Genomic DNA, 57,671 nt, shown 5'->3' with positions numbered 1-57,671 from the left:
CCGGGGCGTACGTTCTTGCTGCCGTCGGCGGGTGCGACGTGGATGACCTCCTCGGATGCCGGGGGGCCGAACGCCCCGCCGACGGGGCCGTCCGGGGTACAGCCGGCGGCCCCGGTCAGCAGTCCTGCCCATGTCAGTACGGCGGCCAGTGCGGCCCTCGCGCGCCGTGCGCGCCCTTGTGCGTGCCTCACGCGGTACCCAACGACGGGTCGTGCCTCCGGGAAACGACCATGCCGCCTCCCGGGGAAACGTGAGTGCGAGGCACCCTCTGGGCAGAACAGTGGGGAGGACGACGCGCCGGGAGCCGCGGCCGGAGCCGGGAGCAAGGGCCGCTGCACGCCCCTGTCCGCCGTCGTTCCACGAGCCGCGGGAGGCTGACAGGTGTCCAGCGCAGCCGAGCAGGAGGCGGTGGCCGGGGAGCGGGCCACCGGGGACGGGCGTCCGGCGGTCGTCGTGAACGGCGTGCGGCCGTCGGCGCCCGTGCCCACGGTGCCCGTACGGCCGGGCCGGCCGATGCCGCTGGGGGCCCGGTTCCGGGTGGGCCCGGACGGGGTGGCGGGGACCAACTTCGCGTTGTGGGCGGGCGGGGCGGAGGGCGTCGAGCTGTGCCTGTTCGACGAGCGGGGCAGGGAGAGCCGGGCCCGGCTCACCGAGCTGACGCACGGGATCTGGCACGGCTTCGTGCCGGGTGTGCTGCCGGGGCAGCGCTACGGCTACCGGGTGCACGGCCGCTGGGACCCGTGGACCGGCGCCCGCTGGAACCCGGCGAAGCTGCTGCTCGACCCCTACGCGCGCGCGGTGGACGGGGACTACGCCCCCGGCGGGCTGTCGCCGGAGGTGTACGGGCACGTCCGCGACTGGCCGGAGCAGCACGTCGCGGACACCGTGCGCGACGACCGGGACTCCGCGCCGTACGTCCCCAAGGGCGTCGTCGTCCACGACGACGACGACTGGTCCGACGACCGCCGGCCGAAGACGCCGTGGGCGGACTCGGTGATCTACGAGCTGCACGTCAGGGGGTTCACGCGGCGCCACCCCGGCATACCCGAGGAGCTGCGCGGCACCTACGCGGGTCTCGCCCACCCCGCGGCGGTCGAGCACCTGGTGAAGCTGGGCGTCACGGCCGTGGAGCTGCTGCCCGTGCACCAGTTCGCGCACGAGGACCATCTGCTCCGCCGCGGCCTGCGCAACTACTGGGGCTACAACTCCGTCGGCTACTTCGCCCCGCACTCCGGCTACGCCGCCTCCGGGACGAGGGGGCAGCAGGTGGGCGAGTTCAAGCGGATGGTGCGCGCCCTGCACGCGGCCGGCGTCGAGGTGATCCTCGACGTGGTCTACAACCACACCGCCGAGGCGGGTGAACTGGGCCCCACGCTCTCCCTGAAGGGCATCGACAACCGCGGCTACTACCGCCTCCAGCCGGACGCCCGCCGCTACGCCGACTACACCGGCTGCGGCAACACCCTGCACGTCGTCCAGCCGCACGTGCTGCGCCTGATCACGGACTCGCTGCGCTACTGGGTGACCGAGATGGGCGTGGACGGCTTCCGCTTCGACCTGGCGGCGGCGCTGGCCCGCTCCATGCACGACGTCGACATGCTCTCCCCGTTCCTCGCGGTGATCGCCCAGGACCCGGTGCTGCGCCGGGTGAAGCTGATCGCCGAGCCGTGGGACGTGGGCTCGGGCGGCTACCAGGTGGGCGCGTTCCCACCGCTGTGGACGGAGTGGAACGACCGGTACCGCGACGCCGTGCGGGACTTCTGGCGGCACGCCCTGCCGGACGTGCGGGAGATGGGCTACCGGCTGTCCGGGTCGAGCGACCTGTACGCCTGGGGCGGGCGGCGCCCGTACGCCTCGGTCAACTACGTCACCGCGCACGACGGTTTCACCCTGCGCGACCTCGTGTCGTACGACCGCAAGCACAACGAGGCCAACGGCGAGGGCAACCGCGACGGCACGGACGACAACCGCTCCTGGAACTGCGGCGCCGAGGGCGAGACCGGCGACGAGCGGGTGCTGGCGCTGCGGCGGCGGCAGGCGCGGAACCTGCTGACCACGCTGCTGCTGTCCACGGGCGTGCCGATGCTGGTGGCCGGCGACGAGATGGGCCGCACCCAGGGCGGCAACAACAACGCCTACTGCCAGGACAACGAGACCGGCTGGGTGGACTGGAGCCTGCTGGACGACCCCGGCTGGAAGGCCCTGTGCGAGCTGACCTCCCGGCTGATCGCCCTGCGCCACCGTCACCCGGTGCTGCGCCGCCGGGCGTTCTTCTCCGGGCGCGCGCACTCCGCGGACGGGCTGCGCGACCTGGCCTGGTTCACCCCGCGGGGCGCGGAGATGACCGAGGCGGACTGGTACGCGCCCGCCGCCACGCTCGGCATGTACCTCTCCGGGCGGGACATCCCGGGGCGCGACGAGCACGGGGCGCAGATCCTCGACGACAGCTTCCTCGCCGTCCTGCACGCCGGGGACGGAGCGGTGGACTTCGTCCTGCCGGGGCCGCCGTGGGCCGAGCGGTACGAGGTGGTCGTCGACACCGGGCGGGAGGAGCAGGCGTCCGAGCCGGGTGCCGTGCACCGGGCGGGGACGGCGGTCACGGTGCCGGGGCGGACGGTGCTGCTGCTGCGGGTGCGCTGATCGGGGGGAACCGGCGGCGGGGCGTGCCGGTCGCCGCGGGACCCGGTCCCGGGTGCGCCCGGCCGTCCGCGCAGGTCGTAGGACCGGGGACCGAGCCGGGTCCGTCCGAAACTCGGTGGGCAGTGTCAGTGGCGATCCGTAGGCTCGCTGCTGATGCCCACGACACTCCCACCCTCCGAAGCCCGTTCCACCGTGCGTACGCTGCTGCGGCTGTGGCCGTACGTACGGCCCGTGCGGGCGAGGCTGTTCACCGCCGCCTTCATCGCGATCCTCGCGTCCTGCATAGGGCTGGTCATCCCGCTCGTCCTGAAGTGGATGGTGGACGGGCCGATCGCCGACCGGGATCCGGCGGGCGTGTGGCTCGGCGCGCTGTACCTGCTGCTGCTCGGGCTGGCGGAGGCGCTGCTGTTCGGGTTCCGGCGCTGGCTGGTGGCCCGGCCGCTGTCGGGGGTCGAGGCGGCGATGCGGGCGGACCTGTACCGGCACCTGCAGCGGCTGCCGGTGGCCTTCCACGACCGCTGGCCTTCCGGGCAGTTGCTGTCCCGGGGCACCACGGACCTGATGCTGCTGCGCATGTTCCTGGCCTTCCCGCTGACGTTCCTCCTGGTCAACGGGGTGACGATCCTCGTCGGTGTGATCATCATGCTGATCCAGGACTGGACGCTGGGACTGGTGATCCTCGTCCCCGCCGTACCGGTGATGGTCACCTGCGTGGTCTTCGAGAAGCGGTACTCGAAGGCGGCGCGGCTCGCGCAGGACCAGGTCGGCGATCTGACGACGGTCGTCGAGGAGAGCGTGCTCGGCATCCGTGTCATCAAGGGGTTCGGCCGGCACCGCAGTCAGGCGCGGGCGTTCCGGGAGCTGTCGGGAGAGCTGCGCGGCACGGAGCTGCACAAGGCCCGGCTGCTGGCCACGATCCTGGGCGTCATCGTGACGCTGCCGGAGCTGGCCATCGGCGCGGCGCTGGTGCTCGGGGCCGTGCGGGTGGCCGACGGGGACCTGTCCGCGGGCACGCTGGTGGCGTTCCTGTCGACGGCCCTCGCGCTGCGCTGGCCGGTGGACTCGATCGGGTTCCTGCTGGCGATGAGCCAGGAGGCGGCCACCGCCACCGAGCGGTACTTCGAGGTGATGGACGCGGAGCCGGAGGAACCGCGGGTCTCCGGTGGGCCGGGGCCGGTGCGGGCCGGGGGCGCACCGCGCGGCCCGGCGGAGCGGGGCGCCTCCCCGGCCCCCGGGGCGCGGGGGGAGGCACGGCCGCCCGCAGCCGCGCACGGCGGTCTGCGGTTCGAGAACGTCACCTTCCGCTATCCCGACGCCCCCGCCGGCTCCCCGCCCGTCCTCGACCGCGTCGACCTGCACATCCGCCCCGGCGAGTCCCTGGCCCTGGTCGGCGCGACCGGCAGCGGCAAGACCACGCTGACCGCCCTGGTCCCGCGGCTGCACGAGGTGACCTCGGGACGGATCGTCCTGAACGGCACCGACATCACGGCCATGTCCCGCGAGGAGCTGCGCTCCCGGGTCGCCGTCGCCTTCGAGGAGCCCACGCTGTTCTCGGCCAGTGTCGGGGAGAACGTCCTGATGGGCGCCGGGGCCGCCGCCGGGAGGGACGAGCTGGAGCGGGCGCTCGGCGTGGCGCAGGCCGACTTCGTGCACGCGCTGCCGCAGGGCGTGGACACCCAGGTCGGGGAGCAGGGGCTCAGCCTCTCCGGTGGGCAGCGCCAGCGCCTCGCGCTCGCCCGGGCCGTGGTCGGGCGGCCCGACTTCCTGGTGCTGGACGACCCGCTGTCCGCGCTCGACGTGCACACGGAGGCCGCGGTCGAGGCCGCCCTGCGCCGGGTGCTCGCGGACACCACCGCCCTGATCGTGGCGCACCGCCCCTCCACGGTCCTGCTGGCCGACCGCGTCGCCCTGCTCTCCGGCGGCCGGATCACCGCCGTCGGCACCCACCACGAACTGCTGCGCACCCATCCCGAGTACGCCCACCTCATGTCCGGCGACCCGGCGGGGGAACAGGAGGACAACCGATGACGGCGGCCACCACCGCGCCCTCCCCGGGCAAGGACGACGACCGGTCGCCCGAGGAGACCGGCGACCCCTTCGACCGGGACGTCCTGCCCACTCCCCCGGGCGCCACCGGCGCGCTCCTGCGTTCCCTGCTCTCCCCCCTGCGCGGCCGGGTCGCCGTCACCGCGCTGCTGCTGCTGCTCCAGCAGGCGGCCGTGCAGGCGGGCCCGCTGCTGGTGGCGTACGCGATCGACCACGCGGTGCCCGCCTTCCGGGCCGACGACCACGGGCCGCTGCTCGCGGTGGCGGTGGGCTACCTGCTGTGCGCGGCGGCGGCCGGCGCGCTGCAGTACGCCTTCGTCACCGCCTCCGCCCGGGTCAGCCAGGACGTGCTGCTCGACCTGCGCGGCCGGATCTTCCGGCACGCGCAGGCGCTCAGCGTCGACTTCCACGAGCGCTACACCTCGGGCCGGCTCATCTCCCGCTCCACCACCGACGTGGAGTCGCTGCGCGAGCTGCTGGAGGAGGGCCTGCAGGAGCTGGTGACGGTCGTCCTGTCCGCCGTCTACATCTCGGTGCTGCTGCTCTGGCTGGACCTCGGGCTCGGCGCCGTCGCGGTGGCGTCCTTCGTGCCGCTGTACGCGCTCGTGCGGTCCTACCGCCGGCGGGCGGAACGGGTGTACCGCAAGCGGTCCACGGCCATCGCGGCGGTGATCGTGAAGTTCGTCGAGACGATGAACGGCATCCGTCCGGTGCGCGCCTTCCGCCGGGAGGCCGCCAACGACGCCGACTTCGCGGTGCTGAACCGGCGGCACGAGCGGACCAACGGCGACGCGCTGCTGGAGATGGCCCGCTACGTCGTCGGCTCGCGGGTGACCGCCAACACCACGGTCGCGCTGATCGTGCTGTGGGGCGCCTACCGGGTCGCGGACGCGTCGCTGGCCCTCGGCGTGCTGGCGGCGGCGGTGCTGTACCTGCGGCGGCTGTACGACCCGATCGACCGGCTCGGCATGTTCCTCAACTCCTACCAGTCGGCGGCGGCCTCGCTGGAGAAGATCGCCGGACTGCTGGCGCAGACGCCGTCCGTGCCCGAACCGGCGTCCCCCCGGGAGCTTCCGCGGCGGCGCTCCGAGCACCCCGGCCGCGAGGTCGTCTTCGACTCGGTCCGGTTCGCCTACCGCACCGGCGGCGAGGTGCTGCCCCGCTTCGACCTCACCCTCCCGGCCGGGCAGACCGTCGCCGTCGTCGGCTCGACCGGCGCGGGCAAGTCGACCCTGGCCAAGCTGCTCGCCCGCTTCTACGACCCCACCGAGGGCCGGGTGCTGCTCGACGGCGTGGACCTGCGCGACCTCGCGGGACCCGAGCTGCGGCGCGGGGTGGTCATGGTGACGCAGGAGGCGTTCCTGTTCTCCGGCACGGTCGCCGAGAACATCGCCATCGGACGGCCGGACGCCACCCGTGAGGAGATCGAGCAGGCGGCGAAGGAGATCGGCGCGCACGACTTCATCGCCGCGCTGCCCGACGGCTACGACACCGACGTCCGCAAGCGCGGCGGCCGCATCTCGGCCGGCCAGCGCCAACTGGTGGCCTTCGCGCGGGCGCTGCTCGCGGACCCGGCCGTGCTGATCCTGGACGAGGCGACCAGCTCGCTGGACGTCCCCGGGGAGCGGGCGGTGCAGCGGGCGATGGCGACGGTGCTGAGGGGGCGTACGGCGGTGGTGATCGCGCACCGGCTGTCGACGGTGGAGATCGCGGACCGGGTGCTGGTCATGGAGCACGGACGGATCGTCGAGGACGGCAGCCCGGCCGGACTCATCGCCGGGACGGGCCGGTTCGCGGACCTGCACCGGGCCTGGCGGGACAGCCTGGCGTGAGCGCGGGCCGCCGGTGGAGGGGGAGGGATGATCGACGCGTACGAGGACCCCGGCACGCCCGACCGCCGGGGCGGGGCGCGCTACCTGTGGTGGCTGGTCATGCGGCAGCCGGGGCGCTGTGCGGCGGGGGCGGTGTTCGGCACCGTGTGGATGGTGCTGCTGGCGGCGACGCCGTACCTGATGTCCCGGGCGGTGGACGACGGGCTGGAGCCGGGCGACACGGGCGCGCTGGTGCTGTGGACCGGCGCCCTGTTCGCGGTGAACGGGTTCAACTCCTGGCTGAGCATCATGCGGCACCGCACGATGACGCGGGTGCGGATGGACGCCAACTTCCGCACGGTGAAGGTGGTCGTGGGACAGACGGTGCGGCTGGGTGCCGCGCCGGAACGGCGGACCGGGGCCGGGGAGATCGTCACCATCGGGGTGGGCGACGTGCAGACGATCGCCCAGGCGCTCACCGCCGTCGGCCCCGGGGTGGGGGCGGTCGTGGCGTACCTGGTGGTGGCCGGGCTGCTGCTGGCGGTGTCGCCGCTGCTGGCGGTGGTGGTGCTGCTCGGGGTCCCGGTGATCGGCCTGGTCGTCGGGCCGCTGGCGGGGCGGTTGCAGGGCAGGGAGACGGAGTACCGGGAGCGGCAGGCCGTGCTCACCGCGCGGATCGGTGACCTGGCGGGCGGGCTGCGGGTGCTGAGCGGGCTCGGCGGCAAGGGCCTGGTGGCGGACGCGTTCCGCCGGGACTCGCGGCGGCTGCGCGACCAGGGCTACCGGGTCGGGGCGGTGACCAGCTGGATGCAGGCGCTCGGCGCGGGACTGCCGACGCTGTTCCTGGCCGGCGTGACCTGGATCGCGGCGCGGCTGGCCGCCCGGGGCGAGATCACCGTGGGCGAGCTGGTGTCCGTGTACGGCTACGTGGCCGTGCTGGTGTGGCCGGTGATGTTCCTCATCGAGTGCGGTTACCAGCTCAGCCGGGGCGTGGTGGCCGCCCGCCGGGTGACGGCGCTGCTGCGGCTGGAGCCGCCGGCCGACGCCGCCACCGCCGACGCGCCGGCCGAGCCCTCCGTGCTGTACGACCCGGAGTCCGGGGTGCGGGTGCTGCCGGGCCGGCTGACCGCGCTGACGGCCGCACGCCCCGCCGACGCGCTCGCCGTGGTCGACCGCCTCGGCCGGTATGCGCCGTCCGGCGTCACCTGGGGCGGGACCCGGCTGGACCGGGTCGCGCTCGACCAGGTCAGGGAGCGGATCCTGGTCGCCGACCACGAGGCCGACCTGTTCGCCGGTCCGCTGCGGGAGGTGGTGGCCGGGCGGGGCGGCCCCTGCGACGGGGACGTCCTGCGCGCGCTGCACACGGCCGCCGCCGACGACGTCGTACAGGGTCTGCCCGAGGGGCTGGACTCCCCCGTGTCCGCCCAGGGCCGCAGCCTCTCCGGCGGTCAGCGGCAACGCGTCCGGCTGGCGCGGGCGCTGCTGGCCGACCCCGAGGTGTTGCTGGCCGTCGAGCCCACCTCGGCGCTCGACGCGCACACCGAGGCCACGGTCGCCGACCGGCTGCGCGCGGCCCGCGAGGGCCGTACGACGGTGCTGGTCACCACCTCGCCGCTGCTGCTCGACCGCGTCGACCGGGTGCTCTTCCTGGCCGACGGCAAGGTCGCCGCGAGCGGCGGCCACCGTGAACTCCTCGACACCGAGCCCGGATACCGGGCGCTGGTGGCCAGGGACGCCGGCGAGGACGCCACCGGCCGGACCGGGGAGGCCGTGCGGTGAGCGGGCGGCGACTTCCCCTCGCCGGGCCCGCCGACGTGCGCCGGGCCTCCGTGGAACTGGTGCGGGCGGACGGGCGGGCGTTCGCCGCCGTACTGGTCCTGAACGCGCTGGCGGCCGTGGCGGGGCTGGCGGGGCCCTGGCTGCTGGGGCGGATCGTCGACGCGGTGCGCGACGGGGGCGGGGTGGCCGTCGTGGACCGGCTGGCGCCGGTCATCGTGCTGTGCGCCGTCACGCAGCTGCTGCTGTCCCGCTGGGCCCGGTACGTGGGGCACCGCTTCGGGGAGCGGACGCTGGCCCGGGTGCGGGAGCGGTTCGTGGACCGGGCGCTGGGGCTGCCCTCGTCGGTGGTGGAGCGGGCGGGCACCGGTGACCTGACGGCGCGCGGGACGGCCGACGTGACCACCGTGGGGACGACCCTGCGCGACGCCGGGCCGGCGCTGCTGGTCAACGGCGTGCAGTCGCTGTTCGTGATGGCGGCGGTCTTCGTGGTGGACCCGCTGCTGGGCGCCCTCGGGCTGCTCTGCCTCACGCCGATCTGGCTCGCGCTGCGCTGGTACCTGCGCCGGGCCCGTGACGCCTATCTCGCCGAGGGCGCGGCGAACTCCGACGTGGCGGAGATCGTCGCGGCGACCGCGGCGGGGGCCCGCACGGTGGAGGCGTTCCGGCTCCAGGAGCGGCGGATCCGGGCGAGCCGGGAGGCGCTGGAGACCTCCCGGCGCACCCGGTTCCACACGCTGTTCCTGCGCACGGTGTTCTTCCCGGTGGTCGAGGTGTCGTACGCCGTGCCGGTGGCCGGGGTGCTGCTGATCGGCGGGGTGCTGCACGAGCGGGGGGCGGTGAGCCTCGGGGCGGTGGTGAGCGCCGCCCTGTACCTGCTGCAGTTGAGCGGTCCGCTCGACGAGGTCCTGATGCGGGTCGAGCAGCTGCAGAGCAGCGGTGCCTCGTTCGCCCGCGTCGAGGGGCTGGCCCGGGCGCCGCGTGCCGCGGCCCGGGGCGAGGGCCCGGACCCGGCCGACGACCGCATCGACGTGACCGCCGCGCGCTACGCCTACGACGGGGGCGGCGAGGTGCTGCGCGGGGTCGATCTGACGGTGACGCCCGGGGAGCGGCTGGCCGTGGTGGGGCCGTCCGGCGCGGGCAAGACCACGCTGAGCCGGCTGCTGGCGGGCGTGGACGCGCCGACCGCGGGGACGGTGACCGTGGGCGGGGTGCCCGTGGTGGGGCTGGACCCGGAGCGGCTGCGCCGCCAGGTGGTGCTGGTCACGCAGGAGCACCACGTGTTCCTGGGGTCGGTCCGCGACAACCTGCGCATCGCCGAACCGTCCGCCGGCGACGAGGAGCTGTGGGCGGCGCTGGCCGCGGTCGGCGCCGACGCGTGGGTGCGGGAGCTGCCGGAGGGCCTGGACACGGAGCTGGGCGAGGGGGGCCGGGTCACCGACGGTTCGCAGGCCCAGCAACTGGCCCTGGCCCGCGTGGTGCTGGCCGACCCGCACACGCTGATCCTGGACGAGGCCACCGCCCTGCTCGATCCGACGACCGCCCGGCACACCGAGCGCGCGCTGGCCGCCGTGCTCCGGGGGCGCACCGTCATCGCCGTCGCGCACCGGTTGCACACCGCGCACGACGCGGACCGCGTGGCGGTGATGGAGGACGGCCGGCTGACCGAACTGGGCACGCACGAGGAACTGGTGGCGGCGGGCGGGGCGTACGCGGCGTTGTGGCACTCGTGGCACGGGGACGGGCCGCCCGCCCCGTGACACCGCGGGCGGGGGCTCACTCCCGGGGCGCCCCGCCCTTCGCCCGACGTTCCGCATATCGAACGTGAACTCCCGGACAACGAACGGTTTCCGGCCAACTTCCTGACGCGCCCCTGACAGAAACCGCGATCACCTGCCACTCTTCCCACGGCCGCTGCGCAGCAACCCCACGGCGTCAGCCCCTCGCGGTGCCGCGGCCTCAGCTCCCGCACGCCAGCACGTGTCTCTGCGTACCGTCCCGCACCGCCCGGCCGGCCCACCCGCCGGCCGGTCTCCCCTGGCCGCGCGACCCGCGGCCACGCAGAAGGAGCCAGTGTTGAGAAGCAGGCCCTCCCACAGACCCACCCCCCACGCCATGCACCGCCGCGCCGCGGCCGTCGCCCTCGCCGGGGTGGCCGCCCTGGTCGCCACGGCGGTGCAGTCCGGCAGCGCCACCGCGGCCCCCGAGAAGGCGCCGTCGGCCGCGGGCGAGGCGAAGCCGGGCTCCGAGTCGGTCCGGCTCACCCCCGCCCAGCGCGCCGAGCTGATCCGCGAGGCGAACGCCGCCAAGGCGGACACCGCCGAGGACCTCGGCCTGGGCGCGAAGGAGAAGCTCGTCGTCCGCGACGTCCTCAAGGACCGCGACGGCACCGTGCACGTCCGCTACGAGCGCACCTACGACGGCCTGCCCGTCCTCGGCGGCGACCTGGTCGTCCAGGGCGAGAGGCCCGGCGCGGCCGAGTCCGTCGTCAAGGCCACCCGCGCCGCGGTGAGGCCCGCGACCACCGCCGCCGCGGTGAAGCCCGCCGCGGCCGAGCGGCAGGCCCTGGCCGCCGCGAAGGCCGGGAAGGCCGAGGGCGCCGACGTCGACCGCGCCCCGCGCAAGGTGATCTGGGCGGCCGGGGGCGAGCCGGTCGTGGCGTACGAGACGGTCGTCGGCGGCCTCCAGCACGACGGCACCCCGCAGGAGCTGCACGTCGTCACCGACGCCACCACGGGCGAGAAGCTGTACGAGTGGGAGGCGGTCCGGAACGGAACCGGCCACACCGTCTACAGCGGCACCGTCCCCCTGACCACCACCCAGTCCGGGTCGGCGTACAACCTCACCGACGGGGCGCGCGGCGGGCACAGGACCTACAACCTCAACCGCTCCACCTCCGGCACCGGCACGCTGTTCTCCGGCGCCGACGACGTCTGGGGCGACGGCACCCCGTCCAACCTGGAGTCGGCCGCCGCCGACGCCCACTACGGGGCCGCGCTGACCTGGGACTACTACAAGAACGTGCACGGCCGCAGCGGCATCCGGGGCGACGGCGCGGCCGCCTACTCCCGGGTCCACTACGGCAACAACTACGTCAACGCCTTCTGGTCGGACAGCTGCTTCTGCATGACCTACGGCGACGGCTCGGGCAACGCCAACCCGCTCACCTCGATCGACGTCGCCGCGCACGAGATGACCCACGGGCTCACCTCGAACACCGCGGGCCTCAACTACAGCGGCGAGTCCGGCGGCCTCAACGAGGCCACCTCCGACATCTTCGGCTCGACGGTCGAGTTCTACGCCGGCAACTCCTCCGACACCGGTGACTACCTCATCGGCGAGGAGATCGACATCAACGGCGACGGCACCCCGCTGCGCTACATGGACAAGCCGAGCAAGGACGGCGCCTCCAAGGACGCCTGGTACTCGGGCATCGGCTCGATCGACGTGCACTACTCCTCGGGCCCCGCCAACCACTTCTTCTACCTGCTGAGCGAGGGCAGCGGCACCAAGACCGTCAACGGGGTCACCTACGACTCGCCCACCTCGGACGGCCTCCCGGTCACCGGCATCGGCCGGGACAAGGCGGAGAAGATCTGGTTCCGCGCGCTGACCACCAAGTTCACCTCGACCACCAACTACGCGGGCGCCCGCAGCGGCACCCTCGCGGCGGCCGGCGAGCTGTACGGCACCACCAGCGCCGAGTACAAGGCGGTGCAGGACGCCTGGGCGGGCGTCAACGTCGGCACGCGCTCCGGCGGCGGCGGTGGCGGCACCTCCTTCGAGAACACCGCCGACGTGTCCGTCCCGGACGCCGGCTCCGCGGTGACCTCCTCGATCACCGTCTCCGGCCGGGCGGGCAACGCGCCCTCCAACCTCCAGGTCGCGGTGGACATCGTGCACACCTGGCGCGGTGACCTGGTGGTGGACCTGCTGGCGCCGGACGGCACGGCGTACCGCCTGAAGAACAGCAGTTCCGGCGACTCGGCGGACAACGTCAACGAGACATACACGGTGAACGCCTCCTCCGAGACCGCCAACGGCACCTGGAAGCTGCGGGTGCAGGACGTGGCCCGGTACGACACCGGCTACATCAACGGCTGGAAGCTCACCTTCCCGTAAACGGCCGAGTTCAGGGCGCCGTCCCGGGCGGTTCGACTCCCCCGGGGCGGCGCCTTCTTTTTGCCAAGCCCATACACCCCGCCGGTTGGGCTTTTACCGAGGTCGCGCCGCTTCACATGCACGCAACATTCACCTCGCCGACCACTTTCGGCCAACATCATTCGACCCTCATGACATGTACGCGTCGCCGATGTCACTCTTCCTTCGCTCGACGCACCACCGCACGGCCTTCCCGGACGGCTCCCCGCCCGCCCGGGCACCCCCACAGGACACAAGGAGCTCGTGTGACTCCCCTCTACGCGCGTCACAAGCGCACCGCTCTGGCCATCGCCACCACCGTCGCGGCCGGAGCCCTCCTCGCCACCGGTGCGACCACCGGTACCGCGGCCGCCGGCTCCGCGCCCGCCGGCAAGCCGTCCCCGGCCGGCGCCCCGGTGCCGCTGTCCGCCGCCGCCCGCACCTCCCTCATCCAGGAGCAGCAGGCGTCGGCGGCCGGGACCGCCGACGCGATAGGCCTCGGCGCCAAGGAGAAGCTGCTCGTCAAGGACGTCGTGAAGGACGCCGACGGCACGGTCCACACCCGCTACGAGCGCACCTACGACGGCCTGCCCGTGCTCGGCGGTGACCTGGTCGTGCACGAGCCGGCCTCCGGCGCCACGAGCGTGACCAAGGCGGTGAAGGCGGCCGTCGAGGTGCCCTCGGTGAAGCCGGGGATCACCGCGGGCAAGGCCGAGAAGCAGGCGCTCGCCGCCGCGGAGGAGGCCGGTTCGGAGAGGACCGAGGCGGACTCCGCGCCCCGCAAGGTGGTCTGGGCGGCCGACGGCGAGCCGGTCCTGGCCTACGAGACCGTCGTCGGCGGCCTCCAGGAGGACGGCACCCCGAACGAGCTGCACGTGATCACCGACGCCGCCACCGGCGAGAAGCTCCACGAGTGGCAGGGCGTCCACACCGGCACCGGCAAGGGCCTGTACTCGGGCACGGTCACCCTGGGCACCTCCAAGTCCGGGACGACGTACCAGCTGTACGACACCGCCCGCGGCGGCCACAGGACCTACAACCTGGCGCGCGGCACCTCCGGCACCGGCACCCTGTTCACCGACGCGGACGACGTGTGGGGCACCGGCACCGCCTCCAGCTCCTCCACCGACCAGACCGCGGCCGTGGACGCCGCCTACGGCGCCCAGGTCACCTGGGACTTCTACAAGAACACCTTCAGCCGCAGCGGCATCAGGAACGACGGCAAGGCGGCCTACTCCCGGGTCCACTACGGCAACAACTACGTCAACGCCTTCTGGTCGGACAGCTGCTTCTGCATGACCTACGGCGACGGCTCGGGCAACACCCACCCGCTGACCTCGCTGGACGTGGCCGCGCACGAGATGAGCCACGGTCTGACCTCGAACACCGCGGGCCTCAACTACAGCGGCGAGTCCGGCGGCCTCAACGAGGCCACCAGCGACATCCTCGGCACGGGCGCGGAGTTCTACGCGGCCAACTCCTCCGACACCGGTGACTACCTCATCGGCGAGGAGATCGACATCAACGGCGACGGCACCCCGCTGCGCTACATGGACAAGCCGAGCAAGGACGGCGCCTCCAAGGACTACTGGTCCTCCGGCCTCGGCTCGGTCGACGTGCACTACTCCTCGGGCCCCGCCAACCACTTCTTCTACCTGCTGGCCGAGGGCAGCGGCACCAAGACCGTCAACGGCGTGACCTACAGCTCGCCGACGTACAACGGCTCCACCGTCACCGGCATCGGCCGCGCCAAGGCGCTGCAGATCTGGTACAAGGCGCTGACCACGTACTTCACGTCGACGACCAACTACAAGGCGGCCCGTACGGGCACCCTGTCCGCGGCGGCGTCCCTGTACGGCTCCACCAGCACCGAGTACAAGGCGGTCGCGGCGGCCTGGACCGCGGTCAACGTCAGCTGACCCCGCCCCCTCGCACACCGGGCGGCACCCGGGCGCGGAAGCGCTCCGGGTGCCGCCCCGGGTGTGTCCTAGTCTTGGGTCCCATGTCTTCGGCGGACTTCACCTACGACCACGTCGGCGCGACCCGTGAGCCGGGGTTCCGCCCCGCGGGCTTCCACCCGATGCGCGTGCGCACCCGCCTCGGCGAGGGCGAGGCGGTCTTCCGCAGAGCCGCCGAGGCGGTCATGAGCTGGGAGATGCACCGCGCGTTGGGCGTCGGCATCGACACGCCGGCCGACCGCGCGGCCCCCGGGGTCGACGTCACGGTCGTCCTCGCCGGCATGATCAAGGCGCCGTGCCGGGTGGTGTGGACGGTGGAGGAGACCCGCAGGGCCGGCTGGGCGTACGGCACCCTGGCCGGCCATCCCGAGTGCGGCGAGGAGTCCTTCGTCGTGGACCGCACGGGCGACGGGACGGTGTGGCTGACCGTCGAGGCGTTCAGCAGGCCGGCCCGCTGGTACGCCCGGGCGGGCGGCCCGGCGACGCGGGGACTGCAGCACGCCTACGCCCGCCGCTGCGGAACGGTCCTGCGCCGCCTGGCCACGAGGGGCCCCGAGGAGGACTGAGGCCCCTCACCCCGGCCGGGCGCCCGACCCCGCCGGGCGCCCGTCACCGCATCAGCAGCCCCGCCTCCTCCGCCAGGTCGTCCTCCGAGCCCACCGCGACCAGGCCCAGTTCCGCCCGGGACGCCAGCAGGGGGTGGCGGGGCAGGATGCGGACGGTGTAGCCGAAGGGGCCCGTGCGGTCGAGGGAGAGCGGGCCCTCGTACACCCAGCGGCCCTCCCGGTCGGGGGCGCCCGCCGGTTTCAGCGGCACGGCGGCCGCGTCGGTGATGCGGTCCTCCTCGTCCACCCGGCCGGAGACCGCCTGCACCTCCACGTCGTCCGGGCCGAGGTCGCCGAGGCCCACGCGGACCCGCAGCGCGAGGGTGGTGCCGAGCTCCGCGGTGGCCGTCGTCGCGGACGTCTCGACGTGGTCGACGGTCACGCCGTGCCAGGCGCCGCGCACCCGTGCCTTCCACTCGGCGAGACCGCGCGCGGAGTCCGGGTCCATCGCGCGGTGCGCGTGGGCGGCGGGCGCGTACAGGCGCTCGACGTACTCGCGGACCATGCGGCCGGCCAGCACCTTCGGGCCGAGCAGGCCCAGCGTCCGGCGCACCATCTCGATCCAGCGGTCCGGCAGCCCGCTCTGCCCGCGCTCGTAGAAGCGCGGCGTGATCCGCTGTTCCAGCAGGTCGTACAGGGCGGCGGCCTCTATGGCGTCGCGCCGGTCCGGATCGGTGCCGGCGCCGTCCGCCGTCGGGATCGCCCAGCCGAAGTCGGGCTGGAACCACTCGTCCCACCAGCCGTCCAGCACGGACAGGTTGAGGCAGCCGTTGAGCGCGGCCTTCATCCCGCTGGTCCCGCACGCCTCCAGCGGCCTGAGCGGGTTGTTCAGCCAGATGTCGCAGCCGGGGTAGAGCTTCTGCGCCATCGCCATGCCGTAGTCGGGCAGGAACACGATCCGGTGCCGCACGCGCGGGTCGTCGGCGAACCGGACCAGTTCCTGGATGAGCCGCTTGCCGCCGTCGTCCGCCGGGTGCGCCTTGCCCGCGACCACGATCTGCACCGGCCGCTCGGGGTGCAGCAGCAGGTCCATCAGCCGGTCCCGGTCGTGCAGCATCAGCGTCAGCCGCTTGTACGAGGGGACGCGCCGCGCGAACCCGATGGTCAGCACGTCCGGGTCGAGCACCCCGTCGATCCAGCCCAGCTCGGCCGTCGCGGCGCCGCGCTGGCGCCAGGAGGCGCGCAGCCGCTCGCGCACCTCCGTCACCAGCAGCTCGCGCAGGGACCGGCGCAGCTCCCAGATGTCCTGGTCGGGGATGTCCGCGACGGAGTCCCAGCGGTCCGAGCCGCCGACGCTCAGGGCCTCCTCGGCGCGCCGGTCGCCGATCTGCCGGGCGCCGAGCCGGAGCACCTCGGGGGCGACCCAGGTGGGTGCGTGCACGCCGTTGGTGACGGAGGTGATGGGCACTTCCTCGGGGTCGAATCCCGGCCAGAGTCCGGAGAACATCTCGCGGCTGACGTTGCCGTGCAGCAGGGAGACGCCGTTGGCCCGCTGCGCGAGGCGCAGGCCCATCACGGCCATGTTGAACAGGTTGGGCTCGCCGCCGGGGTAGGTCTCCATGCCGAGCCGGAGGATGCGGTCGACCTCCATGTCCGGCAGTTCGGCGTGCGGGCCGAAGTGGCGGGCGACCAGCTCGCGGTCGAAGCGGTCGATGCCGGCCGGGACGGGGGTGTGGGTGGTGAACACGGTTCCCGCCCGGACCGCCTCCAGCGCCGAGTCGAAGTCCAGTCCGCCGGCGTGCAGTTCGGCGATGCGCTCCAGGCCGAGGAAGCCCGCGTGGCCCTCGTTGGTGTGGAAGACCTCGGGTTCGGCGTGCCCGGTCAGCCTGCAGTACGCCCGGACCGCCCGGACCCCTCCTATGCCGAGCAGCATCTCCTGGAGCAGCCGGTGCTCGCTGCCGCCGCCGTAGAGCCGGTCGGTGACGCCGCGTTCGCCGAGGTCGTTCTCCTCGACGTCGGAGTCCAGCAGGAGCAGCGGGACCCTGCCGACCTGGGCCGTCCAGATCCGGGCGCGCAGCAGGCGGTCGCCGGGCAGGGCGAGGGTGACCCGGGCGGGGGTGCCGTCGGCCTCCGTGAGCTGGTCCAGGGGCAGCTCGTTGGGGTCGAGGACGGGGTAGTGCTCCTGCTGCCAGCCGTCCCGGGACAGGGACTGGCGGAAGTAGCCGTGCCGGTAGAGCAGGCCGACGCCGATGAGGGGGACGCCGAGGTCGCTGGCGGCCTTCAGGTGGTCGCCGGCCAGGATGCCGAGGCCGCCGGAGTACTGCGGCAGGGCGGCCGTGATGCCGAACTCCGGGGAGAAGTAGGCGACGGCGGCGGGCAGCCGGCCGGGCTGCGCCTGGTACCAGCGGTCGCCGGTCGTGTAGGCGTGCAGGTCGTCCGCGACCGCCTCGAGGCGGTCCAGGAAGTCGCGGTCCCCGGCCAGCTCGGCGAGGCGCGCGGGCGGCACGCCGCCCAGCAGCCGCACCGGGTCGCCGCCCGAGGCGGCCCAGCGTCCGGGGTCGACGGAGCGGAACAGGTCACGGGTTCCGGCGTGCCAGGACCAGCGCAGATTGCGGGCCAGCTCGCCGAGGGGCCGGAGGGGGTCGGGGAGAACGGGTCGGACGGTGAATCGACGGATCGCCTTCACATTCCACCTCGCGCGGTCGCGAAGGACGCGGTGTGCGTCCGGGCGTCGCTGCCGACAGTACCGGCGCGGGCACGGCCCGCGCGGGAAGCCGGGGAACACGGGTTCCACCACACGCCCGCCCAAACGATTCATCTCAGGGCGGATATGGCCGATTCCGCCCCCGTAGGCGTCCTTGTGGCGCTTCACCCCGCACGAGACGCTGCCCCCCTGGCGTGCCGTCCGTGCCGGGTGCACCCGGCACGGACGGCACGCCGAGTCGAGGAGGGGAACTCGGACCATGGCACGGACGCGGACACGGCGTCTGCGCCGGGCGGGGGTCATGACGGCGGTGCTGAGCACCGCGGCGGTCTCGGCCGCCACCCTGCCCGCGCACGCCGCGCCCCCGCAGGGGCGGATACTCGGCGCCGGGGCACCCGGCTCCGTGACCGGCAGTTACCTGGTGACGCTGGAGGAGGGGACACCGGCGCGTTCGGCGGCGGGCAGGGACCTCGCCGAGCGGTACGGGGTGAGGATCAGCCACACCTACGGCACGGTGCTGAACGGCTACGCCGTCCGCGCCGACGCGAGACGGGCGGGCCGCCTGGCGGCCGACCCCCGGGTCGCCTCGGTCGTCCAGGACACCCGGGTGACGTCGGAGCGCACGCAGCACGACCCGCCGTCCTGGGGGCTGGACCGGATCGACCAGCGGGACCGGCCGCCGGACGGGCGCTACACCTGGCCGGAGCCGGGGGGCGCCGGGGTGACGGTCTACGTGATCGACACCGGGGTCCGGGTCTCGCACGGCGACTTCGCCGGGCGGGCGCGCCACGGCTGGGACTTCGTCCAGAACGACCGGACCGCGCAGGACGGCAACGGCCACGGCACGCACGTCGCCGCCATCGCCGCGGGCACCTCCTACGGCGTCGCCAAGAAGGCGACGATCGTCTCCGTCCGCGTCCTGGACGACGCCGGCGCGGGCACCACCGCCCAGGTGATCGCGGGCATCGACTGGGTGACCCGGAACGCGCGGAAGCCGGCGGTCGCCAACCTCAGCCTCGGCGGGTTCCGCAACGGCCGGCTGGACGCCGCCGTCCGCACCTCGATCGCGTCCGGTGTCACCTACACGGTCGCCGCGGGCAACGAGGGGGGGCCGGCCGCACTGTACTCGCCGGCGGGCGTGCGGTCGGCGATCACGGTGGGCGCGGTCGGCCGGCAGGACAAGAAACCGGCCTTCTCCAACCACGGCTCGGCCCTCGATCTGTTCGCCCCGGGGGTGTCGGTCACCTCGGCGTCCGCCGCGGGCGATTCCGGACGGGCCACCCACTCGGGCACCTCGATGGCGTCCCCGCACGCGGCGGGCGCGGCGGCGCTGTACCTCGCCGGACACCGGCGGGCGACCCCGGCGCAGGTGGCGAAGGCGCTGGTCAAGGGGGCGACGAGCGGGAAGGTGACCGGCCGCGGGCTCGGCTCGCCGGACCGGCTGCTCCGGGTGCCGCGCTCCTAGCGGCGCCCCCGCGCGGCACCCCGCGGCACGCCGCGCCGAGGGGTGCCGGGACGGCACCGGCGGCCGTGGGAGCGGGCCCACGCGAACCGGCCCCGCCCTGTCCGGACGGGGCCGGTCTTGCATGTCGACATACGCGTGAGTAGTTAACAAAGGGCCGGATTGCCCACCCGAACAGTGTGGGAAGGCTCCTGCGGGTACACCCCACAGGAACACCACGCAGGACCCACCTCCCCACAGTCATCCGCCCACCCCTGTTGACGCGGACAGGAGCGGTCATGCCCGCCAAGCACCACTCGTCAGCCCCTCCGACGCCCGGCGCCCGCACGCCCTCGAAGCACGGTGCCGGAGCCTCCCCGCCCCTCCCGGCCGGCGCCGGTCCCGCGTCGGCCCCCGCGAGTCCCGGACCGGCCCCCGCGGCCCCCGCGACCGCCGTGGGGCGCATCCCCGTCCTCGACGTCCGGCCGATGGTCCGGCAGGGACGCCGGCCGGCGAAGGCCGTGCCCGGCGAGGCGTTCGAGATCTCGGCCACCGTGTTCCGCGAGGGGCACGACGCGGTGGCCGCCAACGTCGTCCTCAGGGACCCCGAGGGACGCCCGGGGCCGTTCACGCCGATGCGGGAGCTGGCGCCCGGCACGGACCGGTGGGGGGCGACCGTCACCGCCGGCGCGCCCGGACTGTGGACGTACGCCGTGGAGGCGTGGGGCGACCCGGTCACCACCTGGCGGCACCACGCGCAGATCAAGATCCCGGCGGGCATGGACACGGAGGTGGTCCTGGAGGAGGGCGCCCGGCTGTACGAGCGGGCGGCCGCCGGGGCGCCCGGCCCGGACGCGAGGGACGTCCTGCTCGCCGCCGTGGACGCCCTGCGCGACGAGAGCCGCCCGGCCGCGTCCCGGCTGGCGGCGGCGTTGACGCCGGAGGTGGACGCGGTGCTGGCCCGGCATCCGCTGCGGGAGCTGGTCACGAGCAGCGAGCCGCTGCCGCTGCTGGTGGAGCGGGAGCGGGCGCTGTTCGGGTCCTGGTACGAGTTCTTCCCGCGCTCCGAGGGCACCCCCGAGCAGCCGCACGGCACCTTCGAGACCGCCGCGCGGCGCCTGCCGGCGATCGCCGCGATGGGCTTCGACGTGGTCTACCTGCCGCCGATCCACCCGATCGGCACCACCTTCCGCAAGGGCCCCAACAACACCCTGGACGCCGGGCCGGACGACGTGGGCGTGCCCTGGGCGATCGGCTCGCCGGAGGGCGGGCACGACGCGGTGCACCCGCGCCTGGGCACCCTGGAGGACTTCGCCGCGTTCGTCCGGCGGGCGGCCGGGCTGGGGCTGGAGGTGGCACTGGACTTCGCGCTGCAGTGCTCGCCGGACCATCCCTGGGTGCACAAGCACCCGGAGTGGTTCCACCACCGCCCGGACGGGTCGATCGCCTACGCGGAGAACCCGCCGAAGAAGTACCAGGACATCTACCCCATCGCCTTCGACGCGGACCTGGAGGGGCTGGTCGCCGAGACCTGCCGGGTGCTGCGGCACTGGATGGGGGTGGGGGTGCGGATCTTCCGGGTGGACAACCCGCACACCAAGCCGGTGGTGTTCTGGGAGCGGGTGCTGGGCGAGATCAACCGCACCGACCCGGACGTGATCTTCCTGGCGGAGGCGTTCACCCGCCCGGCGATGATGCACACCCTGGCGCAGATCGGCTTCCAGCAGTCCTACACCTACTTCACCTGGCGCAACAGCAAGCAGGAGCTGACCGAGTACCTGACCGAGCTGTCCGGGGAGGCGGCCTGCTACATGCGGCCCAACCTCTTCGCCAACACCCCCGACATCCTGCACGCCTACCTGCAGCACGGCGGCCGGCCCGCCTTCGAGGTCCGCGCGGTGCTGGCCGCCACCCTCTCGCCGGCCTGGGGCATCTACAGCGGCTACGAGCTGTGCGAGAACACCCCGCTGCGCGAGGGCAGCGAGGAGTACCTCGACAGCGAGAAGTACCAGCTCAAGCCCCGCGACTGGGAGGCGGCCGCACGCGAGGGCCGCACCATCGCCCCGCTCCTCACCCGCCTCAACACCGTCCGGCGCGAGAACCCGGCCCTGCAACAGCTGCGGGACCTCCACTTCCACCACGCGGACAAGGAGGAGGTGATCGCGTACTCGAAGCGGAAGGGTTCGAACACGGTTCTGGTGGTCGCCAACCTCGACCCCCACCACACCCAGGAGGCCACGGTCTCGTTGGACATGCCGCAACTCGGCCTGGACTGGCACGAGTCGGTGCCGGTGCGCGACGAGCTCACCGGCGAGACCTATCACTGGGGCAGGGCCAACTATGTGCGTCTCGGACCGGGCGGAGCGCATGTGCTCGTCGTCGGCCGGGAATCCGGGGGCCACGGGGCACAAGCCGGCGACGTCGCGTCCCCGGGTGAGCACGGCGAGGTCCTGCGACCGTCCACCCCGCAGATCGGAGGGTCACCCACAACATGATCGTCAACGAACCCGTCCCGGACACCTTCGAGGACACCCCCGCCAAGGACCGGGACCCGGAGTGGTTCAAACGCGCCGTCTTCTACGAGGTGCTCGTCCGCTCCTTCCAGGACAGCAACGGCGACGGCATCGGTGACCTGAAGGGCCTGACCGCCAAACTGGACTACCTGCAGTGGCTGGGCGTCGACTGTCTGTGGCTGCCGCCCTTCTTCAAGTCGCCCCTGCGCGACGGCGGCTACGACGTCTCCGACTACACCGCCGTGCTGCCCGACTTCGGCGACCTGGCCGACTTCGTGGAGTTCGTCGACTCCGCGCACCAGCGCGGCATGCGCGTGATCATCGACTTCGTCATGAACCACACCAGCGACCAGCACCCGTGGTTCCAGGAGTCGCGCAAGGACCCCGACGGGCCGTACGGCGACTACTACGTGTGGGCCGACGACGACAAGCAGTACCAGGACGCCCGGATCATCTTCGTCGACACCGAGGTGTCGAACTGGACGTACGACCCGGTGCGCAAGCAGTACTACTGGCACCGCTTCTTCTCGCACCAGCCGGACCTCAACTACGAGAACCCGGCCGTGCAGGAGGAGATGATCTCCGCGCTGAAGTTCTGGCTCGACCTGGGCATCGACGGGTTCCGGCTGGACGCGGTGCCGTACCTGTACCAGGAGGAGGGCACCAACTGCGAGAACCTCCCGGCCACGCACGACTTCCTGAAGCGGGTGCGCAAGGAGATCGACGCCCAGTACCCGGACACCGTGCTGCTGGCGGAGGCGAACCAGTGGCCGGAGGACGTCGTCGACTACTTCGGCGACTACCCGAGCGGTGGCGACGAGTGCCACATGGCGTTCCACTTCCCGGTCATGCCCCGCATCTTCATGGCGGTGCGCCGCGAGTCGCGCTACCCCGTCTCCGAGATCCTGGCCAAGACCCCCGCGATCCCCTCGGGCTGCCAGTGGGGCATCTTCCTGCGCAACCACGACGAGCTGACCCTGGAGATGGTCACCGACGAGGAGCGCGACTACATGTGGGCCGAGTACGCCAAGGACCCCCGCATGCGCGCCAACATCGGCATCCGCCGCCGCCTGGCCCCGCTGCTGGACAACGACCGCAACCAGATCGAGCTGTTCACGGCCCTGCTGCTGTCCCTGCCCGGCTCGCCGATCCTGTACTACGGCGACGAGATCGGCATGGGCGACAACATCTGGCTCGGCGACCGCGACGCGGTGCGCACCCCGATGCAGTGGACCCCGGACCGCAACGCCGGCTTCTCCTCGTCCGATCCCGGCCGGCTGTTCCTGCCCACGATCATGGACCCGGTCTACGGCTACCAGGTCACCAACGTCGAGGCGTCCATGGCCTCGCCGTCCTCGCTGCTGCACTGGACCCGCCGGATGATCGAGATCCGCAAGCAGAACGTGGCCTTCGGTCTCGGCTCCTACACCGAACTGCCCTCCTCCAACCCCGCCGTCCTCGCCTTCCTGCGCGAGTACGAGGACGACCTGGTGCTCTGCGTCCACAACTTCTCCCGGTTCGCACAGCCCACCGAGCTGGACCTGAGCGCCTTCGAGGGCCGTCATCCGGTCGAGCTGTTCGGCGGGGTGCGCTTCCCGGCCATCGGCGAACTGCCGTACCTGCTGACCCTCGGGGGCCACGGCTTCTACTGGTTCCGGCTGCGCAAGGACGCCGCGTAGAACCCGCGCAGAACCCGGGCGGGGCGGTTTCCACCGCTCCGCCCGGGGCACGCATCAGTAACACCCCGCCCACCCGCGTGAGCCGGAGGGGCCCGCCGGTGTCGAGAGGCCGTGCACGATCGGGCGCTCGTCCGGGGGGTGTCCCGAGGCGCGCCGAACCTGGGGGAAAGGACGCGACGCCATGTCGGAAGCCGTCACACGCACCGTCACGACCCCGCCCGGCCTTCTTGCGTCACTGGATCCACTGCTGCGCGAGTGGCTGCCGCGGCAGCGCTGGTTCGCGGGCAAGGGGCGTCCGGTCACCGGATTCGAACTGGTCGCGGCCACCGAGCTGCTGCCGCCCACGGCCAAGCTGGGCCTGTACCACCTGCTGGTGCGCGCGCACCAGCCGCTCCTGCCGGGCCACACCGGGCCGGAGCAGCCCGGCGACTGCTACCAGCTCCTGATAGGCGTGCGCGAGGCGCTGCCGCCCCGGCTCGCGCCCGCGCTGATCGGTCATGTGACGCAGGGACCCCTGGCCGGACAGACGGTCTACGAGGCCCTGCACGACACCCGGCCCGCCGAACTGCTCCTGGAGGCCCTGCGCACCCAGGCCCGGATCGGCGGGCTCCGTTTCGAGCGGGACCCGCACCGGGAGATCCGGTCCGGTCTGGTGCCGCGTCTGATGACCGCCGAGCAGTCGAACTCGTCGGTCGTCTACGGGGACACGTTCATCCTGAAGCTGCTGCGCCGGGTCGTGCCCGGGATCAACCCCGACCTGGAACTGCCGCTGGCGCTGGCCCGCGCGGGCTGTCCCCGGGTGCCCCCGCCCACCGCCTGGCTGGTCGCGGACCCCGGGGCGCCGCGGCCCGCCGAGCCGTACGTCCTGGGGGTGCTCCAGCCGTACGTGCAGGGCGCGACGGACGGCTGGGAGCTGGCACTGCGGGAGCTGGCCAAGGGCGAGGACTTCGTCGCCGAGGCGCGGGCCCTGGGACGCGTCACCGCCGAGGTGCACACCGCGCTGGCCCGCGCGCTGCCGACGGTCACCCTGGGCCACTCCCAGCTGCGGCTGATGGTCGACGGCATGACCGAGCGGCTGGAGGCGGCCGTGCACGCGGTGCCCGCGCTGCGGCCGCACGCGGCCGGCCTGCGCTCGGCGTTCACGGCGCTGGACGATCTGGCCGCCGAGGGCCGCACCTGGACCGCCCAGCGGGTGCACGGCGATCTGCACCTCGGGCAGTGCCTGCGGTCCCCGGCCGGCGAGTGGTCCCTGATCGACTTCGAGGGCGAGCCGGCCCGGCCGCTGGCCGAACGGCGGATGCCGCAGCCCGCGGTGCGGGACGTGGCGGGCATGCTGCGGTCCTTCGACTACGCGGCGCGTTCGGTGGACCCGGCGCAGCCGGAGTGGGCCGAGCGGTGCCGGGCGGCGTACTGCTCCGGTTACGCGGAGGCCGCGGGCTCCGACCCGCGCACCGATCCGGTGCTGCTGCGCGCGTACGAGACCGACAAGGCGGTCTACGAGGTGCTCTACGAGGCCCGGCACCGACCCGAGTGGCTCCCGGTGCCGCTGACCGCGGTGCGCCGGCTCGCCTCGTCCGGTCACACCTGATCCGATCCGACCCATCCGACCTTCGTTCGCCCAGGAGGCTCTGCCCGTGACCCCCCGCCCCGAGTCCAGCGGTCCGCATCCGGAGCAGCCGGCCGAGCAGCGGCACACCGAGCCGCCGGTGGCCGCGCGGAAGAAGGCGGCCGCGAAGAAGGCGGCCGTCAAGAAGGCAGCCGTCAAGAAGCCCGCCGCCGCGTCGCCGTCGGCGAAGGCCGTGGCCAAGAAGGTGGCGGCGACGAAGGCGGCCCCAGGGAAGAAGGCCACCGCCAAGAAGGCGGCGGCGAAGACGGCGGCCGGGAAGAAGACGGCGGCGAAGACACCCGCCGCGAAGAAGACCACCGCGAAGAAGACCGTGGCCGGGAAGACCCCGGCGACGGACGCCGTCCTCCAGCAGGCCCCGCCGCCCGGGTCCGCCGCCGCGCAGCCCGCCCCGCCCGAGACGGAGATCGCCGTCTCCCCCGCCGTGGACACCGCCGACCGGGAACGGCTGCTGCACGGGACGCACCACGCCCCGCACTCCGTGCTCGGCGCGCACCCCGTGCCCGGCGGGGTCGTCTTCCGCGTGTTCAAGCCGTACGCCCTGGCGGTGACCGTCCTCTCCGGGGGCCTCACCGTCGAGCTGCACGACGACGGCGACGGTTTCTTCTCGGGTCTGCTGCCGCTGCGCGAGGTGCCGGCGTACCGGCTGCTCGTGACGTACGAGGGGACGGTGCAGGAGACCGAGGACGCGTACCGCTTCCTGCCCACGCTCGGCGAGCTCGACCTGCACCTGATCGGCGAGGGCCGGCACGAGGAGCTGTGGACGGTGCTGGGCGCGCACCCGATGACCCACCAGGGCGTCACCGGCACCCGGTTCTCGGTGTGGGCGCCGAACGCGCGCGGCGTGCGGGTGGCCGGCACCTTCAACTTCTGGGACGGCACCGGCTTCCCCATGCGGTCGCTGGGCTCGTCCGGGGTGTGGGAGCTGTTCGTGCCGGGCATCGGCGAGGGCGAGCTGTACAAGTTCGAGATCACCCGCCCCGACGGCTCGAGGACGATGCGCGCCGACCCGCTGGCCCGCCGCACCGAGGTCCCGCCGGCCACCTCGTCCGTCGTCACCTCCTCGCACTACGAGTGGGGTGACGCCGAGTGGCTGGCGCGCCGGGCCGAGGTCCCCGCGCACCAGGCGCCGTTCTCGGTGTACGAGGTGCACCTGCCCTCCTGGCGCCCCGGCCTGACGTACCGCCAGCTGGCCGAGCAGCTGCCGGCGTACGTCAAGGACCTCGGCTTCACCCACGTGGAGCTGATGCCGGTCGCCGAGCACCCCTTCGGCGGCTCCTGGGGCTACCAGGTCACCGGCTTCTACGCGCCCACGGCCCGCCTCGGCACCCCCGACGACTTCAGGTACCTGGTCGACGCCCTGCACCGGGCCGGGATCGGGGTGATCATGGACTGGGTGCCGGCGCACTTCCCGCGCGACGAGTGGGCGCTGGCCGAGTTCGACGGCCGGCCGCTGTACGAGCACGAGGACCCGCTGCGGGCCGCGCACCCCGACTGGGGCACCCTGGAGTTCGACTTCGGGCGGCGCGAGGTGCGCAACTTCCTGGTGGCCAACGCGCTGTACTGGTGCGAGGAGTTCCACATCGACGGGCTGCGGGTGGACGCGGTCGCCTCCATGCTCTACCTCGACTACTCGCGCGAGCCGGGCCAGTGGACGCCGAACGAGCACGGCGGCCGGGAGAACCTGGACGCGGTGGCGTTCCTGCAGGAGATGAACGCGACCGTGTACCGCAGGGCGCCGGGCGTCGTGACGATCGCGGAGGAGTCCACGGCCTGGGACGGCGTCACCCGGGCCACCCACCACAAGGGCCCGAGCGGCTTCGGCGGGCTCGGGTTCGGGCTGAAGTGGAACATGGGCTGGATGCACGACTCGCTGCAGTACATGAGCCACGACCCGATCCACCGCCGGTACCACCACCACGAGATGACCTTCTCGATGGTGTACGCCTACAGCGAGAACTACGTGCTGCCGATCTCCCACGACGAGGTGGTGCACGGCAAGCGGTCCCTGGTGTCGAAGATGCCCGGCGACTGGTGGCAGCAGCGCGCCAACCTGCGCGCCTACCTCGGCTTCATGTGGGCCCACCCGGGCAAGCAGCTCCTCTTCATGGGGCAGGAGTTCGCGCAGGGCGCGGAGTGGTCGGAGGCGCACGGCCCGGACTGGTGGCTGCTGGACCCGCACTACGGCGCCGAGGCCGACCACCGCGGGGTGCGCGACCTGGTGCGCGACCTGAACACCGTCTACCGGCACACTCCGGCGCTGTGGCGGTGCGACACCGAGCCGGACGGCTTCCGGTGGGTGACCGGGGACGCGGCGGAGGACAACGTGCTCGCGTTCCTGCGGTACGACCGCGACGGCGCCCCCCTGCTCGCGGTCTGCCACTTCGCCCCCGTCGTCCGGCACGAGTACCGGATCGGCGTCCCCGACGACGTGCCCGCCTGGCACGAGGTCCTGAACACCGACGCCGGCCGGTACGGCGGCAGCGACGTCGCCCACCCGGACCCGGTCAAGCCGGAGCCGCAGGGGCGGCACGGTCTCCCGGCGAGCATCCGGCTGACCCTGCCGCCCCTGGCGACGGTGTGGCTGCGCCCGGCCTGAGCCCCGGGGCGTGCCCTACGCCAGCGCGTCGGCCAGCGGCTTCGGCAGCGGCCCGGTGTGCAGGATGCCGAGCCGCTGGGTGGCGCGGGTGAGCGCCACGTACAGGTCGCTGGTGCCGTAGCGCCCCGGCTCGACCACCAGGACCGAGTCGAACTCCAGCCCCTTGGCCTGGCGCGGGTCGAGCAGGACGACCGTGCGCGTCAGGTCGGGCTCGGCGCCGGCCGTGACCCCGTCGAGGCGCGCGGCCAGGGCGCGGTGCAGGTCGCGCGGGGCGATGACGGCGAGACGGCCCGTGGGGGCGCCTCCCTGCTCGGTCGGAGCCGGGGAGGGGGCGAGTTCCGCGACGGCCTTGGCGACGGCGTCGGGCAGGTCGTCGGCGGCGCGGGCCCAGGGGCGCACGCCCGTGGCCCGCACCGAGCCGGGCGGCTCGAAGCCGGGGTGCTCGGCGCGGACCACGGCCGCGGCGACGTCCATGATCTCGGCCGGGGTGCGGTAGTTGACGCCGAGCCGGGCGTGCTCCCAGCGGTCCTCGACGTAGGGCGCGAGGATGTCCGCCCAGGCGCCGACCCCGCCCGCCTCCGAGGTCTGGACCGGGTCGCCGACCAGGGTCATCGAGCGGGTCGGGCTGCGCCGCATCAGCAGCCGCCAGGCCATCGGCGACAGCTCCTGCGCCTCGTCGACGATGATGTGCCCGAACGCCCAGGTGCGGTCGGCGGCGGCCCGCTCGGCGGCGCTGCGGTGGTCCCCCTCCTCGTGCCGTTCGGCGAAGCGCTCGGCGTCGATGACGTCGTGCGCGGACAGCACCTCGGAGGAGTCGGGGTCGCCCTCCTCCTTGTCCTCGAACTCGTAGGTGCGGGAGGCGTACGAGACGTCCAGCACGCCCTGCGCGTAGGCGATCTGCGCCCGCCGCTCGCGTTCGGCCCGCTCGCGCGCGAGCCGGTCGTCCTCGCCGAGGAGTTCGGCGGCCTCGTCGAGCAGGGGCACGTCGGAGACCGTCCAGTGCCGGGTCACCGGGCGGCGGATCGCGGCGGCGTCCTCCTCGGGCAGGAAGCCCTCGGGTTCGGCGAGGAAGTCGGCGACCAGGCGTTGCGGGGTGATCCGCGGCCACAGCCGGTCGATGGCGGACCAGACCTCGGGGTTCTCGGCGAGCTCGTCGCGGATCTGGGTGATGTCGCCGGCGTCGAGCAGGTTGGAGCCGTCGTAGGGGTCGGTGCCGATGCGTTCGGCGAGCATGTCGGTGAGCGCGTTGAGGACGTACCCCTCGAAGTGCTCCCGGGCGACGTTGTGCGGCAGCCTGGCGGCGCGGGTGCGTTCCCGGGCGACGTTCACCAGGCCGTCGTCCAGCATGAGGATCTCGCGGTCGTGCTCGATGGCGATCACCGGGTCGGGCAGCGCCTGCCGGCTGCGGACGACCTCGGCGAGGACGTCGGCCATCTCCGCCCGGCCCTTGACGGCGGCGGCCTCGGGGGTGTCCGCCCGGGTGGCCTTCACGCCGGGGAACAGTTCGCCGACGGTGGCGAGCAGCACCCCGGTCTCGCCGAGGCTGGGCAGCACCTCGCCGATGTAGCCGAGGAAGGCCGGGTTGGGGCCGACGATCAGGACGGCGCGGCGGGCCAGCAGCTCGCGGTGCTCGTAGAGGAGGTAGGCCGCGCGGTGCAGGGCGACGGCGGTCTTGCCGGTGCCGGGACCGCCCTCGACCACCAGGACCCCGCGGTGCGGGGCGCGGATGATGCGGTCCTGGTCGGCCTGGATGGTGCGCACGATGTCGCCCATGCGGCCGGTGCGCGCGGAGTTGAGCGCGGCGAGCAGCACGGCGTCGCCGGTGGGGTCCTCGTGGCCGGTGCGGGTCTCGTCGCCGAGGTCGAGGATCTCGTCGTGCAGGGCGGTGACCCGGCGGCCCTGGGTGGAGATGTGCCGGCGGCGCCTGAGGCCCATCGTGGTGTGGCCGGTGGCCAGGTAGAAGGGGCGGGCGACGTCGGCGCGCCAGTCGATGAGGACGGGGGTGCGCTCGGCGTCGTCGGCGCGCAGGCCGATGCGGCCGATGTGGTGGGTCTCCCCGGAGGAGAGGTCGATCCGGCCGAAGCACAGCGAGCCGTCCACCGCGTTCAGCGCGGCGAGCAGGCCGGAGCGCTCGGCGACGAGGATGTCCCGTTCCAGCCTGGCCTGCTTGGGGGTGCTGCCCTGGGCGAGCGCGTCCGTGACGGAGACCTCGACGTCACCGCGCAGGGCGTCCACGCGTGCGTACAGTCCGTCGATGAATTCCTGCTCCTGCCGCAATTCATCGTCCGGAAATTCGGTGTTTGACAATTCCGCTCCCGCCCGGATATACTGTGGTCACTGAACTTCACCGCGACGATTCTTTTCGAAGTCGCGAACCAATGAATATACGCAGAGAAAACCCCCGGACGCAATTGCCCGGGGGTTTTTCCTGTGCCGGCCCGTGCGGGCCGGCGGGTCAGAGCACGTCGGCCAGCTCCTCCAGCAGCCGCCGCTTGGGCCTGGCGCCCACCATCGACCGCAGCGGCTCCCCGTCGCGGAACACCATGAAGGTGGGCATCGACAGCACCTTGTACGCGTTGGCCGTGCCGGGACTGGCGTCCACGTTCAGCTGGACGACCTTCAGCCGGCCCTCCTCCTCGGCGGCCAGCGCGCTCAGCACCGGGGCCATCTGCCGGCACGGCGGACACCAGTCGGCCGTGAACTCCACCAGCACCGGCAGCCGCGCCCCGAGCACCTCCGTCGCGAAGTCCGCGTCCGTCACCTCGGCCACACCGCTCGCCCTGCTCACCGCAGCTCCCCTCCCAGTTCGCACACCGGTTCCGGACCCCCCGGAACCGCGGCCTCGGCGGCCAGCCCGTCGCGCGCCGACTCCGCCCGCGCCAGCTGCCGTCCGACCTTCGCCCGCACGGCCCGCAGCTCGCCGATGAGCGCGTCCAGCTCCTCCAGCTTGCGCCGGTAGACCTGGAGCGAGGCGGGGCACGAGTCGCCCTCGGGATGCCCGGCCCGCAGGCACTCCACGAAGGGCCGGGTCTCCTCCAGGTCGAACCCGAAGTCCTGGAGCGTGCGGATCTGCCGCAGCAGCTTCAGGTCGCTCTCGTCGTAGGTCCGGTATCCGTTGCCGGCCCGCCGCGCGGGCAGCAGTCCCCGTGACTCGTAGTACCGCAGCGTCCGCGTGGTGGTCCCGGCGCGTGCGGCCAGCTCGCCGATTCGCATGACGACGAACGTAAGCCTTGACGTCGGCGTCAGGGAAAGGCCGGGGGCGGCCCCGGCGCGAAACCGGGGACGGCCCCGGCCCGGAGGACCCGGAAGACCGGAAGAGGGGGCGGCCCCCGAAGCGGAAGAGGCCGAGCGGCCGGGCCCACGGGGGTGGGAGCCCGACCGCTCGGCGGTTGTGGAGGCCCTGGAGAAGGCGGCGCACCTGCGGGCCTCCGGACCGGGCGGCTGAGCGACGGGGGGAGCATCCCAGCCGCCCGGGGACTGCGGGCCGCGGCCGTCAGGCCTTGGCCAGTTCCTTCTCGCCGCCCGGCTCGCGCACCTCGGCGGCCCCTTCGTCCGACCCGCCGGTGCCGTGGTCGTCCAGCAGGGTCTTCTCGTCGAAGGGCAGCCGGCCGGCGAGCACCTGGCCCACCCGCTCCTTGTCGATCTCCTTGGTCCAGGTGCCGACCAGCACCGTGGCGACCGCGTTGCCCGCGAAGTTGGTCAGGGCGCGGGCCTCGCTCATGAAGCGGTCGATGCCGACGATGAGGCCGATGCCGTCCACCAGGGCCGGCTTGTGCGACTGCAGGCCACCGGCCAGGGTCGCGAGGCCCGCGCCGGTGACGCCGGCGGCGCCCTTGGAGGCGACCAGCAGGAAGAGCAGCAGCGGGATCTGCTCACCGACCGACATCGGCGTGCCCATGGCGTCGGCGATGAACAGCGAGGCCATGGTCATGTAGATCATGGTGCCGTCGAGGTTGAAGGAGTAACCGGTCGGGACGGTGATGCCGACCACCGGCTTGCTGACGCCCAGGTGCTCCATCTTCGCGATGAGCCGCGGCAGCGCCGACTCGGAGGACGAGGTGGACAGGATCAGCAGGAACTCACGGCCCAGGTACTTGAACAGGGTCCAGATGTTCAGGCCCGCGACGATCCGCAGCATCGCGCCGAGCACCAGGAAGACGAACAGCACACAGGTGATGTAGAAGCCGAGCATCAGCACCGCGAGGCTCTTCAGCGCGTCCAGGCCGGCCGAACCGGTGACCGCGGCCATGGCGCCGAACGCGCCGATCGGGGCGGCCCACATGATCATGGCCAGGACCCGGAAGACCAGCCGCTGGATGTGCTCGACGCCCCGCAGGATCGGCTGCCCGGCGTTGCCCATGGCCTGCAGCGCGAAGCCGCACAGCAGGGCGACCAGCAGGGTCTGCAGGACCTCGCCCTGGGTGAAGGCGGACACGATCGTGGTCGGGATGATGCCGAGCAGGAACTCGGTGGTGTCCTTCGCCTCGGCGTCGACCTGCGCGTGGCCGGTCTCCTTGACCGTGTCGGTGATCGCGAGGCCGGTGCCCGGGTCCAGGATGTTGCCGACGACCAGGCCGATGGCGAGCGCGACGACCGACATCACCATGAAGTAGCCCAGGGCGATGCCGCCGACCGCGCCGACCTTGGCGGCCTTGCGCACGGAGCCGATGCCCAGCACGATCGTGCAGAAGATGATCGGCGAGATCATCATCTTGATCAGGTTCACGAAGCCGGTGCCGATCGGCTTCAGCTCGACCGCGAAGTCGGGTGCGACCAGGCCGACGGCGATGCCGAGGGCGACCGCGATGATCACCGCAATGTAGAGATAGTGCGTGCGGTCCCGCTTGGCTTGGGGTGCGGCAGGTGCCGTAGCGGCTGTGCTGGTCACGGCGGCCCTCCTTGACGACGTCGTCGGCATCACCGGCGTGCGGCTCACGTCCCGGGATGGGTTTGGGGAATGCGGTGACTATCTCCCGCCGTGTGAGTGCGGTCACCCTTCCGTTCATTTAGTTCATCGGTGAAGCGGGAGGCAGACTGGCGGCATGCGCCTCCCCGTCCCCGCACCCCGCAGCCTGGCGGGCCAGCTGTTCGCCATGCAGGCCGTGCTGATAGCGGTCGTCGTCGCCGGGTACGCGCTGTTCACCTACGTCAGCGACCGCAGCCAGGCCGAGGAGGCCGCCGGCCGCCAGGCCACGGCGGTGGCCCGCTCGGTCGCCGACTCCCCCTCGGTGCGGGAGGCGATCCGCACCCCCGATCCCTCCGCCTCGCTCCAGCCGTACGCGGTGGCCGTGGTGCGCGACACCGACGTCGACTTCGTCACGATCATGAATCCGCGGGGCATCCGCTGGACCCACCCCGACCCGGAGCAGATCGGCCTGCCCTTCCAGGGCCACACCGCTCCCGCCCTCCGCGGCCGCACCTTCACCGAGACCTACACCGGCACCCTCGGCCCGTCCGTCCGCGCGGTCACCCCGGTCCTGGACGGCGACCGGATCACCGGCCTGGTCAGCGCGGGGATCCGGGTCGAGGAGATCAGCCAGCGCGTCCGGGGCCAGCTGACGGCCCTGCTCGGGGTCGCGGCCGGCGCCCTCGGGCTCGGCGCCGTCGGGACGTACGTCGTCAACGCCCGCCTGCGCCGGCACACCCACGGGATGAACGCGACCGAGCTCAGCCACATGCACGACTACCATCAGGCCGCGCTCCACGCCGTACGCGAGGGGCTGCTGATGCTGGACGGGCAGTGCCGCGTCGCGCTGATCAACGACGGCGGGCGGGAGCTGCTGGGCGTGGCCCCGGAGGAGGACGTGGTGGGCAGGTCGGTGGCGGAGCTGGGGCTGCCCACGCCGCTGACGGGTGCGCTGCTGGCCTCGCGGCCGCGGGTGGACGAGGTGCACCTGACGGCGGACCGGGTGCTGGTGGTGAACACCTCGCCGGTCTCCGGCGGCCAGCGGCGCGGCTCGGTGGTGACCCTGCGGGACGTGACCGAGCTCCAGTCGCTGATGGGCGAGCTGGACTCCGAGCGGGGCTTCACCCAGGCGCTGCGTTCGCAGGCGCACGAGGCGGCGAACCGGCTGCACACCGTGGTCTCGCTGATCGAGCTGGGCCGGGCCGAGGAGGCGGTGGACTTCGCGACCGCCGAGCTGGAGCTGGCCCAGGCGCTCACCGACCAGGTGGTGGCGGCGGTGAGCGAGCCGGTCCTCGCGGCGCTGCTGCTGGGCAAGACGGCGCAGGCCAACGAGCGGGGCGTGGAGCTGGTGGTGTCGCCCGAGAGCCGTCTGGACGACGGCCTGCTGCCGGACACCCTGCCCGCCCGTGACCTGGTCACCATCCTCGGCAACCTGATCGACAACGCCGTGGACGCGGCCCAGGGCGGGGTGCGGCCCCGGGTGACGGTGACGGCGCTGACCGAGGCGGACGCGGCGGGCGGCCGGGGCCCGGAGCTGATCCTGCGGGTGTCCGACACCGGTCCCGGCGTGGACCCGGACCACGCGGAGGCGGTCTTCCAGCGGGGCTTCACGACCAAGCCGTCCGGTCCGGGCGGCCGGGGGCTGGGCCTGGCGCTGGTCCGGCAGGCGGTGGGCCGGCACGGCGGGTCGCTCTCGGTCACGTCGGCGCAGGAGGGCGGCGCCTGCTTCGAGGCACGGCTGCCCCTGCGGGCGGCCGCCGCCGGCGGCGCGGCCGTGCGGGGCCCGGGGAGACCGGGAGGCGCCGCATGACGGACGACCGGCCCATCAGGGTCCTGGTGGTGGAGGACGACCCGGTCGCCGCCGACGCCCACGTGATGTACGTCGACCGGGTGCCGGGCTTCGTCTGCGTCGGCAAGGCGCACACCGGCGCGGAGGCCCGCCGGGCCCTGGAGCGCACGCCTGTCGACCTGCTCCTGCTCGACCTGCACCTGCCCGACGTGCACGGGCTCCAGCTGGCCCGCTCGCTGCGGGCGGCCGGACACCACGCCGACGTGATAGCGGTGACCTCGGCCCGGGACCTGGCGGTGGTGCGCGAGGGGGTGTCGCTGGGGGTCGTGCAGTACGTGCTGAAGCCCTTCACCTTCGCGACGCTGCGGGACCGCCTGGTGCGGTACGCCGAGTTCCGCGGGGCGGTCGGCGAGGCCAGCGGCCAGGCGGAGGTGGACCGCGCGCTGGCCAGGCTGCGCGCCCCGGGCCCGGCCGCCCTGCCCAAGGGGCTGAGCGCACCGACCCTGGAGCGGGTGTCCGTGGCCCTGCGGGACGCCGGGGAGGGGCTGACCGCGACCGGGGTCGCGGAGGCCGTCGGCATCTCCCGCATCACCGCCCGCCGCTACCTGGAGCACCTGGTGGACGCCGGCCGCGCGGCCCGGCGCCCGCAGTACGGGACCGTGGGCCGGCCGGAGCTGCAGTACCGCTGGGTGACCGGGCCGTGAGGCTCACGAAACCCTCACCCGCGCGGGCGGCCGATCCGGCGCACACGCATTGACCTGACTAGACCACTGCTCTTACGTTCGCCACGCAGCCGTCCCGGCCACAGCGTCGTGCGCCCGTAGGAGGTCGTGCCCGTGCGCCCCACCGCCGCCCGCCCCCGCTCAGCTTCCCGCCTCACCGCCTTCGTCGCCCTCGCCGCCGTCACCCCGCTGGTGCTCACCGCCTGCGGCGGCGGGTCCGGCGGCGATCCGGACACGCTGAAGGTCTCCTTCAAGCAGTCCACGGACAACTCCGTCAAGGTGATGGACACCTATCTCGTGGACATCAAGGAGCAGTTCGAGAAGGCGCACCCCGGCAAGAAGGTGGAACTCGTCCCCATCAAGGCCCCGGACGCCGAGTACTACACCAAGCTCCAGCAGATGCTCCGCTCCCCCAAGACCGCGCCCGACCTGGTCTACGAGGACACCTTCCTCATCAACTCCGACATCACCAGCGGGTACTTGAAGCCCCTGGACCCGTACCTGGCGAAGTGGAAGGACTGGGAGCAGTTCATCGACACCGCGAAGGCGGCGGCCAGGGGCGAGGACGGCAGGACGTACGGCGTCCCGGACGGCACCGACACCCGCGGGCTGTGGTTCAGCAAGGACGTCTTCGCCGAGGCCGGGCTGCCGGCCGACTGGCAGCCGAGGACCTGGGAGGACGTCCTGGACGCGGCGCGCACCATCAAGGAGAGGGTCCCGGGCGTCATCCCGCTGAACGTCTACACCGGCAAGCCGGTCGGCGAGGCGGCGACCATGCAGACCTTCGAGATGCTGCTCTACGGCACGGGCGACGGCGCGTCCGACCCGCTGTACGACAGGAGCAGCAAGAAGTGGATCACCGCGGGGCAGGGCTTCGAGGACGCGCTCGCCTTCGTCGAGACGGTCTACGAGGAGAAGCTCGGCCCGGACGTCTCCGACGCCCTCGACCCCAACGTCGGCACCCGGGTGCGCGGCGAGTGGCTGCCGCAGGGCAAGCTCGGCATCGCGCTGGACGGCTCCTGGCTGCCGCAGGACTGGCTGGAGGGCAGCGGTCACGAGTGGCCCGAGTGGTCCGAGGAGCTGGGGCTCGCGGCCATGCCCACGCAGCGGGGGCAGGCCCCGGGCAGGGTGAGCATGTCGGGCGGCTGGACCTGGGCCATCCCGGCCGAGGCGGCCAACCCGGACCTGGCCTTCGAGTTCGTCGAGACGATGCAGACCAGGGCCAACGCGCAGAAGTGGTACATCGCCAACTCCGGCATCGCGGTCCGTGAGGACGTCGCGGACGACCCGGCCTACGTCCGGGCCCAGCCCGGCATCCGGTTCTTCACCGACCTGGTGGAGAACACCCACTACCGGCCCGCCTACCCGGCGTACCCGAAGGTCTCCACGGCCATCCAGGAGGCGATGGAGGGGGTGACCACGGGGGACCTGTCGGTCGAGGAGGCCGCGCGCGGCTACGACGAGGCGCTCCGGGACGCCACCGACGGCCGGGTCGTCGAGAAGTGAGCGGCGGAGAGCGCCGATGACCGCCGCCGCACCGCACACGGGCCCGGGGCCCGCCAAGAGCCCGCCGGGCCCGTCCGCGCCCGCCCGGCGCGCCCCGCGCCGGCTCCTCCCCCGCTTCCTGCCCCTCACCCCGGCCCTGGTCCTGCTGCTGCTCTTCCTCGCGGGGCCGATCGCGTACTGCGTCCTCATCGCCTTCACCGACCTCCAGCTGACCGGCCAGGCCGAGGAGTCGTTCGTCGGCCTCGAGAACTTCCGCCGGGCGTTCGGGGACGAGGAGTTCCTCAACGCCGTGTGGCTGACGCTGGTGTTCACGGTGGTGTCGTCGCTGATCGGGCAGAACACGCTCGGGCTCGCGCTCGCCGTGCTGATGCGGCGGGCGTCGAAGCCGGTGCGCACCCTCACCGGTGGCATCGTGGTCACGGCCTGGGTGCTGCCGGAGGTCGTGGCGGGCTTCCTGCTGTACGCGTTCTTCCGCCGCGAGGGCACCCTGAACGCGATCCTGGACTGGCTCCGCCTCCCGTCCCAGAACTGGCTGTTCACGCTGCCGATCCTGGCGGTGTCCTTCGCCAACGTCTGGCGCGGGACGGCGTTCTCGATGCTGGTGTACTCGGCCGCGCTGAGCGAGATCCCCGAGGAGATCACCGAGGCCGCCGAGGTGGACGGCGCCGGCGGCTGGCGCCGGATGTGGCACATCACCCTGCCGATGATCCGCCGCTCCATCGGCACCAATCTGATGCTCAACACGCTGCAGACGCTCTCCGTGTTCGGGCTGATCTGGGTGATGACCCGGGGTGGCCCCGGCGGGAAGAGCCGGACGCTGCCGCTGTTCATGTACGAGCAGGCCTTCCAGAACAGCCTGATCGGCTACGGCACGGCGGTCGCGCTGCTGCTCCTGCTGGTGGGCTCGCTGTTCTCCCTCGTCTACGTGCGTCTGCTGCGGACGGAGGTCTGACCCGTCATGCCGCTCCCCTCCCGTCGCACGACCCGCCGCCTCGCCGCCGACGCCGGACTCCTGGCCGTCGCCGCCGCCTTCGTCCTGCCGCTGGCCTGGGTGGTGCTGTCCGCCCTGGACCCGCGCGCCGGGCTCCGGGTGAAGGCCCCCGACGGTCTCACGCTGGACCACTTCGACGCGATCCTCACCGACGAGATCACCTTCACCCCGCTGCTGAACAGCCTGGTCCTGTGCGGGGGCGCGACCGCGCTCACCGTGGTGTGCGCCGCGCTCGCCGCCTATCCGCTCTCCCGTTTCCGCTCCCGGTTCAACCGGCCGTTCCTGCTGACGATCCTCTTCGCGACGAGCCTGCCGATCACCGCGATCATGGTTCCGGTGTACGCGCTGTTCGTCCGGGTGGACCTGATCGACACCGTGCGGGGCACGGTCCTCTTCTTCGCCGCCTCCCAGCTCCCTTTCGCCGTCTGGCTGATGAAGAACTTCATGGACGGCGTGCCGAAGGAACTGGAGGAGGCGGCCTGGACGGACGGGGCGTCCTCCCCGCAGTCCCTGGTGCGGATCGTGCTGCCGCTGATGGGCCCGGGCGTGGCGGTGGTGACCGTCTTCTCGTTCGTGATGATGTGGGGGAACTTCTTCGTCCCGTTCATGCTGCTGCTCTCCCCGGACCGGATGCCCGCGTCCGTGAGCATCAACGACTTCTTCGGCAACCGCGGCATGGTGGCGTACGGGCAGCTGGCCGCGTTCTCGATCGTCTACTCGACGCCGGTGATCCTGCTGTACGTGCTGATCGCGCGCCGGCTGGGCGGGGGTTTCGCGCTGGGCGGGGCGGTCAAGGGGTGAGCGCGGCGCTCGGTTTGCGCCGCGCGCGCCGCTCCCGCGACGGGGCCCCGAGGGGTCATGGCATCGCACGGGGATTCGAGTACCGCACGTCCGGACGCGTCCCCGCTCCACCGGGATCCGCGGCGAGGCGCCGACGCCGGCGTACGCATATGCCCGCTGAGCTTTCCCTTCGCGGTCCGGCGTCCCGGACCGCCGCGACGGCCCCGCGCGCCGGGCCGTCCGGGCACGGGCAGCCGACTCGCCGGTAGCCGTAGCTTCCTACCATCGGTGATCCTGGCCGAACAGACCGTAGTCAGCCCGTCCGGGCGCCCCTAGCTTGTGGGCCGTGCCCCGACCCACCGCTCGCCCGGACCGTCACCCGCCCCCGCCGTTCGACGCCCCCGCCGCGCGCCGGCTGCGCGCCGCCCTGGGCATGGGCCCGCACCACGTCGCCCACACCCTGCGCGCCTCGTACGGGCTGCCGTACGTCACCCCGGCGCTCGTCGCCGCCTGGGAGAGCGGGACCTCCGTCCCCTCCCACGCCGAACTCACCGCACTGGCGGGCGTGTTGTGGTGCTCGCCCGGTGAGCTCATCGGCCGTCCGCGCACCCTGCGCGAGCATCGCGTCGCGCGCGGTCTGGCGCCCGAGGACGTCGCCCGCGCCGTCGGCCACGAACTGCACGCCTACCTGCGGATGGAGGAGACCGGCCGGTGGCGCGGCACCGGCCGGCAGTCCGCCGCCCTGGCCCGGCTGCTCGCCCTGTCCCCGGCCGACACCGTCACCGTCACCGGGCGGGAGGACGAACTCGCGGAGCTGCTGCGCGGCGCGGCGACGACGCGCTGGCAGGCGTACGTACGGCCGGTCGCGAAGGTCGTCCCGCTGGAGCGGCGGCTGCTGGAAAGGGTGCTCCAGCGGCTGCACCGGGACTACCGGGGCCACATGGCCGCCACCCTCAGTCGGGGCGGCGGCCACGGCGACGCGGGGGACGGCGGCCGGGAGTTCCTCGGCCGGATCGTCGAGCACTTCTGGACGGCGGCCGGGCGCGGCGGCGGGTGAGGGCGCCGCCGCGCCCCCTGCGGCCCGATCCGCCGGACGGGCCCTAGAAGACCGACTCGGCCTCGTCCATCCGGTCCTTCGGGACCGTCTTCAGTTCGGTGACCGCCTCCGCCAGCGGCACCATCACGATGTCCGTGCCGCGCAGCGCGGTCATCCTGCCGAAGTCGCCCCGGTGCGCGGCCTCCACCGCGTGCCAGCCGAAGCGGGTGGCCAGCACCCTGTCGTACGCCGTCGGCACACCGCCGCGCTGGACGTGGCCGAGGATGACCGGCTTGGCCTCCTTGCCCAGGCGCCGCTCCAGCTCGTGCGCCAGGGCCGTGCCGATGCCCTGGAAGCGCTCGTGGCCGAACTTGTCGATCTCGCCCTTGCCGTAGTCCATGGTGCCGTCGGCCGGGTGCGCGCCCTCGGCGACGCAGATCACCGCGAACTTCTTGCCGCGGGCGAAGCGCTCCTCGACCATCTTGACCAGCTGGGCCGGGTCGAAGGGGCGCTCGGGCAGGCAGATGCCGTGCGCACCGGCGGCCATGCCGGACTCCAGGGCGATCCAGCCCGCGTGCCGGCCCATCACCTCGACGACCATCACGCGCTGGTGGGACTCGGCGGTGGTCTTCAGGCGGTCCATCGCCTCCGTGGCGACGCCGACGGCGGTGTCGAAGCCGAAGGTGCGGTCGGTGGAGGAGATGTCGTTGTCGATCGTCTTCGGGACGCCGACCACCGGCAGGCCCGCGTCCGACAGCATGTGCGCCGCGGTGAGCGTGCCCTCGCCGCCGATCGGGATGAGCGCGTCGATGCCGAAGTCGCGGATCATGTCCGAGGCGTTCTCGCAGGCCTCGCGCAGCCGGTCGCGCTCCAGCCGGGAGGAGCCGAGGATGGTGCCGCCGCGGGCCAGGATGCCGCTGACCGCGTCGAGGTCGAGCGTGCGGTAGCGGCCGTCCAGCAGCCCCGAGTAGCCGTCCTCGAAGCCGATGACCTCGTCGCCGTAGTTGTCGACCGCTCGGTGCACGACCGACCGGATCACTGCGTTCAGGCCGGGGCAGTCGCCGCCTGCGGTGAGAACTCCGATACGCATCGTGCTGTGTCTCCTGGTCGCTGTCGATACCGGTGAGCCAACCCCGATTGTTTCACGTCCTCCCGGCCCGCGCCGACGCCCCACGGACGGGCGTCTTAGCCATCGCCGAGGGTATTGTCAAGAGGGACTTGCTCACCTCGGTGGGTGATTTTTGTGGCCCCGACGAAACGGAGACCGCGCGTGACCCGCAGCGTGTACGTGACCGGTATCGACCGCGGCGACGGCCGCCAGGTCGTCGAGCTGGGTGTCATGGAGCTCCTGACCCGGCAGGTCGACCGGGTCGGTGTCTTCCGTCCCCTGGTGCACGACGGGCCCGACCGTCTCTTCGAGCTGCTGCGCGCCCGCTACCGGCTGGTCCAGGACCCGGCGACCGTCTACGGGATGGACTACCGGGAGGCGTCCGCGCTCCAGGCCGAGCGGGGCACGGACGAGCTGGTGTCCGCCCTCGTCGACCGCTTCCACCTGGTCTCCCGCGACTACGACGTCGTCCTCGTCCTCGGCACCGACTACGCCGACACCCAGCTCCCGGACGAGCTGAGCCTGAACGCCCGGCTCGCCAACGAGTTCGGCGCCTCGGTGATCCCGGTCGTGGGCGGGCGGAAGCAGACCGCCGAGTCGGTGCGCGCCGAGACCCGCAACGCCTACCGCGCCTACGACACCCTGGGCTGCGACGTGCTCGCCATGGTGGTCAACCGGGTGGCCCGGGAGGACCGGGACGCGATCGCCGAGCGGCTCGCCACCCGGCTGCCCGTGCCCTGCTACGTCCTGCCGGACGAGCCCGCGCTGTCCGCCCCGACCGTCTCGCAGATCGCGCACGCCCTGAACGCGAAGGTGGTGCTCGGCGACGACTCCGGGCTGGCCCGCGACGTCCTCGACTTCGTCTTCGGCGGCGCCATGCTGCCCAACCTCCTCGCCGCCCTGACGCCGGGCTCCCTGGTGGTCACCCCCGGTGACCGCGCCGACCTGGTCGTCGGCTCGCTCGCCGCGCACAGCGCCGGCACCCCGCCGATCGCCGGGGTGCTGCTCACCCTGGACGAGGTCCCCGGCGACGCCATCCTCACCCTCGCCGCCCGCCTCGCCCCCGGCACCCCCGTGCTGTCGGTGCCCGGCAACAGCTTCCCCACCGCCGAGCGGCTGTTCTCCCTGGAGGGCAGGCTGAACGCGGCCACCCCGCGCAAGGCGGAGACGGCACTCGGCCTCTTCGAGCGGTACGTCGACACCACGGAGATCGACAAGCGGGTCTCCGCCCCCAGCGGCGACCGGGTGACGCCGATGATGTTCGAGCACAAACTGCTCGAACAGGCCCGCTCCGACCTGCGGCGGGTCGTGCTCCCCGAGGGCACCGAGGAGCGGGTGCTGCAGGCGGCCGAGGTGCTGCTGCGCCGGGGCGTGTGCGAGCTGACCCTGCTCGGTCCCGTCGACCTGATCCGCAAGAAGGCCGCCGACCTCGGCGTCGACCTCGGTGACACCCGGCTGATCGACCCGGCCACCTCCGAGCTGCGCGACTCCTTCGCCGAGAAGTACGCGGCCCTGCGCGCCCACCGGGGCGTCACCGTGGAGCTGGCCTACGACGTCGTCTCCGACGTCAACTACTTCGGCACGCTGATGGTCCAGGAGGGCCTGGCCGACGGCATGGTGTCGGGGTCGGTGCACTCCACCGCCGCGACCATCCGGCCGGCGTTCGAGATCATCAAGACGCGGCAGGACGCCTCGATCGTCTCCTCCGTCTTCTTCATGTGCCTGGCCGACAAGGTGCTCGTCTACGGCGACTGCGCGGTCAACCCGGACCCGGACGCGGAGCAGCTGGCCGACATCGCCGTGCAGTCGGCGGTCACCGCCGCCCGGTTCGGGGTGGAGCCGCGGATCGCGATGCTGTCGTACTCGACGGGCACGTCCGGCTCCGGCGCCGACGTCGACAAGGTGCGCCGGGCGACCGAGCTGGTGCGCACCCGCCGTCCCGACCTCAGGATCGAGGGGCCGATCCAGTACGACGCGGCCGTGGAGCCGTCGGTCGCGGCGACCAAGCTGCCGGACTCCGAGGTCGCCGGGCAGGCCACCGTGCTGATCTTCCCCGACCTGAACACCGGCAACAACACCTACAAGGCCGTGCAGCGTTCGGCCGGCGCCATCGCCGTCGGCCCGGTGCTCCAGGGCCTGCGCAAGCCGGTCAACGACCTGTCCCGGGGCGCCCTCGTCCAGGACATCGTCAACACCGTCGCCATCACGGCGATCCAGGCCCAGTCCCCCGCACCGTCCCCGAACGAGAAGGCAGCCGTCCAGTGAGCCCGTCCCGCCCGTCCCCCGCCGCCCCGTCCGACGAGCTGCGCCCGGCCGCTCCCTCTCGCGTGCTCGTCCTCAACTCCGGCTCCTCGTCGGTGAAGTACCAGCTGCTGGACATGGCCGACGGCAGCCGGCTGGCCACGGGCCTGGTCGAGCGGATCGGCGAGCGGACCTCCCTCGTGCGGCACACGCCCCTCGCGGCGGGCGGCGGGAGCCGGGAGCGCACCGGCCCGGTCGCCGACCACGACGCGGCCCTGAAGGCGATGGCCGAGGAGCTGGCCGCCGACGGGCTGGGGACGGACTCGCCGGAGCTGGCCGCGATCGGGCACCGGGTGGTGCACGGCGGGAAGCGCTTCACCGAGCCGACCGTCATCGACGACGCGGTGTGCGCCGAGATCGAGCGGCTGATCCCGGTGGCGCCGCTGCACAACCCGGCCAACCTGACCGGCATCCGCACCGCCCGGGCGCTGCGGCCCGACCTGCCGCAGGTCGCCGTCTTCGACACCGCCTTCCACACCACCATGCCGGAGGCGGCCGCCCGCTACGCGATCGACGTGGAGACCGCCGACGAGCACCGCATCCGCCGCTACGGCTTCCACGGCACCTCGCACGCGTACGTCTCCCGGGCGACGGCGAGGCTGCTGGGGAAGGCGCCCGAGGAGGTGAACGTCATCGTGCTGCACCTGGGCAACGGGGCGTCCGCCTCGGCCGTGCGGGGCGGGAGGTGCGTGGACACCTCGATGGGGCTGACGCCCTTGGAAGGGCTCGTGATGGGTACGCGGTCCGGAGACATGGACCCGGCCGTCATCTTCCATTTGATGCGTGTTGGCGGAATGTCCGCCGACGGGATCGACACTCTTCTCAACAAGAAGAGCGGTCTGGTCGGTCTGTGCGGTGACAACGACATGCGGGAGATCCGCCGCCGGATCGACGCGGGTGACGAACGGGCGAAGCTGGCGTTCGACATCTACATTCACCGTCTGAAGAAGTACATCGGCGCCTATTACGCCGTTCTCGGGCGGGTGGACGCGGTGGCCTTCACCGCCGGCGTCGGCGAGAACGCCGCCCCGGTGCGGGAGGCGGCCGTGGCGGGCCTGGAGGGGATGGGCCTCGCGGTCGACGCCGGGCGCAACGCCGCACGCGGCGGCGGGCCGCGGCTGATCTCGCCCGAGGGCGCGCGGGTCGCGGTCGCCGTGGTGCCGACGGACGAGGAAATGGAGATCGCCACACAGACATACGCGCTGGTCGGAAAGAACAACTGAGCGATCCGATCCTCATTTGTATTTTCCGCCAGACGGAATATTCCGTAGCGAAACAAACCGATAGGATCGCCCCATGCGCCGTTCGAAAATCGTCTGTACTCTCGGCCCCGCGGTCGACTCCCACGAGCAGCTCGTCGCTCTGATCGAAGCCGGCATGAACGTGGCCCGCTTCAACTTCAGCCACGGCACGCACGCCGAGCACCAGGGCCGGTACGACCGGGTCCGTGCCGCCGCCAAGGAGACGGGCCGGGCCATCGGCGTCCTCGCCGACCTCCAGGGCCCGAAGATCCGTCTGGAGACCTTCGCCGAAGGCCCCGTCGAGCTGGTGCGCGGTGACGAGTTCACCATCACCACCGAGGACGTCCCGGGCGACAAGACGATCTGCGGGACGACCTACAAGGGCCTGCCCGGCGACGTGGCCAAGGGCGACCAGATCCTGATCAACGACGGCAACGTCGAGCTGAAGGTCACCGAGGTCGACGGCTCCCGGGTGCGGACGATCGTCATCGAGGGCGGTGTCATCTCCGACCACAAGGGCATCAACCTGCCCGGCGCGGCCGTCAACGTCCCCGCGCTGAGCGAGAAGGACGTCGAGGACCTGCGCTTCGCCCTGCGGATGGGCTGCGACCTGGTCGCCCTGTCCTTCGTCCGGGACGCCAAGGACGTCGCCGACGTCCACCGCGTGATGGACGAGGAGGGCCGCCGCGTCCCCGTCATCGCCAAGGTGGAGAAGCCGCAGGCGGTGCAGAACATGGAGGACGTCGTGATGGCGTTCGACGGCGTGATGGTCGCCCGCGGCGACCTCGCCGTCGAGTACCCGCTCGAGAAGGTCCCCATGGTGCAGAAGCGCCTGATCGAGCTGTGCCGGCGCAACGCCAAGCCGGTGATCGTGGCGACCCAGATGATGGAGTCGATGATCACCAACTCCCGTCCGACCCGCGCCGAGGCCTCCGACGTGGCCAACGCGATCCTGGACGGCGCCGACGCGGTCATGCTGTCGGCCGAGTCCAGCGTGGGCGCGTACCCGATCGAGACCGTGCGGACGATGTCGAAGATCGTCCAGGCGGCCGAGCAGGAGCTGCTGTCCAAGGGCCTGCAGCCGCTGGTGCCCGGCAAGAAGCCGCGCACGCAGGGCGGTTCGGTGGCCCGCGCCGCCTGCGAGATCGCCGACTTCCTCGGCGGCAAGGGCCTGGTGGCCTTCACCCAGTCCGGCGACACGGCCCGGCGGCTGTGCCGTTACCGCGCCGCCCAGCCGATCCTGGCGTTCACCACGGACGAGTCCACCCGCAACCAGCTCGCGCTCAGCTGGGGCGTGGAGCCGCACGTCGTGCCCTTCGTGAACAGCACCGACGAGATGGTCGCCCTGGTGGACCAGGAGCTGGTCAAGCTGAACCGCTTCAGCGAGGGCGACACCGTGATCATCACCGCCGGCTCGCCCCCCGGCGTCCCCGGCACCACCAACATGGTCCGCGTCCACCACCTGGGCGGCCCGACGGGCTGACCCGGACAGCGCGCGCACGGACACCGAGGGCGCCCCCTGCGGACAGGGTGCGCCCTCGGTGTTCCCGCGGCTCCCGGAAGGTTCCTGACGGGCGGTCAGTCCGTGACGTACTGCTGGAGCCCGGGGATGTGCAGGGTCCCGCCGAACTGGCCGGCCTGCTGCACCGTCACGTCGGTGAAGTAGATCAGCGGGATGTTCAGCGGCGGCGGGTGCTCCGGGTCGAAGGTGACGTCGATCAGCCCGAGCAGCTTGCCGGAAATGCGCTCCGTGTACATCACGGTGTCGCCGTCGCGGATCGTGGACGTCGACCCCTTGCGGGCCTGCACGTGGTAGGTCTTGCCGGTCCTCTCGTCCTTGACCGTCTGGTGCAGGTCGCCGATGTCGGTGCCGTCGGAGATGACGTACTTCAGCACCTTCTTGGTGGCGCCGCCGGCCGTCCGCACCTCGACGATGCCCTGGTAGTCGGCGCCCTTCAGCGTCAGCGAGCTGGCGTTCAGGTACCAGGGGTCGTCGGGCAGCAGGAGCTCGTTGTCGATCCCGCCCTCGGCGTCGGTGGCGATCGGGCAGTCCTCGGGGTCGACCGCGGACGTCCCGGAGGGGCTCGGGGAGGCGGTGGCCTCCTCCGGTGCCGGGGTCGGGGCCGCCTCCTCGGCGGCCTCCTCGACCCTCTCCCCGGTGTCCTCGGCGGCCTCCGAGGCCTTGTCGCCGGTGTCCTCGGCGGTGTCCTTCGCCGCTTCGGTGACCTTCTCGGTGGTCTCCTCGACGGTTTCGGCCGCGTCGTCCGCCGCCTCCTCGGTGGCGGAGGCGGACGGGGTGGGGCTCGGGCTCGCCGCCGCCTCCTCCTCCCCCGGAGTGAGGACGTCCTCGATGGCGTCCCCGATCTCCTCCAGCACGTTGCGGTCGGTCTCCGACGGGACCGGCGCGGGCTCGTCCTGCTCCGCCGCGTCCTGCTCGCCCGCCTCCTGGGACGGGGCCGGCGCGGGCTCGTCCTTGTCGTCGGAACCTGAATCCGACGAAGAGGACGTGCCCGTGCCCGCGTTCGCGTCCTTGTCCGCACCGGCAGGGGCAGAGGGGCCGGGCTCCGCGGTGGGGTCCTGGTCCGGGGAGGCGCCGTCGGTCGCCGTGGGGGACGGCGTGGGCGACGCGGAGGCGTCGTCCTTCTCCTCGCCCTTCTCGGCGTCCTCGATGACGGCCAGGCAGTCCTTGTACTCGTCCGCGGTCAGGCTCCTGGAGGACGGCCGGTCGTCGGCCTGGGCGAGCGTCGGCGTGAACCCCATCCCCATGAGGACCGCGGTCGGCATCGCCGCCAGGGCTATCACCTTGCCGCTCGGCATGTGGAACCGGGTGAACAGGGGCTTCCTGGGGGCCGCGTGGCGCGGCCCCTTTCTCTCCGGGTCCAGGGCCGCGGCGGCGCTCCGGTCCCGCATCTCGTCAGCCGACACGGTGCCCCCCGTCGCGGATCTCGGCCCGGACGCCACCGTCCGCCTCACCGCCGTCACCGGTCTCGTGCGGGAGGGCCGGCTCGCCCGGGACGTCCCCGGGGAGGCTCTTCCGGATTCCCTCCCCGCCGGGGTCGGCGGCCGTCTCCCGGCCCCCGTCCGCCTCGACCGGCGGCTCGCCCGGCGCCCAGGAGAGGGCGAGCGCACCACCGACCAGTGCGAACAGGAAGCCGATCAGGAAGCCGCCTATGTTGGAGACCACCAGGGACACCAGGGCCAGCAGGATCGCCGCGACACCGGCGAAGACGCGCGTGGCCTGCTGGAACCACATGGTCAGACCGAGCGTGACCAGCAGCACGCCGATGATCAGTGACCCCGCGCCGGCCGTGGTCGCCATGGCGAGCGACATGTGGCCCAGCTTGAGCGTGGCGTAGGGGAAGTAGGCGATGGGGATTCCGCCCAGCAGGGTGAACAGGCCGGCCCAGAACGGCCGGGTGCCCCGCCAGTCGCGGAACCGCAGACGCAGCCGGGTGAAGGTACCGGCGCTCTGGACCGGAGTCTCGGCACTCATGGAAAAAGCTCCCTGGGTCCGGTGGAAGTACGTACCGGCTCGGCCGTAGGCATGGAGAAGCCGGAAATCTGAGTCTGTGAGGGTGGCCCGGCACGCGGGCCGGCGGGGCGGGGAAGCGACGGCTCCCCGCCCCTGGGGCGGCTCAGCCGCCCCGAAACACCCCGGTGACGGGAGCCGTCAGTAGCACTCCATCTCGGGGTCCCCGCCGAGACGCATCGACAGGCCGTTCAGGGTGAACGTGCCGGCCGTGGTCGCCCACGCCGTCTGCTCGACGCCGTAGAGGTCGGCCACCCTCGCCTGCTGGGCGAAGCCACCCGGCAGAGTGCTCTTGTCCTTGACCGCCGGGCCGCGGCTCTTGTCCTGGACCGCCACGCCGATGTCGATGTCCTCGAACCTGGCGTCGGCGTCGAGCTGGGCGACGTCGATGTAGAGGTTCTCGGCCGTGACCGGCTTCTTCGGGTTGTTGCCCGCCTCAAGACGGAGGTAGACCGTCTTGTTTATGAGGGGGATCTCCGTCTTGACCGACTGACACATCTTGGTGATCGTCGCGGTGTCGAACGACGAGATGGCAACCGGGACCTGCGTCTTCTTGTCACCCTTGGTCGAGGTGTAGACGGTGTCGATGCCGCCGTACTGGGCGAAACCCTCACCGTGCAGGTGACTGGCCGTCACCTTGAACTGCTGGCCGGAGACGCTGAACGACGCCGCGAGGGCACCCTGCGCCAGGCCGATGCCCACCGCCGCCGTGGCGGCCACGCTGGGCACCATGACCACGGCGAACCGCTTCCATCTTGTCCCGCCACGCACCTGGGACTTCATGTTTCCTCCTTCTCGGACGTACATCTCCTGTCCTGACTGGCCGCCATGACCGGTGGCTCAGTTGGGCAGGGATGGGAGAAGTGCTACGTCCTCGGGAAGGAGAGCGCCCGCACCCGACGGCGCACGAAGCGCACGGATCACCGGCGATCACCCCCGAGCGACAACCACTGGTCGCGCCTGACACGCATCACGCACAACCCTGCTGGACAGGCTTCGCCGAGCGGGCGAAGACCCCCCTGTCCAAGAGCCGGCGCCACTGCCGCCGGCTCTGCCCGGTGGGGACCCAGGGGACCCGCGGGCCCGACCGGCTGTCGGGGTGCGGGCAATGGACCGAGCGTCGCCGATCGTGGTGCATTCTCGCCGCCCGCACAAGGGGGTTCGTTACTCGCTAGTAACGACCGGATAACCACCGGGCGACCCGCCGATCCCGGTCGGCGACGCTGGGTGTCCCGAAGGGGCCGTACAAAACTATTGATCGTTGGACAGAATCCGACAGACCGGCGCCTGCGACTTACTCGCAGTAACAGCGGCCGCGATTACCAAGATTTGGCAAAGCGCGGCCGCACCGGCCTCGATCGGCCAACCCTCCACTCGGACCCCGGCGGATCGGATGCCCGGCAAAACGGTCAGAACCGGTCCCCGCCGCCCGGTCCGCTCAGAACAGGGCCCGCGCCAGCGCCCGGCGCGCGGCGATCACGCGCGGGTCCTCGGCACCGACCACCTCGAACAGCTCCAGCAGCCGCACCCGTACGGTGTTCCGGTCGTCGCCCGCGGTGCGTCCCACCGTCTCGATGAGCCGGCCGAAGGCGTCCTCCACGTGACCGCCCACCAGGTCCAGGTCGGCGGCGGCGATCTGCGCCGCGGCGTCCTGCGGCTTCTCCGCGGCGTCCTTGCGCACCTTCACCGGGTCCAGGCCCTGCACCCGCTGGAGCAGTTCGGCCTGGGCGAGGCCCAGCGTGGCCTCCGGGTTGCCCGGGTCGTCGGCGAGCACGTTCCGGTACGCCTGGACGGCGCCGCTCAGGTCGCCCGCGTCCAGGGCCTGGACGGCGGCCTCCAGCAGGGCGTCGTGCGGACCGGCGGGCACGTCCTGCGCCTGCCGGGCACCGCCGCCCGGCTCGGCGTCGGGGTCGACGACGAGACCGGTCAGGCCGAAGCGCTGCTCGGCGACCTGCACCAGCTGGTCCAGGGTCTGGCGGATCTGCGCCTCGCCCGCGGCTCCCTGGAAGAGCGGCAGGGCCTGTCCGGCCACCACCGCGAAGACCGCCGGGATCCCCTGGACCCCGAACTGCTGCATCAGCATCTGGTTGGCGTCGACGTCGATCTTGGCGAGGAGGAAGCGCCCGTTGTACTCGACGGCGAGCCGCTCCAGGACGGGGCTCAACTGCTTGCAGGGCTGGCACCACTCGGCCCAGAAGTCGATGACGACCGGGACCTCGGTGGAGCGCTGCAGAACCTCGAGCTCGAAGCCGGCCTCGTCGACATCGATGACGAGATCGGCCGGGGAGACGGCGCCCCCGCCGCCCTGCCGGGCCGCTTCGGCGCGCGCCTGCTCCGCCTTCGCCTTGGCCTCCTGGGCCGCCTTCACCGCGGCGAGGTCGACGACTCCGCTCATGGACATGTTCCGTGGCTGCATGCGTCTATCCTCCCCCGTACGGCGCGCGTGTGTGAAAACGCCCGGGGAAAGCCAGGCGTTCGTGTGCTGTCGGGCGCCGGGTCCCCACCCCACGCCGTGGTCGTCGCTCGGGCACGCCGGTCGCACGTGCTTTCGCTACGAGTCGTAGCGTAATGCCGGGCGGGGCCCTCCGGACACCGCTTCCCGGTGATCTCCCTCACGCCCTGCCGCGCGGAACCCGCCGTTATGGTCGTGCCATGCAGAGCCGCACCCCAGCCAGTCGCACCGGACGCCCGCGCAGTGCCGCCGCGGACACCGCGATCCTGGCCGCGACGCGTCAGGCTCTGGTCGAACTGGGTTGGTCCAAGCTCACGTTGGGAGACGTGGCGATCCGCGCCGGGGTTGCGAAGACCACCCTCTACCGGCGCTGGGCGGGCAAGAACGAACTGGTCGTGGACGCGGTCGCGGAACTCTTCGACGAGCTGCGCGTGCCCGACCGCGGCTCGCTGGCCGCCGACATCGAGGGCGTGGTGCTGCAGTTCGCCGCGATCCTGGCCCGCCCCGAGGCCAGGAGCGGGCTGATGGCGGTGGTCGCCGAGGCCACCCGCGACGACGCGCTGCGCGAGCGCATCCGGGCCTCGATCGTCGACCGGCAGAAACACCTGGTCCACGCGGGCCGGGCGCGCGCACAGGCGCGGGGCGAGCTGCCCGCCGAGACCGACGCCGCCCGGGCGGCCCGCACCGTCGACCTGATCTTCGACATGGTGGCCGGCGCGGTGGTGCACCGCACCCTGGTCAGCGCGGAGCCGGCGGACGAGGAGTGGGTGCACGGCTTCACCCGGGTCCTGCTGTCGGGGCTCGCCTCGGCCGGTTCCGCCTGACCGGGCCGCGGACCGCCCACCGGATGCGCCCGGTGGCGAACTACCGCCCCTGTCACGGCAGTTGGTTGCCGCCGCAGGCGCGTCCTGCGAGGATCGGGTGATCATCCCGAACGGGACCGCACGGCACGTCGAGCATCCAGGGAGCCTCGCATGACCGGGACCGAGCCCGTCGCCGCACGCATCGACACCTCCAGGCCGCACCCGGCCCGGGTCTACGACTGGTTCCTCGGCGGCAAGGACAACTACCCCGTCGACGAGGAACTGGGCCGGCGCATCATGAGCGTCGACGGGACCGCCCGGCACGTCGCCCGGACCAACCGCTGGTTCATGCAGCGCGTCACCCGGTGGCTGGCCGGCACGGCGGGCATCCGCCAGTACCTGGACATCGGCACCGGCATCCCCACCGAGCCCAACCTGCACCAGATAGCCCAGCGCATCGCCCCGGAGTCCCGCGTCGTCTACACCGACAACGACCCCATCGTGCTGAAGCACGCGGAGGCGCTCCTGCGCAGCACCCCCGAGGGCGTCACCGCCTACGTCGAGGCCGACGTGCGCAGGCCCGGCCGCATCCTGGAACAGGCCCGCGAGAACCTGGACTTCACCCGGCCGCTGGCGCTGTCCCTGGTGGCGCTCACCCACTTCCTCGGCGAGGAGGACGACCCGTACGGCCTGGTGGCCCGGCTGGTCGACGCCCTCCCCGCCGGCAGCTACCTCGTCCTGTCGCAGCTCACCGCCGACTTCGACCCCGTCGGGGTGGGACGCGGCGTCGAGATGTACAAGGCGGGGGGCGTCACGCTCGCGCCGCGCAGCCGCGCGCAGATCGCCCGTTTCTTCGCCGGGCTGGAGCCCGTGGAGCCCGGACTGGTCCAGCTGACCGACTGGCATCCCGAGCTCGCCGACGGGGAGACCGCCGACGCGAACGCCGTGATCTCCCTGTACGGCGCGGTGGCCCGCAAACCGTGACCGCCGCCCGGCCGGCCGGCCGGGCTGACGACCGAACGGGCGGACCGAACGGCCGGGCGGACGACCGGCCGACCGGACCGACGGCCGGGCGCGGCCGGGTCCCGGTCCCGGGGTCTAGAAACCGGCGGGCTCGGTGTAGACGCCCCACTCGTCGCGCAGGACACCGCAGATCTCGCCCAGCGTCGCCTCCGCGCGCACGGCGTCCAGCATCGGCTCGATCATGTTGGCACCGGAGCGCGCGGCCGCCACCATGGCGTCGAGCGCGCCGCGCACCTTCGCGTCGTCGCGGGCGGCCTTGCGCTCGCCCAGCAGCCGCACCTGCTCGCGCTCCACCTCGTGGCTGACCCGCAGGATCTCCAGGTCGCCGGTGACGGACCCGGTGTGCACGTTGACGCCGACGACCTTCTTGTCGCCCTTCTCCAGCGCCTGCTGGTAGCGGAACGCCGACTCGGCGATCTCACCGGTGAACCAGCCGTCCTCGATGCCGCGCAGGATCCCGGAGGTGATCGGCCCGATCGGGTGCTGTCCGTCGGGGTGGGCCCTGAGGCCCCGCTCCCTGATCTGCTCGAAGATCTTCTCCGCGTCCGCCTCGATGCGGTCGGTGAGCTGCTCGACGTACCACGAACCGCCGAGCGGGTCGGCGACGTTGGCGACGCCGGTCTCCTCCATGAGCACCTGCTGGGTGCGCAGGGCGATCTCGGCGGCCTGCTCGCTGGGCAGGGCGAGGGTCTCGTCGAGGGCGTTGGTGTGCAGCGAGTTGGTCCCGCCGAGCACGGCGGCCAGCGCCTCCACGGCCGTGCGCACGACGTTGTTGTACGGCTGCTGGGCGGTCAGCGAGACACCGGCGGTCTGGGTGTGGAACCGCAGCCACTGCGCCTTCTCGCTCTTCGCGCCGTAGACGTCCCGCATCCAGCGCGCCCAGATGCGGCGCGCGGCGCGGAACTTGGCGATCTCCTCGAAGAAGTCGACGTGCGCGTCGAAGAAGAAGGACAGCCCCGGCGCGAACACGTCCACGTCGAGCCCGCGGCTGAGCCCCAGCTCCACGTAGCCGAAGCCGTCCGCCAGCGTGTACGCCAGCTCCTGCGCGGCCGTCGCCCCGGCCTCGCGGATGTGGTAGCCGGAGACCGACAGCGGCTTGTAGGCGGGGATGCCGGCCGCGCAGTGCTCCATCAGGTCGCCGATCAGGCGCAGGTGCGGCTCGGGCTGGAAGAGCCACTCCTTCTGCGCGATGTACTCCTTGAAGATGTCCGTCTGCAGCGTGCCGTTGAGCACGGCCGGGTCGACGCCCTGGCGTTCGGCGGCGACGAGGTACATGCAGAAGACGGGCACGGCGGGTCCGCTGATGGTCATCGACGTGGTGACGTCGCCGAGCGGGATGTCCCGGAACAGGACCTCCATGTCGGCCGCCGAGTCGATCGCCACCCCGCAGTGCCCGACCTCGCCCAGGGAGCGCGGGTCGTCGGAGTCGCGGCCCATGAGCGTCGGCATGTCGAAGGCGACGGAGAGCCCGCCCCCGCCGTTGCCGAGGATCATCTTGTACCGCTCGTTGGTCTGCTCGGCGTTCCCGAATCCGGCGAACTGCCGGATGGTCCACGTACGCCCCCGGTAGCCGGTCGGATACAGACCGCGGGTGAAGGGGTACTCACCCGGCCAGCCGATCCGCTCGAACCCCTCGTAGGTGTCCCCCGGCCGGGGCCCGTACACCGGCGCCACGGGGTCGCCGGAGAGCGTGGTGAAGTCTGCGTCGCGCTTGCGCGCGGCGTCGTACCGGGCCTGCCAGCGTCGGCGGCCCTCCTCGATGGCGTCAGCGTCCATACCCTCGAATTTACTTGGACGTCCTAGTAAATGTCGATGGCTGACCGCCGCACGCTGCTCCGTACGGCGGCGGGGGCCGGAACGTCAGGCCTTGGCGACCGCGGGACCGGCGTCCGCGGTCTTCGCCTCCAGCTCGCGGCTGATCCTGCGCTCGACGAAGAAGGCGGCCGTCGGGATGGTGCCGGCCAGCAGCACCCAGAGCTGCTTGGCGACCGGCCACTTCGCCTTGGCGCCCAGGTCGAAGGCGAAGATCAGGTACACGACGTACAGCCAGCCGTGGGCGATGCTGACGACGCGCGTGAAGTCGGCCGCGCCGTCGACGTCGAGCGCATACTTGCCGATCATGCCGAAGGTCAGCAGGACGAGCAGGACACCGGTGACGTAGGCCATGACGCGGTAGCGCGTCAGCACGCTCTTCTTCATGCGGTCGAGCGTAACGGGCCGTTCCGGGCGATCCCGGACCGGGGCACGTGCCCCTGGTCACTCCTCCTGGAAGTCCCCCGCCGCGAGCCGCAGCGGCCGGAGCATCGCGAAGATCTCGGCGCACTCCTCGGCGTCGTAGGCGCCCAGGCCGAAGTCCATGGCCATCAGGTCGCGGGTGGCCGACTCGACCACCTCGCGGCCCTTGTCGGTGATGGTCGCGAGGGTGCCGCGGCCGTCGTTGGGGTTGGGGCGCTTGTCCACCAGGCCCGACCTCACCAGCCGGTCCACGGTGTTCGTCACCGACGTGGGGTGCACCATCAGCCGCTCGCCGATCTTGGACATCGGCAGCTCGCCCGACTTGGAGAAGGTCAGCAGCACCAGCGCCTCGTACCGCGCGAACGTCAGCCCGTACGGCTTGACCACCGCGTCGACCTCGGCCAGCAGGATCTGGTGCGCGCGCATGATCGACGTGATCGCGGCCATCGGCGGCACGTTTCCCCAGCGCTGCTTCCAGAGCTCGTCGGCGCGGGCGATGGGATCGAACGAGAGACTGAGCGGCTTCGGCACGGACCCGACCATACCGGCCGGTCATATGCCGGTCAGCCCTGTCTCGCTCTCCGGTCGGCGGGACCGCTCCGGCCCCGCCGACCGCCTCGCGCGGCCGCCGGCTACCCGGCGCCGCGCGCCAGGTGCCGCTCGACGGTCTCCACCTTGGACGTGAGCCCGTCCTCCACCCCGGGGCGGATGTCGGCCTTGAGGACCACCGAGACCCGCGGGGCCCGCGCCTCCACCGCGGCGACGGCGCGCCTGACGACGTCCATCACCTCGTCCCACTCGCCCTCGACCGAGGTGAACATGGCGTCGGTGCGGTTCGGCAGTCCGGACTCGCGGACCACCCGCACGGCGTCGGCGACGTACTCCCCCACGTCCTCGCCGACGCCGAGCGGCGTCACGGAGAAGGCGACGATCACGCGTTCACCACTCCTTCCTTGCGGGCGCGGGAGGCGATCACCGCGTCCTCGGCCTCGCGCTTGAGCCGGCGCTCGGCGAAGAAGCCGCCGGTGGGCAGGACCGACATCAGGAAGTAGAAGGCGGCGGTCTTCAGCGACCACTTGGCGCGGTTCCAGGCGTCCGCCCAGAAGAGCACGTACAGGACGAAGAGGAAGCCGTGGACCGCGCCCATCACCGGGACGGCGTTGAAGTCCGTGGTCCGCTTCAGGACCGAGCAGACGAGCAGGACGAGGAACGAGATCGCCTCGGGGCCCGAGACCAGGCGGAGGCGGCGGAGGGCGGTGGCGGTCTTGATGTCCACGGATCACCTTCGGTGGGAGAGACGTCGGCGTCGACGGTCTGACGGTTTGTGAACGCACGCACAAGCGTCCGCCCATTGTGGCAAATCCCCTCCGCGGCCGCCGGAGGGGGGCCCGGGAGCCGGCGACCCGCGGTTCCCCGGGATCCCCCGGACGCTCCGGGCGCCGTAGCCCGTAGGGGTCCGGTCAGGGTCCGGTTCCCCCCACGGGACCTGTCGGCGGGGCAAAGGGGCGGCTACCGTCACAAGCGTGGCGATGTTCCGACTTCAGAGCAGCAAGGTGCTCGCCGTCGACATGACCGGGGATGCCGTGAAGGCGAAGAACGGCTCCATGGTCGCGTACGACGGCGACATGGCCTTCAAGAAGCTCAGCGGCGGCGGTGAGGGCCTGCGCGGGATGGTGACCCGGCGGCTGACGGGCGAGCAGATGACGGTGATGGAGGTGAAGGGGCACGGGACCTGCTGGTTCGCGGACCGCGCGTCCGAGATCAACCTGGTCGGACTCCGGGGCGACAAGCTCTACGTGGAGTCGAGCAACCTGCTGGCGACCGACGGCGGGCTGCGCACCGGCACCGCCTTCACCGGGGCGCGCGGCGCCGCGCAGGGCAACGGGCTGTTCACGACGACCGTCGAGGGCCACGGCCAGGCGGCGCTCCTGTCGGACGGCCCCGCGGTGGTGCTCCGGGTCAGCCCGCAGTACCCGCTGACGGTGGACCCCGGCGCCTACGTGGCCCACCAGGGGAACCTGCGGCAGTCCTTCCAGTCCGGCGCCACCTTCCGCACCCTGCTCGGTGAGGGCGGCGGCGAGGCCTTCCAGATCCGCTTCGAGGGCGACGGACTGGTCTACGTGCAGCCCAGTGAGCGGAACACGATCGCGGGGGACGTCTGACATGGCCTTCCGGGAGATCAACGCGAAGATGGTCGAGGCGACCGTGGTGCCGGGCCGGCGGCTGTTCAGCCAGCGCGGCGCGATGCTCGCCTACAAGGGGGAGGTGAGCTTCACCCCGAACACGGCGGGCGGCCAGGGCGGGCTGATGTCGATGATCGGCCGGCGCGTGGCGAACGAGGACACGCCCCTGATGAGCGTCGAGGGCAGCGGCACGGTCCTGTTCGGGCACGGCGGCCACCACGTCCAGGTGATCGACCTCGCCGGGGACACCCTGTGCGTCGAGGCGGACCGGCTGCTGGCCTTCGAGGGCACCCTGGAGCAGGGCACGGTGTTCCTGGGCTCGCAGGGCGGGGTGATGGGCATGGTCCGGGGCCAGGTCTCCGGGCAGGGGCTGTTCACGACCACGCTGAAGGGGCACGGCTCCGTCGCCGTCATGGCCCACGGCGGGGTGATCGAGATCCCGATCACCCCGCAGCGGCCGGTGCACGTCGACCCGCAGGCCTACGTCGCCCACCACGGCGACGTCCGCAACAAGCTGTCCACGGCCCTCGGATGGCGGGACATGGTGGGCCGCGGCTCCGGCGAGGCGTTCCAATTGGAGCTGAGCGGCAGCGGTGCGGTGTACGTCCAGGCGTCGGAGGAGAAGCTGTGAGCACCTACGGAACCCCGGGCCCCGGCCCCACGGTCCTCGACCCCACGACCCTGCCGTCCGACGACAACGTCGATCACCACACCTTCTGCGTGGAGCTCAGCGGCACCCAGTGGTTCATGCAGAAGGGGAAGATGATCGCCTACTACGGTTCGATCGAGTTCAACGGCATCGGGCAGGGCCGACTCGACCGGCTCGTCCGCACGTCGTTCCATTCGCCTCTGCACGCGAGCGACTGGGTCGTGGCGGAGGGCTCGGGCAAGATGCTCCTCGCCGACCGGGCCTTCGACGTGAATTCGTACGACCTGGAGGACGGCAACCTGACCATTCGCTCGGGCAACCTCCTCGGTTTTCAGCCAAGTCTCTCGCTGAAGCAGTCGATCGTGCCGGGTTTCCTGACCCTGATCGGAACCGGAAAGTTCGTGGCCGCGTCCAACGGCCCGGTGGTGTTCATGGAACCCCCGATCCGGGTGGACCCGCAGGCGCTGGTCGGGTGGGCGGACTGCCCCTCCCCGTGCCACCACTACGACCACGGCTACATGACCGGTGTGCTGGGCGGTCTACGTGCGATGACGGGCCTCGGCGGGGTCTCCGGCGAGGAGCACCAGTTCGAGTTCGTGGGAGCCGGCACGGTGCTGCTCCAGTCCTCCGAGGTCCTGATGGCGGAGCAGGCCACGGGGGTCACCCCGCAGCAGCCGGGGGTGCCCGGCGGCGGGGCGCCGGGCGGACCCGGGCAGCCGTCCGGGACACCGCGCCTTCCCGGACAGCTGGGAGACCTCCAGCGTCGCTTCGGGCTGTGAGCGGTAGTCTGCGGAGTGTGACGTCGAACGCGTGCACGTAGCGTCACACGGAAGCATCATTAGTTCGCCTTTCAACTTCTTAGGTAGACTTCATTCATGGAGACCGAGACGGCCACGCGCTGGCTGACCAATGCGGAGCAGTGCGCCTGGCGCACCCACCTG

The 57,671-nt window shown here is 72.6% G+C and carries 44 protein-coding genes (2 of these 44 only partly in view); 28 read left to right on the top strand and 16 right to left on the bottom strand.

Annotation, left to right across the window (positions count from 1 at the left end; translation table 11 throughout):
- Positions 1 to 191, bottom strand: the start of a protein-coding gene (locus GL259_RS26840) for an Ig-like domain-containing protein (RefSeq protein ID WP_159535877.1). The gene continues 1,030 nt to the left of window position 1, outside the view; only the first 191 of its 1,221 coding nucleotides appear in the window; the start codon lies at positions 189 to 191; its stop codon lies off the left edge, out of view.
- 190 nt (positions 192 to 381) lie between these two features.
- Between GL259_RS26840 and glgX the strand changes: the two genes are divergently transcribed.
- The 8 genes from glgX to GL259_RS26800 all read left to right on the top strand — a co-directional run bounded on the left by glgX (position 382) and on the right by GL259_RS26800 (position 14,937).
- On the top strand, positions 382 to 2,640 hold the full coding sequence (gene glgX / locus GL259_RS26835; protein ID WP_159535876.1) for a glycogen debranching protein GlgX: 2,259 nt from the start codon (positions 382 to 384) through the stop codon (positions 2,638 to 2,640).
- Positions 2,641 to 2,793: 153 nt separating this feature from the next.
- On the top strand, positions 2,794 to 4,668 hold the full coding sequence (locus GL259_RS26830) for an ABC transporter ATP-binding protein (RefSeq protein WP_159535875.1): 1,875 nt from the start codon (positions 2,794 to 2,796) through the stop codon (positions 4,666 to 4,668).
- Entirely contained in the window at positions 4,665 to 6,518 is a 1,854-nt protein-coding gene (locus tag GL259_RS26825) for an ABC transporter ATP-binding protein (protein WP_159535874.1), read from the top strand. The genes GL259_RS26830 and GL259_RS26825 overlap by 4 nt, the downstream gene beginning before the upstream one ends.
- Positions 6,519 to 6,545: 27 nt before the next feature.
- Complete coding sequence (locus GL259_RS26820) at positions 6,546 to 8,276, top strand: ABC transporter ATP-binding protein (protein ID WP_159535873.1); 1,731 nt, start codon at positions 6,546 to 6,548, stop codon at positions 8,274 to 8,276.
- Positions 8,273 to 10,033, top strand: a complete 1,761-nt coding sequence (locus tag GL259_RS26815; RefSeq protein WP_159535872.1) for an ABC transporter ATP-binding protein — start codon at positions 8,273 to 8,275, stop codon at positions 10,031 to 10,033. Before GL259_RS26820 ends, GL259_RS26815 begins: the two co-directional genes overlap by 4 nt.
- A 355-nt stretch (positions 10,034 to 10,388) precedes the next feature.
- Positions 10,389 to 12,395, top strand: coding sequence for a M4 family metallopeptidase (locus GL259_RS26810; protein WP_159539011.1), 2,007 nt, complete (start codon positions 10,389 to 10,391; stop codon positions 12,393 to 12,395).
- A gap of 284 nt (positions 12,396 to 12,679) precedes the next feature.
- A complete protein-coding gene (locus GL259_RS26805) occupies positions 12,680 to 14,332 on the top strand; it encodes a M4 family metallopeptidase (RefSeq protein ID WP_159535871.1) in 1,653 nt (550 codons plus the stop codon).
- Between the two features lie 83 nt (positions 14,333 to 14,415).
- On the top strand, positions 14,416 to 14,937 hold the full coding sequence (locus GL259_RS26800; protein ID WP_166461564.1) for a DUF1990 domain-containing protein: 522 nt from the start codon (positions 14,416 to 14,418) through the stop codon (positions 14,935 to 14,937).
- 43 nt (positions 14,938 to 14,980) lie between these two features.
- On the opposite strand, the gene GL259_RS26795 is transcribed toward GL259_RS26800, so the two are convergent.
- Positions 14,981 to 17,602, bottom strand: coding sequence for a glycosyltransferase family 1 protein (locus tag GL259_RS26795; protein ID WP_159535870.1), 2,622 nt, complete (start codon positions 17,600 to 17,602; stop codon positions 14,981 to 14,983).
- A gap of 277 nt (positions 17,603 to 17,879) precedes the next feature.
- On the opposite strand from GL259_RS26795, the gene GL259_RS26790 reads away from it, so the two are divergent.
- The 5 genes from GL259_RS26790 to glgB all read left to right on the top strand — a co-directional run bounded on the left by GL259_RS26790 (position 17,880) and on the right by glgB (position 27,476).
- A complete protein-coding gene (locus tag GL259_RS26790) occupies positions 17,880 to 19,085 on the top strand; it encodes a S8 family peptidase (RefSeq protein ID WP_159535869.1) in 1,206 nt (401 codons plus the stop codon).
- Between the two features lie 275 nt (positions 19,086 to 19,360).
- On the top strand, positions 19,361 to 21,556 hold the full coding sequence (locus GL259_RS26785) for an alpha-1,4-glucan--maltose-1-phosphate maltosyltransferase (RefSeq protein WP_166461563.1): 2,196 nt from the start codon (positions 19,361 to 19,363) through the stop codon (positions 21,554 to 21,556).
- Positions 21,553 to 23,253, top strand: coding sequence for a maltose alpha-D-glucosyltransferase (treS, locus tag GL259_RS26780; RefSeq protein ID WP_159535867.1), 1,701 nt, complete (start codon positions 21,553 to 21,555; stop codon positions 23,251 to 23,253). The genes GL259_RS26785 and treS overlap by 4 nt, the downstream gene beginning before the upstream one ends.
- Positions 23,254 to 23,434: 181 nt before the next feature.
- Positions 23,435 to 24,841 carry a maltokinase gene (locus tag GL259_RS26775; protein WP_159535866.1) on the top strand — a complete coding sequence of 469 codons (1,407 nt, stop codon included), beginning with the start codon at positions 23,435 to 23,437 and terminating at the stop codon, positions 24,839 to 24,841.
- A 46-nt stretch (positions 24,842 to 24,887) separates the two neighbouring features.
- The gene (gene glgB / locus GL259_RS26770) at positions 24,888 to 27,476 is read left to right on the top strand and encodes a 1,4-alpha-glucan branching enzyme (protein WP_159535865.1); all 2,589 of its coding nucleotides are present in this window, start codon (positions 24,888 to 24,890) and stop codon (positions 27,474 to 27,476) included.
- 15 nt (positions 27,477 to 27,491) lie between these two features.
- Here glgB and GL259_RS26765 read toward each other — a convergent pair whose 3' ends face one another.
- The 4 genes from GL259_RS26765 to GL259_RS26750 form a co-directional block, all read right to left on the bottom strand.
- The gene (locus tag GL259_RS26765; protein ID WP_208026631.1) at positions 27,492 to 29,753 is read right to left on the bottom strand and encodes an AAA family ATPase; all 2,262 of its coding nucleotides are present in this window, start codon (positions 29,751 to 29,753) and stop codon (positions 27,492 to 27,494) included.
- 178 nt (positions 29,754 to 29,931) lie between these two features.
- Complete coding sequence (locus GL259_RS26760) at positions 29,932 to 30,264, bottom strand: thioredoxin domain-containing protein (protein ID WP_279578633.1); 333 nt, start codon at positions 30,262 to 30,264, stop codon at positions 29,932 to 29,934.
- On the bottom strand, positions 30,261 to 30,689 hold the full coding sequence (locus tag GL259_RS26755) for a MerR family transcriptional regulator (RefSeq protein ID WP_159535864.1): 429 nt from the start codon (positions 30,687 to 30,689) through the stop codon (positions 30,261 to 30,263). Before GL259_RS26755 ends, GL259_RS26760 begins: the two co-directional genes overlap by 4 nt.
- A 280-nt stretch (positions 30,690 to 30,969) precedes the next feature.
- The gene (locus GL259_RS26750; protein WP_159535863.1) at positions 30,970 to 32,364 is read right to left on the bottom strand and encodes a cation:dicarboxylase symporter family transporter; all 1,395 of its coding nucleotides are present in this window, start codon (positions 32,362 to 32,364) and stop codon (positions 30,970 to 30,972) included.
- 154 nt (positions 32,365 to 32,518) lie between these two features.
- Here GL259_RS26750 and GL259_RS26745 point away from each other — a divergent pair, with 154 nt between their 5' ends.
- The 6 genes from GL259_RS26745 to GL259_RS26720 all read left to right on the top strand — a co-directional run bounded on the left by GL259_RS26745 (position 32,519) and on the right by GL259_RS26720 (position 39,227).
- Positions 32,519 to 34,192, top strand: coding sequence for a sensor histidine kinase (locus GL259_RS26745; RefSeq protein WP_159535862.1), 1,674 nt, complete (start codon positions 32,519 to 32,521; stop codon positions 34,190 to 34,192).
- Positions 34,189 to 34,875, top strand: a complete 687-nt coding sequence (locus GL259_RS26740) for a response regulator (protein WP_159535861.1) — start codon at positions 34,189 to 34,191, stop codon at positions 34,873 to 34,875. The genes GL259_RS26745 and GL259_RS26740 overlap by 4 nt, the downstream gene beginning before the upstream one ends.
- Positions 34,876 to 35,007: 132 nt before the next feature.
- Entirely contained in the window at positions 35,008 to 36,399 is a 1,392-nt protein-coding gene (locus GL259_RS26735) for an extracellular solute-binding protein (protein ID WP_166461562.1), read from the top strand.
- Between the two features lie 16 nt (positions 36,400 to 36,415).
- Positions 36,416 to 37,351 carry a sugar ABC transporter permease gene (locus GL259_RS26730; RefSeq protein ID WP_159535860.1) on the top strand — a complete coding sequence of 312 codons (936 nt, stop codon included), beginning with the start codon at positions 36,416 to 36,418 and terminating at the stop codon, positions 37,349 to 37,351.
- 6 nt (positions 37,352 to 37,357) lie between these two features.
- On the top strand, positions 37,358 to 38,191 hold the full coding sequence (locus GL259_RS26725) for a carbohydrate ABC transporter permease (RefSeq protein WP_159535859.1): 834 nt from the start codon (positions 37,358 to 37,360) through the stop codon (positions 38,189 to 38,191).
- A 316-nt stretch (positions 38,192 to 38,507) separates the two neighbouring features.
- Positions 38,508 to 39,227: an XRE family transcriptional regulator gene (locus GL259_RS26720; protein WP_159535858.1), complete on the top strand. Its 720-nt coding sequence runs from the start codon at positions 38,508 to 38,510 to the stop codon at positions 39,225 to 39,227.
- Between the two features lie 43 nt (positions 39,228 to 39,270).
- Here GL259_RS26720 and GL259_RS26715 read toward each other — a convergent pair whose 3' ends face one another.
- Entirely contained in the window at positions 39,271 to 40,296 is a 1,026-nt protein-coding gene (locus GL259_RS26715; protein ID WP_159535857.1) for an ATP-dependent 6-phosphofructokinase, read from the bottom strand.
- Positions 40,297 to 40,476: 180 nt separating this feature from the next.
- Here GL259_RS26715 and pta point away from each other — a divergent pair, with 180 nt between their 5' ends.
- The 3 genes from pta (at position 40,477) to pyk (ending at position 45,339) form a co-directional block, all read left to right on the top strand.
- On the top strand, positions 40,477 to 42,579 hold the full coding sequence (gene pta / locus GL259_RS26710) for a phosphate acetyltransferase (RefSeq protein ID WP_159535856.1): 2,103 nt from the start codon (positions 40,477 to 40,479) through the stop codon (positions 42,577 to 42,579).
- Positions 42,576 to 43,838 carry an acetate kinase gene (locus GL259_RS26705; protein WP_279578632.1) on the top strand — a complete coding sequence of 421 codons (1,263 nt, stop codon included), beginning with the start codon at positions 42,576 to 42,578 and terminating at the stop codon, positions 43,836 to 43,838. Before pta ends, GL259_RS26705 begins: the two co-directional genes overlap by 4 nt.
- A gap of 73 nt (positions 43,839 to 43,911) precedes the next feature.
- Positions 43,912 to 45,339, top strand: a complete 1,428-nt coding sequence (gene pyk, locus GL259_RS26700; RefSeq protein WP_159535855.1) for a pyruvate kinase — start codon at positions 43,912 to 43,914, stop codon at positions 45,337 to 45,339.
- 95 nt (positions 45,340 to 45,434) lie between these two features.
- Here pyk and GL259_RS26695 read toward each other — a convergent pair whose 3' ends face one another.
- The 4 genes from GL259_RS26695 to GL259_RS26680 form a co-directional block, all read right to left on the bottom strand.
- Entirely contained in the window at positions 45,435 to 46,766 is a 1,332-nt protein-coding gene (locus tag GL259_RS26695) for a hypothetical protein (protein ID WP_159538999.1), read from the bottom strand.
- Positions 46,767 to 46,770: 4 nt separating this feature from the next.
- A complete protein-coding gene (locus tag GL259_RS26690) occupies positions 46,771 to 47,349 on the bottom strand; it encodes a DUF6114 domain-containing protein (RefSeq protein WP_159535854.1) in 579 nt (192 codons plus the stop codon).
- Between the two features lie 177 nt (positions 47,350 to 47,526).
- Positions 47,527 to 48,168, bottom strand: a complete 642-nt coding sequence (locus GL259_RS26685) for a DUF6230 family protein (RefSeq protein WP_159535853.1) — start codon at positions 48,166 to 48,168, stop codon at positions 47,527 to 47,529.
- Positions 48,169 to 48,823: 655 nt separating this feature from the next.
- On the bottom strand, positions 48,824 to 49,801 hold the full coding sequence (locus GL259_RS26680; RefSeq protein WP_159535852.1) for a tetratricopeptide repeat protein: 978 nt from the start codon (positions 49,799 to 49,801) through the stop codon (positions 48,824 to 48,826).
- 236 nt (positions 49,802 to 50,037) lie between these two features.
- Between GL259_RS26680 and GL259_RS26675 the strand changes: the two genes are divergently transcribed.
- Positions 50,038 to 50,661 (top strand): TetR/AcrR family transcriptional regulator, encoded by a 624-nt coding sequence (locus GL259_RS26675; protein WP_159535851.1) that lies wholly within the window; start codon positions 50,038 to 50,040, stop codon positions 50,659 to 50,661.
- A gap of 150 nt (positions 50,662 to 50,811) precedes the next feature.
- Positions 50,812 to 51,624: an SAM-dependent methyltransferase gene (locus tag GL259_RS26670; RefSeq protein ID WP_159535850.1), complete on the top strand. Its 813-nt coding sequence runs from the start codon at positions 50,812 to 50,814 to the stop codon at positions 51,622 to 51,624.
- Positions 51,625 to 51,738: 114 nt separating this feature from the next.
- Here GL259_RS26670 and GL259_RS26665 read toward each other — a convergent pair whose 3' ends face one another.
- The 5 genes from GL259_RS26665 to GL259_RS26645 form a co-directional block, all read right to left on the bottom strand.
- Positions 51,739 to 53,439: a methylmalonyl-CoA mutase family protein gene (locus tag GL259_RS26665; protein ID WP_159535849.1), complete on the bottom strand. Its 1,701-nt coding sequence runs from the start codon at positions 53,437 to 53,439 to the stop codon at positions 51,739 to 51,741.
- Positions 53,440 to 53,523: 84 nt separating this feature from the next.
- The gene (locus GL259_RS26660) at positions 53,524 to 53,862 is read right to left on the bottom strand and encodes a DUF3817 domain-containing protein (protein ID WP_159535848.1); all 339 of its coding nucleotides are present in this window, start codon (positions 53,860 to 53,862) and stop codon (positions 53,524 to 53,526) included.
- A 57-nt stretch (positions 53,863 to 53,919) separates the two neighbouring features.
- On the bottom strand, positions 53,920 to 54,429 hold the full coding sequence (locus tag GL259_RS26655; RefSeq protein ID WP_159535847.1) for a MarR family transcriptional regulator: 510 nt from the start codon (positions 54,427 to 54,429) through the stop codon (positions 53,920 to 53,922).
- A gap of 101 nt (positions 54,430 to 54,530) precedes the next feature.
- Positions 54,531 to 54,833 carry an MTH1187 family thiamine-binding protein gene (locus GL259_RS26650; protein ID WP_159535846.1) on the bottom strand — a complete coding sequence of 101 codons (303 nt, stop codon included), beginning with the start codon at positions 54,831 to 54,833 and terminating at the stop codon, positions 54,531 to 54,533.
- Positions 54,830 to 55,174: a DUF3817 domain-containing protein gene (locus tag GL259_RS26645; protein WP_159535845.1), complete on the bottom strand. Its 345-nt coding sequence runs from the start codon at positions 55,172 to 55,174 to the stop codon at positions 54,830 to 54,832. The genes GL259_RS26650 and GL259_RS26645 overlap by 4 nt, the downstream gene beginning before the upstream one ends.
- Before the next feature lie 253 nt (positions 55,175 to 55,427).
- Between GL259_RS26645 and GL259_RS26640 the strand changes: the two genes are divergently transcribed.
- From GL259_RS26640 to GL259_RS26625, 4 genes are all read left to right on the top strand, one after another.
- Positions 55,428 to 56,060 carry an AIM24 family protein gene (locus GL259_RS26640; RefSeq protein WP_159538997.1) on the top strand — a complete coding sequence of 211 codons (633 nt, stop codon included), beginning with the start codon at positions 55,428 to 55,430 and terminating at the stop codon, positions 56,058 to 56,060.
- Between the two features lies 1 nt (position 56,061).
- Positions 56,062 to 56,712: an AIM24 family protein gene (locus GL259_RS26635; protein WP_159535844.1), complete on the top strand. Its 651-nt coding sequence runs from the start codon at positions 56,062 to 56,064 to the stop codon at positions 56,710 to 56,712.
- A complete protein-coding gene (locus GL259_RS26630; RefSeq protein WP_159535843.1) occupies positions 56,709 to 57,509 on the top strand; it encodes an AIM24 family protein in 801 nt (266 codons plus the stop codon). The genes GL259_RS26635 and GL259_RS26630 overlap by 4 nt, the downstream gene beginning before the upstream one ends.
- A gap of 96 nt (positions 57,510 to 57,605) precedes the next feature.
- A protein-coding gene (locus GL259_RS26625; RefSeq protein WP_159535842.1) for a MarR family transcriptional regulator crosses the window boundary here: on the top strand, positions 57,606 to 57,671 show its 5' end (the start). 411 nt of this gene lie beyond the right edge of the window; only the first 66 of its 477 coding nucleotides appear in the window; the start codon lies at positions 57,606 to 57,608; the stop codon falls past the right edge of the window.

The organism is Streptomyces sp. Tu 3180 (genome assembly GCF_009852415.1).
Lineage (GTDB): Bacteria > Actinomycetota > Actinomycetes > Streptomycetales > Streptomycetaceae > Streptomyces.
The sequence above is the reverse complement of the archived record's forward strand: the minus strand, read 5'-3'. Positions and strand labels throughout refer to the sequence as shown.

Excerpts from the sequence above, each read along its gene's own strand:
- GL259_RS26830 (WP_159535875.1), top strand. The coding sequence starts at position 2,794 with ATGCCCACGACACTCCCACCCTCCGAAGCCCGTTCCACCGTGCGTACG.
- GL259_RS26825 (WP_159535874.1), top strand. The coding sequence starts at position 4,665 with ATGACGGCGGCCACCACCGCGCCCTCCCCGGGCAAGGACGACGACCGG.
- GL259_RS26820 (WP_159535873.1), top strand. The coding sequence starts at position 6,546 with ATGATCGACGCGTACGAGGACCCCGGCACGCCCGACCGCCGGGGCGGG.
- GL259_RS26810 (WP_159539011.1), top strand. The coding sequence starts at position 10,389 with ATGCACCGCCGCGCCGCGGCCGTCGCCCTCGCCGGGGTGGCCGCCCTG.
- GL259_RS26800 (WP_166461564.1), top strand. The coding sequence starts at position 14,416 with ATGTCTTCGGCGGACTTCACCTACGACCACGTCGGCGCGACCCGTGAG.
- GL259_RS26790 (WP_159535869.1), top strand. The coding sequence starts at position 17,880 with ATGGCACGGACGCGGACACGGCGTCTGCGCCGGGCGGGGGTCATGACG.
- GL259_RS26785 (WP_166461563.1), top strand. The coding sequence starts at position 19,361 with ATGCCCGCCAAGCACCACTCGTCAGCCCCTCCGACGCCCGGCGCCCGC.
- treS (WP_159535867.1), top strand. The coding sequence starts at position 21,553 with ATGATCGTCAACGAACCCGTCCCGGACACCTTCGAGGACACCCCCGCC.
- GL259_RS26775 (WP_159535866.1), top strand. The coding sequence starts at position 23,435 with ATGTCGGAAGCCGTCACACGCACCGTCACGACCCCGCCCGGCCTTCTT.
- GL259_RS26755 (WP_159535864.1), bottom strand. The coding sequence starts at position 30,689 with ATGCGAATCGGCGAGCTGGCCGCACGCGCCGGGACCACCACGCGGACG.
- GL259_RS26745 (WP_159535862.1), top strand. The coding sequence starts at position 32,519 with ATGCGCCTCCCCGTCCCCGCACCCCGCAGCCTGGCGGGCCAGCTGTTC.
- GL259_RS26740 (WP_159535861.1), top strand. The coding sequence starts at position 34,189 with ATGACGGACGACCGGCCCATCAGGGTCCTGGTGGTGGAGGACGACCCG.
- GL259_RS26730 (WP_159535860.1), top strand. The coding sequence starts at position 36,416 with ATGACCGCCGCCGCACCGCACACGGGCCCGGGGCCCGCCAAGAGCCCG.
- GL259_RS26725 (WP_159535859.1), top strand. The coding sequence starts at position 37,358 with ATGCCGCTCCCCTCCCGTCGCACGACCCGCCGCCTCGCCGCCGACGCC.
- GL259_RS26715 (WP_159535857.1), bottom strand. The coding sequence starts at position 40,296 with ATGCGTATCGGAGTTCTCACCGCAGGCGGCGACTGCCCCGGCCTGAAC.
- pyk (WP_159535855.1), top strand. The coding sequence starts at position 43,912 with ATGCGCCGTTCGAAAATCGTCTGTACTCTCGGCCCCGCGGTCGACTCC.
- GL259_RS26695 (WP_159538999.1), bottom strand. The coding sequence starts at position 46,766 with ATGCGGGACCGGAGCGCCGCCGCGGCCCTGGACCCGGAGAGAAAGGGG.
- GL259_RS26690 (WP_159535854.1), bottom strand. The coding sequence starts at position 47,349 with ATGAGTGCCGAGACTCCGGTCCAGAGCGCCGGTACCTTCACCCGGCTG.
- GL259_RS26685 (WP_159535853.1), bottom strand. The coding sequence starts at position 48,168 with ATGAAGTCCCAGGTGCGTGGCGGGACAAGATGGAAGCGGTTCGCCGTG.
- GL259_RS26680 (WP_159535852.1), bottom strand. The coding sequence starts at position 49,801 with ATGCAGCCACGGAACATGTCCATGAGCGGAGTCGTCGACCTCGCCGCG.
- GL259_RS26675 (WP_159535851.1), top strand. The coding sequence starts at position 50,038 with ATGCAGAGCCGCACCCCAGCCAGTCGCACCGGACGCCCGCGCAGTGCC.
- GL259_RS26670 (WP_159535850.1), top strand. The coding sequence starts at position 50,812 with ATGACCGGGACCGAGCCCGTCGCCGCACGCATCGACACCTCCAGGCCG.
- GL259_RS26665 (WP_159535849.1), bottom strand. The coding sequence starts at position 53,439 with ATGGACGCTGACGCCATCGAGGAGGGCCGCCGACGCTGGCAGGCCCGG.
- GL259_RS26660 (WP_159535848.1), bottom strand. The coding sequence starts at position 53,862 with ATGAAGAAGAGCGTGCTGACGCGCTACCGCGTCATGGCCTACGTCACC.
- GL259_RS26640 (WP_159538997.1), top strand. The coding sequence starts at position 55,428 with ATGTTCCGACTTCAGAGCAGCAAGGTGCTCGCCGTCGACATGACCGGG.
- GL259_RS26635 (WP_159535844.1), top strand. The coding sequence starts at position 56,062 with ATGGCCTTCCGGGAGATCAACGCGAAGATGGTCGAGGCGACCGTGGTG.